Annotated in this window: 44 protein-coding genes and 3 riboswitches (1 of these 47 only partly in view); of the genes, 35 read left to right on the top strand and 9 right to left on the bottom strand. The window is 35.5% G+C overall.

All coding sequences use genetic code 11. The features are described 5' to 3' along the window. The 5 genes from NSQ59_RS20290 to NSQ59_RS20270 form a co-directional block, all read left to right on the top strand. Window positions 1–912: the 3' portion of a DUF2399 domain-containing protein gene (locus tag NSQ59_RS20290; RefSeq protein ID WP_126649592.1), read on the top strand. It extends 366 nt beyond the left edge of the window; 912 of the gene's 1,278 nt are visible here — the last part of the coding sequence; the start codon falls outside the window, past its left edge; its stop codon occupies window positions 910–912. After that, window positions 888–2,297, top strand: a complete 1,410-nt coding sequence (locus NSQ59_RS20285) for a hypothetical protein (protein WP_445669216.1) — start codon at window positions 888–890, stop codon at window positions 2,295–2,297. The genes NSQ59_RS20290 and NSQ59_RS20285 overlap by 25 nt, the downstream gene beginning before the upstream one ends. Then, window positions 2,254–2,964 carry a hypothetical protein gene (locus tag NSQ59_RS20280; RefSeq protein ID WP_126649593.1) on the top strand — a complete coding sequence of 237 codons (711 nt, stop codon included), beginning with the start codon at window positions 2,254–2,256 and terminating at the stop codon, window positions 2,962–2,964. The genes NSQ59_RS20285 and NSQ59_RS20280 overlap by 44 nt, the downstream gene beginning before the upstream one ends. Beyond that, entirely contained in the window at window positions 2,945–6,145 is a 3,201-nt protein-coding gene (locus NSQ59_RS20275) for an AAA family ATPase (protein WP_340832525.1), read from the top strand. The genes NSQ59_RS20280 and NSQ59_RS20275 overlap by 20 nt, the downstream gene beginning before the upstream one ends. Before the next feature lie 585 nt (window positions 6,146–6,730). Further along, window positions 6,731–7,135 carry a GNAT family N-acetyltransferase gene (locus NSQ59_RS20270; RefSeq protein ID WP_340832524.1) on the top strand — a complete coding sequence of 135 codons (405 nt, stop codon included), beginning with the start codon at window positions 6,731–6,733 and terminating at the stop codon, window positions 7,133–7,135. A gap of 583 nt (window positions 7,136–7,718) precedes the next feature. Here NSQ59_RS20270 and NSQ59_RS20265 read toward each other — a convergent pair. Then, the gene (locus NSQ59_RS20265; RefSeq protein WP_340832522.1) at window positions 7,719–7,883 is read right to left on the bottom strand and encodes a hypothetical protein; all 165 of its coding nucleotides are present in this window, start codon (window positions 7,881–7,883) and stop codon (window positions 7,719–7,721) included. Between the two features lie 380 nt (window positions 7,884–8,263). Between NSQ59_RS20265 and NSQ59_RS20260 the strand changes: the two genes are divergently transcribed. From NSQ59_RS20260 to NSQ59_RS20235, 6 genes are all read left to right on the top strand, one after another. Next, complete coding sequence (locus NSQ59_RS20260) at window positions 8,264–9,298, top strand: ABC transporter permease (protein WP_340832521.1); 1,035 nt, start codon at window positions 8,264–8,266, stop codon at window positions 9,296–9,298. A 1-nt stretch (window position 9,299) separates the two neighbouring features. After that, complete coding sequence (locus tag NSQ59_RS20255) at window positions 9,300–9,974, top strand: ABC transporter ATP-binding protein (protein ID WP_340832519.1); 675 nt, start codon at window positions 9,300–9,302, stop codon at window positions 9,972–9,974. A 176-nt stretch (window positions 9,975–10,150) separates the two neighbouring features. Then, window positions 10,151–10,423 carry a hypothetical protein gene (locus NSQ59_RS20250; RefSeq protein ID WP_340832516.1) on the top strand — a complete coding sequence of 91 codons (273 nt, stop codon included), beginning with the start codon at window positions 10,151–10,153 and terminating at the stop codon, window positions 10,421–10,423. Window positions 10,424–10,496: 73 nt separating this feature from the next. After that, window positions 10,497–10,628: a hypothetical protein gene (locus NSQ59_RS20245; protein WP_340832515.1), complete on the top strand. Its 132-nt coding sequence runs from the start codon at window positions 10,497–10,499 to the stop codon at window positions 10,626–10,628. A 54-nt stretch (window positions 10,629–10,682) separates the two neighbouring features. After that, window positions 10,683–10,784, top strand: a riboswitch (SAM riboswitch). Window positions 10,785–10,872: 88 nt separating this feature from the next. Beyond that, window positions 10,873–11,625: a cyclase family protein gene (locus NSQ59_RS20240; protein WP_340832513.1), complete on the top strand. Its 753-nt coding sequence runs from the start codon at window positions 10,873–10,875 to the stop codon at window positions 11,623–11,625. 51 nt (window positions 11,626–11,676) lie between these two features. Beyond that, window positions 11,677–12,780: a 5-methyltetrahydropteroyltriglutamate--homocysteine S-methyltransferase gene (locus tag NSQ59_RS20235; protein ID WP_340832511.1), complete on the top strand. Its 1,104-nt coding sequence runs from the start codon at window positions 11,677–11,679 to the stop codon at window positions 12,778–12,780. Window positions 12,781–13,259: 479 nt separating this feature from the next. On the opposite strand, the gene NSQ59_RS20230 is transcribed toward NSQ59_RS20235, so the two are convergent. Then, on the bottom strand, window positions 13,260–14,684 hold the full coding sequence (locus NSQ59_RS20230; RefSeq protein ID WP_340832509.1) for a vWA domain-containing protein: 1,425 nt from the start codon (window positions 14,682–14,684) through the stop codon (window positions 13,260–13,262). Window positions 14,685–15,159: 475 nt separating this feature from the next. On the opposite strand from NSQ59_RS20230, the gene yiaA reads away from it, so the two are divergent. From yiaA to NSQ59_RS20180, 10 genes are all read left to right on the top strand, one after another. Then, entirely contained in the window at window positions 15,160–15,630 is a 471-nt protein-coding gene (gene yiaA, locus NSQ59_RS20225) for an inner membrane protein YiaA (RefSeq protein WP_126649382.1), read from the top strand. Window positions 15,631–15,885: 255 nt separating this feature from the next. Then, window positions 15,886–15,972: riboswitch (cyclic di-GMP riboswitch) on the top strand. Window positions 15,973–16,114: 142 nt separating this feature from the next. Next, window positions 16,115–16,483 carry a hypothetical protein gene (locus tag NSQ59_RS20220; protein ID WP_340832507.1) on the top strand — a complete coding sequence of 123 codons (369 nt, stop codon included), beginning with the start codon at window positions 16,115–16,117 and terminating at the stop codon, window positions 16,481–16,483. A 46-nt stretch (window positions 16,484–16,529) separates the two neighbouring features. After that, on the top strand, window positions 16,530–17,240 hold the full coding sequence (locus NSQ59_RS20215; RefSeq protein ID WP_340832505.1) for a hypothetical protein: 711 nt from the start codon (window positions 16,530–16,532) through the stop codon (window positions 17,238–17,240). Between the two features lie 43 nt (window positions 17,241–17,283). Then, entirely contained in the window at window positions 17,284–18,438 is a 1,155-nt protein-coding gene (locus NSQ59_RS20210) for a methyl-accepting chemotaxis protein (RefSeq protein ID WP_340832502.1), read from the top strand. Window positions 18,439–18,771: 333 nt separating this feature from the next. Then, a riboswitch (cyclic di-GMP riboswitch) is annotated at window positions 18,772–18,856 on the top strand. Between the two features lie 121 nt (window positions 18,857–18,977). After that, a complete protein-coding gene (locus tag NSQ59_RS20205; RefSeq protein WP_340832500.1) occupies window positions 18,978–20,345 on the top strand; it encodes a sodium-dependent transporter in 1,368 nt (455 codons plus the stop codon). Between the two features lie 35 nt (window positions 20,346–20,380). Beyond that, window positions 20,381–22,030, top strand: coding sequence for a pyridoxal phosphate-dependent decarboxylase family protein (locus tag NSQ59_RS20200; protein ID WP_340832498.1), 1,650 nt, complete (start codon window positions 20,381–20,383; stop codon window positions 22,028–22,030). Window positions 22,031–22,290: 260 nt separating this feature from the next. Beyond that, on the top strand, window positions 22,291–23,460 hold the full coding sequence (locus NSQ59_RS20195; protein WP_055741049.1) for a DUF4317 domain-containing protein: 1,170 nt from the start codon (window positions 22,291–22,293) through the stop codon (window positions 23,458–23,460). A gap of 274 nt (window positions 23,461–23,734) precedes the next feature. After that, window positions 23,735–24,232, top strand: a complete 498-nt coding sequence (locus NSQ59_RS20190) for an LURP-one-related/scramblase family protein (protein WP_340832496.1) — start codon at window positions 23,735–23,737, stop codon at window positions 24,230–24,232. Window positions 24,233–24,597: 365 nt separating this feature from the next. Continuing rightward, window positions 24,598–25,674 (top strand): mechanosensitive ion channel family protein, encoded by a 1,077-nt coding sequence (locus NSQ59_RS20185; protein WP_126649386.1) that lies wholly within the window; start codon window positions 24,598–24,600, stop codon window positions 25,672–25,674. Window positions 25,675–26,163: 489 nt separating this feature from the next. Beyond that, window positions 26,164–26,868, top strand: coding sequence for a 4'-phosphopantetheinyl transferase family protein (locus NSQ59_RS20180; protein ID WP_126649387.1), 705 nt, complete (start codon window positions 26,164–26,166; stop codon window positions 26,866–26,868). An 84-nt stretch (window positions 26,869–26,952) separates the two neighbouring features. Here NSQ59_RS20180 and NSQ59_RS20175 read toward each other — a convergent pair whose 3' ends face one another. After that, complete coding sequence (locus NSQ59_RS20175) at window positions 26,953–28,632, bottom strand: MFS transporter (RefSeq protein ID WP_126649388.1); 1,680 nt, start codon at window positions 28,630–28,632, stop codon at window positions 26,953–26,955. Window positions 28,633–28,881: 249 nt separating this feature from the next. Here NSQ59_RS20175 and NSQ59_RS20170 point away from each other — a divergent pair, with 249 nt between their 5' ends. The 11 genes from NSQ59_RS20170 (at window position 28,882) to NSQ59_RS20120 (ending at window position 48,792) form a co-directional block, all read left to right on the top strand. Continuing rightward, on the top strand, window positions 28,882–29,601 hold the full coding sequence (locus tag NSQ59_RS20170; RefSeq protein WP_126649389.1) for a thioesterase II family protein: 720 nt from the start codon (window positions 28,882–28,884) through the stop codon (window positions 29,599–29,601). Window positions 29,602–29,629: 28 nt separating this feature from the next. Next, on the top strand, window positions 29,630–30,607 hold the full coding sequence (locus NSQ59_RS20165; RefSeq protein ID WP_126649390.1) for a SagB/ThcOx family dehydrogenase: 978 nt from the start codon (window positions 29,630–29,632) through the stop codon (window positions 30,605–30,607). An 11-nt stretch (window positions 30,608–30,618) separates the two neighbouring features. Then, window positions 30,619–37,770 carry an amino acid adenylation domain-containing protein gene (locus NSQ59_RS20160; RefSeq protein WP_340832492.1) on the top strand — a complete coding sequence of 2,384 codons (7,152 nt, stop codon included), beginning with the start codon at window positions 30,619–30,621 and terminating at the stop codon, window positions 37,768–37,770. Between the two features lie 72 nt (window positions 37,771–37,842). Further along, window positions 37,843–40,284 (top strand): beta-ketoacyl synthase N-terminal-like domain-containing protein, encoded by a 2,442-nt coding sequence (locus NSQ59_RS20155; protein ID WP_340832490.1) that lies wholly within the window; start codon window positions 37,843–37,845, stop codon window positions 40,282–40,284. Window positions 40,285–40,361: 77 nt separating this feature from the next. Continuing rightward, on the top strand, window positions 40,362–41,861 hold the full coding sequence (istA, locus tag NSQ59_RS20150) for an IS21 family transposase (protein ID WP_340828741.1): 1,500 nt from the start codon (window positions 40,362–40,364) through the stop codon (window positions 41,859–41,861). Continuing rightward, window positions 41,861–42,598, top strand: a complete 738-nt coding sequence (istB, locus tag NSQ59_RS20145) for an IS21-like element helper ATPase IstB (RefSeq protein ID WP_445669191.1) — start codon at window positions 41,861–41,863, stop codon at window positions 42,596–42,598. The genes istA and istB overlap by 1 nt, the downstream gene beginning before the upstream one ends. A gap of 78 nt (window positions 42,599–42,676) precedes the next feature. Continuing rightward, window positions 42,677–43,033: an MBL fold metallo-hydrolase gene (locus NSQ59_RS20140; RefSeq protein WP_340832488.1), complete on the top strand. Its 357-nt coding sequence runs from the start codon at window positions 42,677–42,679 to the stop codon at window positions 43,031–43,033. 140 nt (window positions 43,034–43,173) lie between these two features. Further along, window positions 43,174–44,142, top strand: coding sequence for an ArsR/SmtB family transcription factor (locus NSQ59_RS20135; RefSeq protein ID WP_321198657.1), 969 nt, complete (start codon window positions 43,174–43,176; stop codon window positions 44,140–44,142). 85 nt (window positions 44,143–44,227) lie between these two features. Continuing rightward, window positions 44,228–45,895, top strand: coding sequence for an AMP-binding protein (locus NSQ59_RS20130; RefSeq protein ID WP_340832485.1), 1,668 nt, complete (start codon window positions 44,228–44,230; stop codon window positions 45,893–45,895). A gap of 275 nt (window positions 45,896–46,170) precedes the next feature. Further along, on the top strand, window positions 46,171–47,844 hold the full coding sequence (locus NSQ59_RS20125; RefSeq protein WP_340832484.1) for a ribonuclease J: 1,674 nt from the start codon (window positions 46,171–46,173) through the stop codon (window positions 47,842–47,844). A 570-nt stretch (window positions 47,845–48,414) separates the two neighbouring features. Next, on the top strand, window positions 48,415–48,792 hold the full coding sequence (locus NSQ59_RS20120; RefSeq protein WP_055741045.1) for a RidA family protein: 378 nt from the start codon (window positions 48,415–48,417) through the stop codon (window positions 48,790–48,792). Between the two features lie 169 nt (window positions 48,793–48,961). Here the strand turns inward: NSQ59_RS20120 and NSQ59_RS20115 are convergent, their stop codons facing one another. The 4 genes from NSQ59_RS20115 to bla form a co-directional block, all read right to left on the bottom strand. After that, entirely contained in the window at window positions 48,962–49,147 is a 186-nt protein-coding gene (locus tag NSQ59_RS20115) for a type Z 30S ribosomal protein S14 (protein WP_055741044.1), read from the bottom strand. 195 nt (window positions 49,148–49,342) lie between these two features. Next, window positions 49,343–49,852, bottom strand: coding sequence for a DUF3231 family protein (locus tag NSQ59_RS20110; RefSeq protein WP_055741043.1), 510 nt, complete (start codon window positions 49,850–49,852; stop codon window positions 49,343–49,345). A 225-nt stretch (window positions 49,853–50,077) separates the two neighbouring features. Then, window positions 50,078–50,860 carry a hypothetical protein gene (locus NSQ59_RS20105; protein WP_340832483.1) on the bottom strand — a complete coding sequence of 261 codons (783 nt, stop codon included), beginning with the start codon at window positions 50,858–50,860 and terminating at the stop codon, window positions 50,078–50,080. Window positions 50,861–51,066: 206 nt separating this feature from the next. Next, window positions 51,067–51,936, bottom strand: a complete 870-nt coding sequence (gene bla / locus NSQ59_RS20100; RefSeq protein WP_126649153.1) for a subclass B1 metallo-beta-lactamase — start codon at window positions 51,934–51,936, stop codon at window positions 51,067–51,069. Between the two features lie 302 nt (window positions 51,937–52,238). Between bla and NSQ59_RS20095 the strand changes: the two genes are divergently transcribed. Then, a complete protein-coding gene (locus tag NSQ59_RS20095) occupies window positions 52,239–53,117 on the top strand; it encodes a M15 family metallopeptidase (RefSeq protein ID WP_340832482.1) in 879 nt (292 codons plus the stop codon). A 197-nt stretch (window positions 53,118–53,314) separates the two neighbouring features. Next, window positions 53,315–54,019, top strand: coding sequence for an FHA domain-containing protein (locus NSQ59_RS20090; RefSeq protein WP_055741038.1), 705 nt, complete (start codon window positions 53,315–53,317; stop codon window positions 54,017–54,019). Between the two features lie 141 nt (window positions 54,020–54,160). On the opposite strand, the gene pdxR is transcribed toward NSQ59_RS20090, so the two are convergent. Continuing rightward, complete coding sequence (gene pdxR, locus NSQ59_RS20085) at window positions 54,161–55,564, bottom strand: MocR-like pyridoxine biosynthesis transcription factor PdxR (protein ID WP_340832481.1); 1,404 nt, start codon at window positions 55,562–55,564, stop codon at window positions 54,161–54,163. A 111-nt stretch (window positions 55,565–55,675) separates the two neighbouring features. Between pdxR and NSQ59_RS20080 the strand changes: the two genes are divergently transcribed. Then, the gene (locus NSQ59_RS20080; RefSeq protein ID WP_340832480.1) at window positions 55,676–56,110 is read left to right on the top strand and encodes a GNAT family N-acetyltransferase; all 435 of its coding nucleotides are present in this window, start codon (window positions 55,676–55,678) and stop codon (window positions 56,108–56,110) included. Between the two features lie 569 nt (window positions 56,111–56,679). Here NSQ59_RS20080 and NSQ59_RS20075 read toward each other — a convergent pair. Continuing rightward, on the bottom strand, window positions 56,680–57,669 hold the full coding sequence (locus tag NSQ59_RS20075; protein WP_055741035.1) for a DUF4003 family protein: 990 nt from the start codon (window positions 57,667–57,669) through the stop codon (window positions 56,680–56,682). Window positions 57,670–57,671: the final 2 nt, after the last annotated feature.

Here is a 57,671-nt window from a genome sequence, read left to right as displayed (position 1 = left end):
CAAATAGAGGATGAGAGAGAAACAGAGAAAATGGAATCCATCCTCGAATGGAAAAATCAATGGAATAAAATAAAGAAATCCCCTTCTTCATTTAACCTTAGACGTAAAGAAATACTCAATAGATTAAAAGATATTTTAGATGAAATGGTAACAGCAGATAGAATAAACCACAGTAATTCTACTTGGAGGTTTCAAAAACAACTGTTATTTTTACACTTTTTAGTTGCCTTTTATCAAATTTCAATGGTCGAACATCATTTTGATTGGAAGCAGATTGGAGCAAGGTATTATCGGAAAATTGGGGGCTCAAAGGAATTCGATTCCTATAAAAAGGAATTCATTGAGGGTGCTGAAGAACTGCTTGAGTATCCACTGCATTTACTCGGGCTAAGCAGTTTAGGTACGATTACCCCGATTTATTTTACTGGACCAATGCATGGGGAAAGCGTCTCATACGACTATGGACCAATTCATGCAACAACAGATATAGCGGTTTTTACCGAGGATTTTCAAACAGACGCGCAAGTTTTGTGGTTGGTTGAAAATCGAGGGATTTTAACACGGATGGCATATGAAAAGGACTTTTTATTAGATTCAAAGAGTCTTGTATTAGGAATCGATGGCCAGTTAAGGTCTGCACACCGAAGATTGATTGAACAGCTTGTTTCCAATGTGAAACAAGTGATTATTTGGACGGATGTTGATGAAGCAGGACTCACTATTGCGAAAAATGTAGGAGAAACCGTAGAAAAATGTCAGGTAATAATTAAATGGATTGTTCCTCCATTAGAAGTAGTTGTAAATGTTGAAGAGTTTAAATCACGGTATGAAAAAGCAATACAGGTTCAAAAGGAAGAACAGGAGCAAGAGATTGGGGGAGTAGAACAGTGGAAAAAATGGATAAGTCCTTAATCTCTATTTTTAACATGGATGTGGACAAACCAGAGCTTCTCCAAACGATGCGCGACATGGCTGCATTAGCAGGTGTTTTAAATGATTTAAGTGATAAAGAATCATTTCATGCTCCAAGGAATGTATTACGCTTCATACGAATACTTAATCTCATTAATCAAGAAGCGCTTGGTATGACGGATCCGATTGAAAATGAGGACACACTCTTTTATCGGTATCGCCACACGTATGGCTATGACGAAGAGATGACTATTGAATATGTGAAACATTTAACCTATGTATTAGGGAAGTTTAATTGGATAACGAAGACTGCAAAGCGAATAAAGATGCGAGATCTAGGAAAAAGAATGATGGATGTTTTAATTCGATTGGCCAATGATTCGCTTGCTTATTATATGAATGACGATGTTGCTAGATCCTTGTTCCAAGCAAAGAGAGATGCAGAAATTAGTGAAGCCTATGATGACAAGGGTATTTCAGGTGGAAATAAATTAGCAAGTATGATTAAAAATGTAGAAGAAGCCATTTTGCTGCTTACTGAAAGGGAGTTAGAATATTTAGCTGATCGAAATGCATTGTCCCAAGTAGAAGTAATTCATCAATTGATGAAAGAATTGGAAACGAAAATGGTCGAACGTCTGGCCAAATTTGAAACATTTGATCAGGAATTAGTGTTTGCTTCTATTAAACAAAGAGGTATGACTGCAATTAGTGAAGGAACAAAGATTAGCCTTGGCACCATTAACAAAATTCTGAAGTTCGCACATCTACAAGAGACAGATTTTATTGAAACGATTCAACCAGATTTACTTAGAAACTTTATCGTGCAATCGTTTGATCCGCCAATTGGTTCAGAAATTCCAAATGCCCATCAAATCCTTAGTTTTATGGAACAAGGTCAGTATGAGGACGAAGAGTTGGATGGCCTTTGGGCACCAGTTAAATTCGCTAGCCCCTTATCTCCGAACGCCATTGATGAGGGAATAGACTATATCGAGAATTATGAACCTGTTACAGATGCAATTGAGGAAGAGGTGGAGGAGGATTTTCAAGAAATAGATGAAATCATGGAGGATCAATTAGAAGAAATAATGGGTGATTCAAAATGGCAAATGACGAAACAAATGATTCATACGGAGCACATTGAAAAATACCTTGATGAGGTAGAAGAAGCGGGATTAGATGAGTTAGTTATTCAAGCTGGGTCTGACAAGTGGAGTGATGTATTAAACGGGTTAATAGGAGTGTCTGCGCTAGTTGCGAATAAAAAGGCAGATATTGATGAAAAAGCAAACCGAAAAATAAAAGGTCATATGGAAGAAAGAGATTGGAGGTGGGCAGATGATAAACAAGGAAGCTATGCAATTAGAAAACGAAGAAAATGAATACATGAACGATAATCCCTTGAGTGCATTACAGTCGATTCAAGGATTTTTAACGAAGGAAGAAGAGCTTACTTTTATGCAAATTTTATTTTCCTCTTCTGCTACGATTCGAATGGGAAACTTTGGGCTTTCCCGCAAAGAAGTGGAGAAATTACTAGGTGTAAATAATGAGGAGGCATTTTTCTCTTTTTTAAAGCGAGTGAATCAAGCTGTTAGCCGTTATTTTAAAGTGATTTATGATGAACGGAGGAATCAAGTAGTGGCACTGATGCGTGTTCCCGCAAAACAGGCCAGAAATGTGTTAAATAAGGAAAGCTTGGCCATTCTTATGTTTATTTTTTATCATCAAGAAGTGCTGCAGAATGAGTATACATTGTTCTCACAATTGATCAATAGTTTTGGTCATGAATCCCTACAGGTAACAAGGAAAATTCAAGTGAATCTTGACCCCTTGAAAAAAATAGGTGCCATTGAAGTCTATGACACCAACTCAGATGAAGAGGCGTATCAGTTAACCGCGATTGGCGCCCATCTTTTTTCTGATTCGTTTTTACGGAGGTATGCCGAGTTCAGTCAATCGAATCAGCTTCATATGGAGGATGTTCTACGATTCTTTAAACGCTACAACATGAATGGAGGGGTGACGGATGATTCCTTGGAGGCTTAGATTTTCTGGGATTCGAGATTATGTTCCAACCGTATTAGATTTATCGGAGGAGCATGATCATATTCTTATCTCCGGCCCTAACGGAGCGGGTAAATCGACCGTAACCTTTTGTATGGGTGGGGTTCTTTACTCAAGTAAAGTGGACGTGGAAGGACTAAAATCTAATAATCTACCATCCGACCAGACTTGGCGGGCAAAAATTGATCTTTTATTCAAAAATGCAGGGAAAATGAAGGTGGATGCACCTCAATATGTACAATTCCGCCTGGAAATAGAACAAAAACCTGGTGACCCCATTAAACGAGAGTTTTATATTGAAGAGGGGGATGAAATCGACAAATGGGAGCGTACCACGAAATTTACTAGTGGCGGCAATTTGAATTTTTCGGAGTATAAAAATCAGGTGCTGTATAAGTATGCTGTCGACCCAGATGCTTTTTATTTGATTTGGTACCAAAAAGAAGTTAATCAGTTTGCCATTATGCATCCAGAAGAACGTTTCCGAATTTTTAGTGAGATGAACGGCATCAATAAAATCCAGAAAAATTGGGAAGAAAGTAAAGAGCTTGTAAAGGAAACGGAGCAAAGTTTGCAAGAAGCTGAAAGTAAGCAAGGCCTTAATAAAATGCATTTAAAGCAAAAGAAAATGGAACTTGATCGGTATCATGATCGCAATCGCCGCCGTGAAGAAGGCTTTCATCAATATTACCGAGGATTAAAATGGTTGGAAGCATATTATTTAAAACAAATCGACTCTTTACAAGTACAAATTGAAGAATTGTTAGCAAATAAAAAGGAAAAAATGGATGCCAAACGGGAGATAGAAATTCATTCCGTAGAGAAAAAGGAAGAGCTTGAACAGTTCAGGGAGCTACTTCGCAATCTTGAAAACCGGGAAGATGAATTGGGGCTAGAAGTACAAGGAATAAATAAACAGATAAAAGAGATTAGTGAGATAATCGAATCAATATCTGAACAAATTGCCGATATCACAAAACAGGTTGACCGTATTGGTATGCCAGAGGATGAAGTAAAGGTAAGATTAAAGGAAGCAGAAAAGGAATATAATGCGATAGATGCTTCTATAAATGCAATGGTTACAAAGGCAAAGAGTCTATCAAATCGGTTAAATGATCTAATTCCGGAACAGGCGAAATTGTCTATAGAAATAGATCAGGATAAAGTTCAGGAAAGAAAGTATAAGGATTTAATCGACACCTATCAAAGCAGTAATGCCATTCAAGCTGAGATGGATAAAAATAATCTTGAAATCGAGTATAACAAAGATAGATTACGTGATTTGAATGAAAAGGAAAGAAAGATTGAAAAAGAACTGACACTTCTAAAAAATAATAAAGTGTATAATCCGCGTCAGGAGCAGTCTATCCAATTTTTTAAAAAGAATCAAATTGAAGTTTACCCGTTACGCGAGCTTGTGGAGCTAGATGAGACAGCGGGTCAGCACGATGAATATTTATTCGATACAATCAAATATACATTATTCGTTAATAAAAAAGTATTTCAAGCGCCTAATGACCTTTATCACGTATCTTTACCAAACCTAATTCCAGACAAAACAATCATGCATTTACCAGACAAGCATTTAAAGGTTAAGGATCATCTGGATGATCGCCTTTACCCATACGCAATAAAAGCACTTTGGTGGGTAGATTCGTTTTTTAAAGAAGAAAAGCCTTTGATTGTTAACGATCAGCTTGTGGATGATAAAGGAATTCGGGGACCACAAGAGGAAAAAAGAATTATATTAAGCGAAAAAGTATTGCAATTCCAGCAGGTGAAACTGGAGGAAGAGCTAACACAGATAAAGGAAGAAAAGGTTCAACTTGAAAAGGATATTCATGAACGCAACAATCGAAACTCTATCCTATTTAGCAGGAAAGAGTCCCTTAAAGAGGCTGAAGCGTTTTTTACGAAAGAAAATGAAAGAGAATGGCGGCAAAGTCAGTTTGATAAAGTTTGCAAGGCGATAGAAGTTATTCAAAATGAAAACAGCTTCATTCAAAGTGAGTTAAATGAACAAAGAAAGTCATTAGCTAAATGGGAACAATCCTTATCAACTTATCGAGAGTATCTAGAAATCTTCCAACAATTTCGTAAAGAACAAGCAAAAATAGCGGAAGTTCAGAGATTAAAGAGCGTCCTAATGGGGCTTAATCAAAATAAAAAGGAAAAAAACAAGCAATTAGAGGAAATTTCCACTACATTAGATGCCAAAAGACGTGACGAAAGACAGCTATCAAGAAAACTAGAAGATGTAGAGAATGATCTTTTTGGTCGGGACCGTGAAATCGAACAAATGGAGCGGCAAATAAAAACAAGATCAGAAGAGCGATTATCAAATGAAGAGGGTTATTCTCGTACCAGAAAAGAAGTACAAAAGCTTCAAGAAACCGCAAAAGACTTAGTTGCTAAATTTGACGAAGAGGTGGGGCGTTTTACTGAGTTGGCAAAACCGCAAGCGGAAGATTTACGCAATAATGGAAAAACAACCTTTGAATTTGCGATAAACCAAACAGGTATTGATGAAGCAGCACCTGAAAACTATGCAAAAATGAAGGAAGAATATGATCGGTCCGAGAATGAAGTGAAAAAATCAAAAATCTTATTAGAAGAATATATAGAACGAATGGAACGGTTTAAAGATGAACTGGAAGATACCATTAACATGAAGATTATCGGTGTGAACCAGAAATTTGTTCACTATATGTCTTTATTCGGTTTTGAAGGGAAAATTGAGTGGGATATGAACACCGATCGCCGCGGACAAATTCGGTATACACTTTTTATTAAGGCAAGAAAAGAAGGTCATCGTGGAAAATTAGAAGATGTTAGTGTGAAAGCACGTGGCGGTAAAGTTGGAAAAGGTGTATCAGGCGGTGAGGAATCACTCAGTTCTTTATTGTTTGCACTGGCGTTATTGCAAACAATCGAGGCATCACCAGGATACATTGTCCTAGATGAATTTGATAGTGCCCTTGATGAAGGGCGAAAAGAAAAAGTGTTTGGATTATATGAACAAGAATTGCAACGAAAAATGATTATTCTTACTCCAAAATCTCATGAAGAAGAGTACCTGTATCGTTTCTCGAAAGCATATGTCGTGCACCACAATCCAAATATACCAAAAAGTACAGTGTTTAAAGTGAAGCGTGTCAGGTGAAACATGGGGGCATTTTTTGTTATTATTAAGTTACAAAACTGTAAGTAACAAGCATGGCCAGTAGTTACTTTTCACATATTTCTCCACTAATTTCATAGGAAAGTTGTATAAAGTTATATCTCTTATAACTGGGATGAAGGACAACTTTCCTGTTACTCAGCTAAGTTTTGTCCTTCAAACCCACTATGGACATGTATTTAGTTATCCAACAAGAAACAAAGTGATGGATGTTTTCCCAATAAAAGATAAATACAGATAATAGTCCAGCAGTCAGTATGCACAAAGAAATAAACTGTAAATATTTATAAAATACTTTTTGGAACCTTTTTATTTTCTGATACCTCCAGCTAGTAGCATAATATAAAATTACCGTATTTTCCCTTAACTCCAAATTTTAGTTTATTGCCTTCAAAGAACAACAAAGTTTGCAGAAACAGTTAAAACTAAAAATAAAAGGATTTTTAGTCTTTATGTCGAACAATTGTATAGGATTCTAGAAATGCTTGGGGGACACTCTTTTGTTACTTTACTTTTGATACAAATCATCTGCCTAAAATTCTAAAACAAATTAGGAGATGATATAGTATGATATTTAAAAACTCACTCGAGGGTATAACCTCTAATATGCTTAAGGGTTTCTTTGTAGATTGGCCGAATCCGCCAAGTCCACAAACACATTTAAAACTCTTAAAAAACAGTAGTAAAGTGGTTATTGCGATGGATGAGAACACTAATCAAGTAGTTGGATTTATAACCGCTATTAGTGATGGAATTCTTTCGGCTTATATTCCACTTCTTGAGGTTTTACCGGAATACAAGAATAAAGGTATTGGCAAAGAATTAGTCAAGCAAATGCTAAAAGAACTTGATAACATCTATATGATTGATTTATGTTGTGACGATGACTTGGTTCCTTTTTATAAAAAGTTCGGAATGATGAAAGGAAATAGTATGATTTTTAGGAACTATCAAAGGCAATCAGGAAGTTAAAATAAGATTAAAACGGATACATGTAGTAACAATCCTGATTCTCTTTGAAGGTAAAAAGTAAAAAAGGTTAAATAAGAAAACAAAAAAGCATGGTAATATGAATTCGCCATGCTTTTTGCGTCTCATTAATCTTGTATTAAACTAATTAAAATGCGAAATCTCGCCAAAAAAGATTTAAATTACCATGTTTAATTATAAGAAAAGAGATGCTAACAAATATATTACCTTGCTAATAAATGGGATTATCAGATGCTCTTTATAGATATTTCATTCATTGATGTGCAAATTTTTTTGCATGGATGTCTGTTAAAACAGAATGTTGATTCCACAGTGTTTGAAAAATAAACGGAATAATTCCGCTTAAATTGGGAAATACCCATATTTCCTTAAAAATAAAGGAAGTTTTCCCGTTTATGTTATCCAATTCTTTGGATTTGGCCTTATTTAGAGCAGGTTTATCGGAAAATCTCCGCTTATTTCTGCTTCAAAAGCCTCCTATCTATACATTAACCGGAAAATCTCCGTATAAAAAGCATGGCGAATTCCTTTACGAATTACCATGCTTTTCCGTAAGTTATTTAACCTAATCTGCACCTGCCTTATATGCTGCTTGAACGGTTCCATCACTTGAAACAACTTGAATCTCTATATCCCGATTAAATGACCGTGGTATTTTCCCGATTACTTCCGCGATTGATTCCTCTTCGTAGTAAGCAGGTAGAAAAATAATCACCTTTTGTTGAGTCATTTTGCTCAAACATCCTTCTGAAAAATATAGCACTAATTTGGATACTAAAACTTATTGGATAAGGTCACCCACATTTACTGTTATTCCTTTTATATATCCTATGCAACAAATTTCAACAACGATAGACAAGAGTAAAAGGAGTGTTGGTTATTGTTAACAACCGGGACAATTTAAAGGAAAATATGTGCAGAGAAAATTCGCCAAAACGTGTATTGACGATACAAAATGTCATAGACTTGCTATGTCGTAGAAAAGTGCCTTTGCTATCCAAAGGCAGCAACACTTTAAAGTGTAAATTTTGAAATGTAACAGCCTGTTCATCGTCCGTTCATATTACGGTTGTATATTAAGGAAGTCGAAAGAAGATTGGAGGAATAAAGATGAACATCGCTTGGAAAGAAATGAAGAAAAATAAAGTGAGATTTTTAATTTTAGGTTCGATTGTTTTTCTCGTTAGTTTATTAACGTTAATTATATCCGGTTTGGCAAATGGATTATCACAAGACAATGCAGCATTAATTAAAGATTTACCAAATGGACAATTCTATATGACGAAAGATGCAGACGAAAACTATAATCTTTCAAGGATAAAGAAAAGCACACAAGATCACATCTTACAAAACCAAAAAGATGCTGCAGCATTTTCTATTCAGATGGGATTTTTAAATGATCGTGATGGGAAACAACGAAGCGTTGCATTTGTAACATCAACAGATTCCAAATTATTTACAAATGTAAAAAAGGGTGAAGTTGTCCTTGATAGTTCTATGAAAGACGAAGGTATAAAGATAGGAGATACCTTAACGAATAATCAATACAGCGGCAAGTTTATGGTAAAAGGTTTTGTAGACCAAAAGAAATTTAGCCATGCACCTGTGGCTTATATCAATATGCAGGACTACAAAGAAATGTATCGAGTCAATGAAATGCAATTGATATTCAAACCGGGAGATGATTCAACACAAGGAATAAAAGGATTACAATCATTTTCGAAAAAGCAGTTTCTTAACTCAATTCCGAGTTATAATGCAGAACAGATGTCCCTAAATATGATCGTATGGTTTTTAGTTGTCATCAGCGGCATGTTGTTTGCTATCTTTTTCTATATGATGAATGTCCAAAAAATTGGTCTATACGGTATTCTGAAAGCAATTGGTTTAAAAACAAGCAGCTTGTTCAAGATAATGTGGACACAGATGATTTTGATTACTGTCATTGCGCTTGCTCTATCGATTGGACTCAGTCAATTGTTTAATAACATAGCCCCTAAAGGAATACCTTTTAGTTTAACACCTGCAACAACTGTACAAATATCGATTGTCTTCCTTGTCATCGGATTTATTGGGGCTTCGCTATCGGGTATACAAATTAAAAAAGTTGAACCACTACAAGCTATTCAACAAGGAGAGGTTTAATATGTCATTATTTACGATTAATGAAGTGAGAAAAACGTTTACTAATGGGGATGTACAGGAGGAAATACTAAAGGGAATTAATCTTTCACTTAGGGAAGGAGAAGTTACAGCATTAGTGGGAGCATCAGGTTCTGGAAAAAGTACCCTTCTTACTATAGCTGCCGGCCTTCAACCCGCTTCCAATGGGCAAGTAATCTTTGATGGAAAAAATATGACTGCCATGAATGCTGAACAAGTTCGAAAAATACGTGCAAGTCAATTTGGGTTTGTCTTTCAATTCGCACATCTTGTTCCTTTTCTCACAGTAGAAGAGCAACTAATGTTAATGTTGGACGTATCTGAATCTACCCTCAGTAAACATGCACGAAAAAAGGAAATCGATAAAGTATTAAAATTGGTAGAAATGGATCACCGGAAAAATGCTTATTCATCATCATTATCAGGTGGTGAAAAGCAGCGTGTAGCCATTGCTCGTGCGATTATCCATCAACCCAAAGTCCTGTTTGCAGATGAACCTACTGCTAGTTTGGACTCAAAAAGGTCAAAGGACGTTATGACGTTAATCAGAGATTTAACAAAAACGTTGAATATCACGACTTTAATGGTTACCCATGATGAAGAAATGCTATCATTTGCTGATCATGTTATTAAAATGGGCGATGGAGTAATATTGTAGAAAAAAATATATTCCGTTGACTTAAAGAATACATCTTAATGAGTTAACTGTTTGAGAACAGCCCTAACGCTTTGTGTTGGGCTGTTTTTTTTCTAATACTTCTATTTCATGCAAAAATCATTTTTCTATTATTTACAAAATAATCTAAATATATGAATATTTAGGGAGGGAGATTTTTGAAAAAAGTTATTACAACGATAATTATTGCGGCATTTTTATTTGTGGTTAGTGTAAATAGTGCATCCGCTCATTCCGGAAGAACGGATAGGCTAGGTGGACATTTTCGAACAAGTGACTGTGTCTATATGTTTCATCACCCGACTAGTCAAGTTTCTGGTAAATCGAAATCTACTATTGTTTCTCTAATAAAAAAATATAATAGTAATTACAAATGTAATAGAACATTAACAACTCAGAAGGTATTGTGGAATACAGTAAGACATAAATAGTATTACCCACCCAAAAGGTGGGTTTTTACGTATTAATAATCTATAACTAGAAACGTAAAAGGGGAAGAAGATATTGATCATATACGAAGCAACAAAATCTGAATTTATCTCAGATGTAACAAATGAATTAATAGAAGCATCAAAGTTTAAGAAAAGATCCTATATTAAAGAAGACCTAGAAAAATCCTCCATTAACCCATGTTGACAAATTTCCTTTCAAATTGTATAGTAAATTCCATAACTTAATATTTTGAATTTTTTCTTATCCAGAGAGGTGGAGGGACTGGCCCTTTGAAGCCTCGGCAGCGGACTTTTTTAAGTACTGTGCCAATTCCAGTAGCGTAAGGCTAGAAGATAAGAGGAGCAGGTAATGTTTTCGTCTATTCACCCCTCTTCTGTTTTCTAGAAGAGGGGTTTTTAATATTTACATTCATATATGAGGTGATTTTATGTCAACAGTAAAAACAGATAATGAGCTTTTGAAAGTCTTTGAGGTACTTCAAAGGAAAGAATGGGTTGATCTCACACATACTTTTGGCCCGAATTCCCCACATTTTTCCGCTTTTGACGATGCAGAGTTTACAACACTTTTTACCCATGATGATGGCTTTTTTGCACAAGGTTTCCATTTTCCAGGTCAGTATGGAACACATATCGATGCCCCCATACATTTCGTTCGAAACAAACGTTACCTTGAGGATCTAGAGCTAAAGGAACTCGTATTGCCTCATATTGTAATTGATAAATCGAGGGAAGCGGAAGAAGATAATGACTTTATATTATCTGTTGATGATGTCTTAAAGTTTGAAGCGGAACATGGAAAAATCGAAGCAGGTACATTTGTCGCTTTACGTACTGATTGGGGGAAGCGTTGGCCTAATAAGGAGGCATTTGAAAATAAAGATAAAGAGGGAAATAGTCACACTCCGGGATGGGGAATAGAAGCCTTAAAATTTTTATTTGAAGAAAGAAAGATTAAAGCTGTTGGACACGAAACATTTGATACAGATGCGGCCCTTGATTTTCGCAAAAATGGTTCCCTCGTTGGTGAATACTATGTGCTTGAACAAGATACATTTCAAGTGGAATTGTTGACGAACCTAGATAAGTTGCCAGCCAAAGGAGCTGTAATTTTCAATATTAGTCCAAAGCCTGAGAAAGCAACTGGTTTTCCAGTTCGTTCTTTTGCTATTTTGCCATAAATACTTAATACATTTGATAGATTTAAAAAATACTAAGGGAGAGAGATTAAAATGACAAAAACATTAATAAAAGCTCCATTCAGAGCAGACCATGTGGGAAGTTTATTACGACCAGCAAGAATTCATAAGGCCAGGAAGGATTTCCAAGAAGGGAATATTACAGCACAAGAACTACATGAAATTGAAACAGACGAGATTAAGAAAGTTGTTGATAAACAAATCGAAGTCGGACTGCAAGCTGTCACAGATGGAGAATTCCGCCGAAGATTTTGGCATACGGATTTTCTAGAGCATTTAAATGGTGTAGAGGGCTACATTCCAGAGCATGGCTTTAAATTTAAGGGGGAGGAAACAGAACGATACAATGTTCGTGTGGTTGGAAAAATCTCATTTAACCCTCATCACCCACATGTAAAAGACTTTATTGAATTTAAAGAAATCGTTGGAGACCGTGCCATTGCAAAGCAAACGATTCCGAGTCCTAATCAATTATTTAACACTGGTATCCGTAATCTGGATGTTTATCCTAACATTGAAGAATATGCAAATGATATTATTCAAGCGTACCGCGAGGCAATTAAAGCCTTTTATGATGCTGGCTGCCGTTATCTTCAGCTAGATGATGTCTACATTGCAGGTCTTAATGCACCGGAAATTCCATTTCATGATAGCGGTTATTCCCGTGAAGAATTAATAGAATTAGCCTTACGTGTTGCAAATGGAGTACTGGAGGATAAACCGGAAGATCTAATTGTAACGACTCATCTTTGCCGTGGTAACTACCGATCGAAATGGGCTTTTGAAGGCAGTTATGCAAAAATCGCGCCAACCTTATTTGCAAAAGAAAAAGTCAACGGATTTTTCCTGGAATATGATGACGATCGTTCGGGAGATTTCAAACCTTTGGAATACATTCCAAATGGGGGCCCCCAAGTCGTGCTGGGTGTCTTCACATCGAAGCATGGTAAATTAGAAGATAAGGAGACCATTAAAGCACGCGTGAAGGAAGCAACAAAATACGTACCATTAGAGCAATTATGTATCAGCCCTCAATGCGGTTTTGCTTCTACTCATCATGGGAATATTTTATCCGAAGAAGAACAATGGGCGAAGTTGAAATATATTGTAGATATTTCTAAAGAAATATGGGGATAGGAAATAACTAATTTTTAACCAAGTTGTTTTAAAACGGTGAATCACCCAAAAGTGTTGTTAAATAAACAGTTTTGGGTGTTTTTTCTAGGAAAGATGAAATAGGCAGAATTTGAAATGAACGATTGTCTATTTATTATTCTTGCCTTCTATCGCATGCACATTCTTCCAATTTTCATATTAAGTTTTATTTATCGTAGAAAAGTATCTGATTTTTTAATTATTCAAGCCCTAACACAAAATGTTCAAGTGCTCCTCATGAAAAAAAGAGAGTTCGCAATAAAATGCAAACTCTCTTTTTTAGTTGCCCCTGCCAAGGAATTTAATCTTACCATAAACCGATAGAAAAGTTTATAGTGGACTAGGGAATCTTTGTGGAAATAGAAAATCTGATTTCATGAATACAGCTTTGATATCGATTGGCCCAGAATAATTTTCATGCCGGGGTAAAAATGTTCAAATCATGTTCGTTTCTTACTTTACTACCATACTTTCCCGCTTTCTTTTCTCAGCTTCCACATTCTATCTGTCCATTCTTTTACCTTTTTACTAATTTCACTCGCTCTGTCATCGATTTCTTTATATTTTTCTTGACTTAATTGGGAAGCGAAATTTCGTAATTGTTCGTTTCTTTCGGATAACCAGTTCCGCAGGGTTGAAGATGTCTCCGAATCGATCCAATGGTTTTCTTCCAGTAACTGGACTGCTTTCGTATATCTGTCATTTTCGCGCGATATCATATTTTTCAGCGGTTCACTTAGTGAATCAAATCGTTTATACTCTGCTAAAACTTCCCATGGATCAGGTGCCTTCGTAAAAGAATAAGCAAGATCGAGCGCGGAAGGAAGCCATTGTTCTTCGATGGTTTTACTTAAATCGTTCGGATTATTAGCGGAATAATACTTGCCGTTCCCCGCGTCCGCCACTTTCTTTAATTGATCTTCCGATTTGGAATCTACATCAAAGCCGATGATGTTTACTTTATACTCATTATTTACAGATGCGAATGCTTCGGCTTCTTTTACTGGATTGCCTCCGCAGGTTTCCGCACCGTCACTGACGATATAAATCGTCGTATCGGCTTCATAGTCTTTTGCCATTTCCTTCGCTTTCTTTATCGCTCCTGCAAGCGGTGTCCACCCTTTCGCTTGAAAGGAGTTTACCGCTTTGACAAACGTGTTTTCGTTGTATTTTCCCATTGTATATTTCTCTTCAATTGCGCTGCACGACTTTTTCATATCTTTATCAGCAGAACTTCCGACATGTCCATATACAATGAGAGAAACATCACTTGTTTGCCCGATTGTTTTCGCAAAACGTTTGACCGCATCTTTGGCAATGGCCATCTTCATTTTGCCTCCAACTTTCTGCAGCATACTGGAGCTCGCATCCAGTAATATGATTGCTTTTGAGCTTTTTGCTTTCCCATTTTCTGTTTTAGTCATTTTTTCCGGTTCCGGCAAATCCGGTTCTTTAAAGTCAGGTTTAAATGCTTCTGCTTTTTCAATGACATCCTTATAATAGGGACTCCCAAGTAAATAGAGTAATCCTTTTTCAAGCTTTTCCGGGTTCTTCGTTTCCTCCGTTAATGACTTTAATTGTTCTGTCAGCTTACCCTTCAGTTCGCTGTCCATATCAGTCGGGAACAATGGGACATCTTTTGTTTCTTGTTCCATCGTATTATCTTTTACTAATATTCCAGCTTTTTGATCCTTTAAAGCTTCTTTGGTTGAATCCAGCTGGATATCGTTTAGTATTGATTGCCAATTATTCTTCTCTTTCTTTTGCACCGCTTCCGCCTTTTTTGTTTTTCTGGAATGATCGTTTTCTTTATTGGCGACTTTTTCTCCGTTGCAGCCGACAAGTAGCAAATTAACCGTTAAAAAAATTCCTAACAGTTTTTTCATTTCCCCCACTCCTCTTCAAGCAAAAAATGTGATTTTTGCACTAACAAAATTGTAAATACATACTATATCTTCCAATTATAGCGAAAAGTTTTTACCTTTTTTCCTTATAATTAAAAATTCCGACTTTATACCTATAAGACTAGTGAAAAAGTACTTCCTGAGTCGTATAAAATAAATCAGATGAAACCCAGACCAATCTAATCTCGAATATGTGTACAAACAGATTTCGGTCATTGTTTGTTTTGCTTTACTCTTGATGACAGGGTGTTCAGGAACACAAGTTGTAACGAAACAAAAAGACTTGGCAGTGTGTTTTCCCTTATTTGCGAGTATAAAAATAATAAAAAGGAATTGACTGAAAATATATACCATTTAGAAAAAACTCTATATAATAGGTGTAGGCAGAACACGATCATGAGCTATGGTGATGGTGTTCTACTTTTCTGAGAAATGAATATGGGGGGAGAAACTTTCGATGTCTGTTGATAATGAGATTTTAATGGATAAAGAAAAACAAAATGAACCAAAGGTGAAAGTGGAAAGAAAAGAGGGAGAACCGACTCCAGCTTTCAAAGGTGCTTCTTGGGCAGCGCTGTTAATAGGTGTTGTTGCTTATCTTATCGGTTTGTTTAATGCAACGATGGAATTGAACGAAAAAGGGTATTACTTTGCGGTTTTAATATTTGGACTTTATTCAGCGGTATCCTTACAAAAAGCGGTCAGAGATAAAGATGAGGGTATACCGGTTACCAATATTTATTATGGCATTAGTTGGATTGCACTTATGATATCCATTTTATTAATGGCCATCGGTTTATACAATGCGGGAAGTATTGTTTTAAGCGAAAAGGGTTTTTATGGCATGGCATTTGTCCTTAGTTTATTTGCGGCCATAACAGTTCAAAAAAATATTAGAGATACACAGAGAGCAAGAGAAAGAGATTGAACACGCGGGGACGGTTCTGCCGTATCAAACTAACGAGAAAGCGCCACATCCATAAAAAAATAAGATATCTCTAATGAAAAAGAAGCATTCGTCATTTTATGTCGAATGCTTCTTTTCCTATATATAACGATGCATTGGGATTTGCCTAATCATATGCAAACAAAGTAAAAAATTCTAGTTCGACAAAAAATTATAAATAATTTATAATGTAATAGTTCAATATCATCATGAGCTTAGTACTGCTTTTTTGTCTAAAATTGAAAAAGGCAAACTTATCGAAAGGTAAGGACGCAAAGCTACGAGTCTAATATCCTCTAGGATAATGATAGTCGGGTTGCCAAGAATAATAAACATGCGATTATTCGATGATTTGGCTGTCCTTATCTGTATCTGGGATAGCTTTTTTTATTGCACTCGTTCGAAAAGAATGTGCAAAGGTTAACAAAGAAGTATAGCAGACTATAGAGAAAAAGGAGATGAAAAGATGATAGTCGTAGATAAAAAGAAATACAAAATGGCAATTAATGAAGGCGCGAAGGAAGTTCATGTACAGGTGCATGGATTAATGAGGGAGGAAGATGTAGAAGGTTATATGATAGATTTACAGGATACGATTAATAAAGTAACAAGACAAGAATATACGTTTGTTGTCGATGCGACTCACCAAACACCTGTCCCATCAAAGGTTGTACCGCAGTTGGAGCAAACGATGAAATTTTATTCTAGCTTAGGTTTTAAGGATATCCTTGTAGTAAAACCTTCCTCTAAAATTGCTCAAGTGCAAATTAGGAATGCACTTGAAAGAATAGTGTTCGCAGGTACATTTGTCGATAAAGTACCTTACTCTATGTAAATAGAAAGATAATTTTTCATCTATTATTTGAAAGGAAGATCAACTAGTGCAAACAACACAAGCGTTATATACCTATGAAATTGTTACAAAGGAACAAACAGATTTAATTCAGAAAGCAGCAGAGTGTCTTGCTAGAACATTTATTGGAGTGGATGTTGCTGGGAAATGGGTTCAGGAACCGATGGTAGGTCAATTACATTTAGATTATGATGATTTCTATCAGTTTACCAAGGATTATTTAGACTCTACTGTAGAGCAGGGATATTGCGCAGTCGCTTTGGATGGTAACAATAATGTTGTTGGGGTGCTTGCTGGAGATACAAATGCACCAGAGATTATCGGAGAAGATGTATTTGAAGGTTCTTTTTATGATATGAATGTCATTCTGCATGTTTTGGAAGATGTGGATAAACGTTTCATGGAAGATTATCAAAAACGACACGGAAAAGAAATCCGAGATGGAGAGTTATTGCACCTATTCATGTTAGGAGTAATTGCGGAACATGACCGGCACGAAATTATTCAACAATTAGGAAATAGTTTGATTACAAAAGCAAAAACACAAGGGTTGAAGGCTATTTTAGCGGAAGCGACAAATCCGAAGTCTATACGTGTAATGGAAAAATATCATAATATACAAAAATATATAGATTTAGATGGAAATTATATTGTTCATAAATATCAGGAAAATAGTAAATTGAATGGTATTCCTGAAAATGTAGCGGATGGAACATATATTCTATTAAAAGAGCTTTAAAATAATGATCAATAATTAAAAGGAGTTAGGGGATTTATATATCATGGAAGCTATTTTGCTAGGTATTATTGTTATTTTATTGGTGGTATCAGTCTATTTTGCTTACCGGTATTATTCAATAAAACGTCATCAAATTAATAAAGAGATAATAAATGGAATGAAAGAAGTAGCAGCAGGTAATATCATAAATAAAGTGAATGAAAGAAGTTCTGATCATACTGTATTTAATCAATTAATTGAGTTTTTCAGCCGAGTTAGGGAAACGTTTTTTTCCTTTTCAAAAAATGTCAATGATATAGGAGAAAATCTCGCTGAAACGGGTGAATATGCTTCTGAGAAAGCCGATATTGTAAGAGCGGCAATTGATGAGGTAGGCAGAGGCTTACAGAAACAATTAGTCGCCACAGAAGAAAGCGCCGCATCTATGGAAGAAATGGCACAGGCTATCGAAGATCTATCAGTGAGATCCAATCAAATTTCAGAACAATCGAATACTACCTTAGCATTGACGCAAGATGGAAACGAGAAGCTAAAGAATTCCTTAGAAAAGATGGAGCAATTTAATCAAACGATAAATACAACATCTGATGCAATAAATAAACTCGGAGAAAAATCTCACGAAATCGGCACTATTGTAAAAGTGATTACAGGGATTTCAGAACAAATTAATTTATTAGCATTGAATGCAGCAATAGAAGCTGCCCGTGCGGGGGAACATGGTAAAGGATTTGCGGTTGTTGCGGATGAGGTTCGAAAATTGGCCGAACAATCACGCCAGTCTTCTTCTGAAGTATCAAATATTGTAAAGAATATACAAGAAGAAACGGAAATAGTTGTCGAGTCCATGCAACAGGGAACAGAAGAATTTAAAGAAACAAATTCGACTATTGTCGAGGTTGGAGCCATGTTCGAAAAGATACTATCTACTACAAAGATCATTGCTGAAAATAATGAAAATACTTCCGCAAGTACAGAAGAATTATCTTCTGCTACTCAGCAGATAATGACAGCAATTGTGGAGATAGCTTCTATTTCTCGGGAATCTGTTGAAATGTTTGAGGAACTAATTGAAATTAGTGATGATGAACTACATACAATGGAAAAACTTGTAGAGGAAGCAAAAGATCTTGTAGAGTTAAAAAATGATGTAAACAAATTACTTGTATGGAGTAATGGTGTTGAAACTGCTGAAGCTTAAGTGAGACAAGATGGTGAAAATAAGGTCAGTGCAGCAATATAAAGATTTTCACCTTGCTGGCTGATAAGTATATGTTGCTTCTCAGAGGTTTATCCAACTTGTGGGAAGCTTCTTTTTTATGCGTGGGCATGAACGGATATAAAGTGCAAAAGGAGCAAGTTGTTTTATTTTGAAACAAGCAAATGTGACCACAGAAATTATATTAGGAAAATTTTATCTTTTATCAGGATAATAATAATGGTAAAATAATACTATTAAAAAATGCGTTTACACCAGCAATTTCATATTAGTAACTTTTTCAGGGTAAAAAATCATTAGTATTTTGTTTTATTCCTTCGACAATAGCAAACCCATTGAAAGATGGGGACGCAAAGCTACGGGCCTAAAGGAAGATTTCTATGGCAGCCGGGTTGCCGAAAAGGTTGGATATCTATTTATGGAAGCAATGTTTTGCTTTTTTATGTCCACCTGTGTGGGCTTTTTTTGTCGATTTTTATGAAAAATGAGAAGGAATGGTATTCAAAAGGAAAGGGAATAGAATGTCACAACAAGAACAATGGAAATCAAAAATAGGCTTCGTTTTAGCAGCAGCTGGATCAGCGATAGGTTTGGGAGCAATCTGGAAATTCCCTTATGTCGCGGGAACAGGTGGTGGAGGAGCTTTCCTTTTAATATTTTTAGCTTTTACACTAGTCTTAGGGATGCCCTTATTACTAGGAGAATTTATGATTGGGAGAATGGGTCAAAGTGATCCGATTCAAACATATGGCAAACTTGCATCCAATAAGAAGTGGAACTTTATAGGGAAAATCGGTGTTTTTACATGCTTTGTCCTTCTATCGTTCTATAGTGTCGTAGGTGGCTGGATCATTCTGTACATTATGAAAATTTTGAGCGGCGGGTTAGCTGGGTTGACTCAGAATCAGTATGGGCAGTTATTTGGTGAAATTATTTCTAACCCGTATGCCACCATTGCGGCACAGCTTGTATTTATGATCATCACCCTTCTTGTCGTTGCCCAAGGGGTTCAAAAAGGAATTGAATTAGCAAGTAAAGTCATGATGCCGGCATTACTTCTTTTATTTATTATTTTAGTCATTCGTTCTTTGAGCCTGGATGGGGCAATCGAGGGTGTGAAATTTTTACTAGTACCAGATTTTTCGAAGCTTACATCTGAAAGTATTTTATTTGCCCTGAGACAAGCATTTTTTACACTGTCATTGGGTGTTTCTGTCATGCTTACATATGCTTCTTATTTACCAAAGACGCAAAATCTTCCGCAATCGGCTATTTCTATTATTTTATTAAATATTGTCATTGCTATATTAGCGGGCTTAGCTATTTTCCCAGGAGTTTTTGCCTTTGGACTTAAACCAAACGCAGGGCCGGTCTTAATATTCTCTGTTTTACCGGCAGTATTTGATCATATGCCTTTTGGGATGATTTTCTTTTTGGCCTTTTTACTATTATTCTTATTCGCTGCTTTAACTTCTGCTTTCTCAATGATTGAAATTATAGTGGCGTCTGTTACGAAGAATGATTCGAGGAAGCGCAAGAAAGCCACTTGGGTGATTGGAATTCTTATTTTTATCGTTGGCATCCCAGCCTGTCTTTCTTATGGTGTGCTGGCAGATGTCCAACTCTTTCATAAGACGATCTTTGACTTGATGGATTATGCAGTCAGCAATATTTTGATGCCTTTAGGTGCATTATTCATCGCGATTTTTGTATCCTGGAAAATTTCAAAACAAGATTTGTTTGCCGAATTAAAACAAGGATCGAATATAGGATACGTATTCTTTTCAATCTGTTATTTTCTCTTAAAATATATTGTTCCAATTGCCATCATCGTCGTTTTTTTAGATGCAGCAGGATTATCCGATTGGATTCTACATTTGTTTAAATAAACTACTGCCAGTAAAAACATCAGGGGGGTAAAACAATGAAGGAAATACAAAAATTATTTCCTAGTATGGACGGAAATGACTTTCAAAGAGAGGAATTATTGTCGTACTTTAAGACGATTTTGACAAAAATAGATGAATTAAAGGATCCTAACAAATTAACGCTGGGAGAAATGCCCGAGTACACAGCGGATTACTATAATCGTGTCATTCAAAACGCTGATGTTCCGGTTAGAGGTGTGGCGATGGAGGAAGTGATTCAAAAGCTTCTAAAATTGGTAGAAGGACACCGGTACGTCAATCGAAATTATGTAGCCAATGCGGCGCCGCTTCCGAATATTGCCAGTATCATCGGGAACTTAGTAATGGTGCTGGTCAATGGGAACAATCTTTGGGATGTAGAAGGCCAAGCAGCTGCTACAGCAGAAATCGAAGTAACTAGTATGCTATCCAAACTGATTGGATATGATGAAAGCATCAGTGCAGGATATACAACTTGGGGAGGACAAGGGGCTGTCTTTAACTCTTTACGTCTTGCCATTGCCCGTTACGCGCCGTTCTCTAATCAACATGGTGTACCGCGAAATCTCTATTGCTTCTGTTCCGAGCTATCCCACTACAGTCTGTATAAATCGGTAGAGGCAACTGGGATTGGTGTAGAAAATATGATTCGCGTGAAAGCGAATGCTGATCATTCTATGAATCTAGAAGATTTAAAAGAAAAAATGGAGCATGTTATTGCCAAAGGCGGCGTTCCTCTTTATGTCCTTGCCACAATGGGAACTACGGATACATTTGGGATTGATGACCTTGAGGGAATCAAGAGGATAGCGGAAGAATTGGAACGCACATACGGCATAAATTCTATCTATATCCATGCAGACTCTGCAATGGGGGGCATGTATACTTTCTTTAATGATTACGACTTTGAAAGCAATCCTCTGCGATTGGAAGAAAACGTACTTGAGGTATTGAAATCCTATCAGCAAAAGTTTAAACATATCAAGCTTGCAGATAGTATGGTTTTTGATTTCCATAAGCTTGGACAAACGCCATATACTACGAGTTTATTTTTAATCAAGAACAGAGAGAATCTTAAGTATGTTGATTTAGATGCAGCGGAAACGCCGTATGTTGGAAATCGCGGTTATGGCAGCTATCATACAGGCTACACGCTCGAATGCTCGCGAATGGGAAGTGCTTTGGCAATCTATGCGTCTTTATTAGCATTTGGAATCGAAGGGTATCAAGAACTTCTAGCCAATTATATTCGTGTCAATATTGCATTTAGAGAGACTTTAACGAAAGAAATTTCGAATGTGGTGGTCACAAATGAGGTTTCACCGATTACAACATTCCGTTTTTATCCTGAAGAGACAAAATGGAATGATGAATGGAACGGACATTTAACCTTAGAAGATATAATGGAAATTAATCAATTTAATGACGAGTTTGCAGAGGTAATTGGTGCCGAACGAGATACCGTCTTCTTTGGAAATACAAAAAAGCAGCGTCTCGTGGAAGCAGCAAACTCAAACAAGCGGATAGCCGTCTATGCACATAAATTTTTTGCAATCTCGCCATACACAACAATAGAAGAGGTCGACCGTTACGTTGGATTTCTAAAAGAACACCTAGAATTTTTCCTGAAAACGAGAAGCAGGGAAAATATCATAATAAGATCCTAAGGTGGTCTTCTAGTATAAAAACTTCTCCTCCTTAACGTGGCTCACAACCCTTGAAAAAGTAGGGGATGTGAGCATTTTTTTATGTTATTGTAATGGTAATTTTGGTGAAGTGCTATTTTCAAAGTTGATAAATCTAGTATTCATCATAGAAAAGCGAACCCACTAAATAAAAATCCCCAATTGTTATCAAAATTGATGAAAAATCAAGTATTACTATTTTCTCGTCCTAACAGTATAATCAGGGATGGGAGATGAGATAAATGAATAAAAAAGACATCGCAAAAATCCGAAATCAATTTAAATTAAATAGCCGATATATGAAAATTCGTGAAATATTCAATGTATATGTAAAGAAAGAATCAGGGGAGATTTATCATCAAGTCAGCCAACCGTTTGAAATGTTAGAACAGGAAGCACAAGAATTGTTTTTAACTAACTTTAAAAAGGTTTTGACAGGGGGGCTTGACTCCAAGCTGTTTGAACTGAAATTTCGACGAGATGTGGAAGAGAGCACACAAATGATTCTTTTCAATGGATTACATGCAGCATCCACGGAAGATTGGAAAGAACATATGCTCCAGATAGTAGCGAAAATGTTTGAACATGCAAAGTATGAATTTGATACAGTCGTAACCTTTATCCGCGGAGAATATCAAAAGGCAACAAGGAAGCGGGATATGGAATCCGAAGAAGGTGGGGATGATGAGGTATACTCCAGTGAGTTTGTCCTTTGCAGTCTTAATAAAACGGATCAGCCGAAAAAAGCCTTGCTGTTTGATTATATTGAGAAAGAATTTAAATCCAATAATGCTGTGGATCCCATTATCAATTTAGCAGCTCCATTAGCCGGTTTTCTGTTTCCTGCCTTTAATGATAACGCAGCAGATGTGAATCATATTCTTTATAATGGCGGAAAAGCGAATCAACCAAGTGAGATCTTTATCGTGGATGTCCTCCAATGTGAAGAGATCATTACAGCGGTAGAAGAAAAGGACAGCTTCGATCAAATTTTGAAAATAGTGGTAGGAGATGAAGTGGATTCCAAGGTCATTTCGAATGTTTATGAGGAAATTGATAAAATGGTGCAGGAGAGTCAAGAAAATGAACAAAATGAAGAAAGTGAACCTCCTAAACTGGATTCCAAGGATATCGAACGAATCTTAGAGGCTAGTGGAGTGGAAGATGTAAACTCAGACAAAGTGGAGCATGCATTCAAAAGTGTTGTCTATGATGAAAAATATGAAATCAAAGCAAGCAGTGTCATTCCGAAATCGATTAAAATCGAAACGAAGATTGCCAATGTAACCATTAACCCGAAAGACCTCAAAAATATTAAGTATATTACTTTTAATGGAAAGAAATGCCTATTATTAGAGGTTGATGAAGAAGTGGTAGTCGAAGGATTTAAATTAGAAGAAGCAGAACTCTAGTGAATTTTGCAGGATAGGGACCATGGTATTTAAATCTTATAACGTGCTCCAATTTTAATTTTATTCCAGAAGCAAAATCCTCCATCAAAAAATGGGGGATTTTTTACCTTTAATAAACACGGGGACGTTTCATTTGTTTCCTAAATTTTTTTCAAAAGAAAATGGTATGATTTTTTGAAACGGTAGGACCGTCCCAGTGTTTTTAAAAATGTATTCATGTAACACAAAACAATAATATACTTATAGTAATATGCTATGTCAAAGGGGGAATAGTATGAAGCAGCTCTATATAAAGCAAAAGGTATTCAGTCTAAGTGGAAAATTTACAGTAAAGGATGAGCAGGAGAAGGACGTTTATTACGTGGAGGGGAGTTTTATGAAAATCCCAAAAACTTTCTCCATTTTAAATACTACAAGGGATGAAGTTGCACTCATTACGAAAAAGGTGTTCAGCTTTTTGCCGAAGTTTTTTGTTGAGGTGAATGGTCGAGAAGTGTTAACGATTAAGAAGGAGTTATCTTTCTTTAAAGCACGTTATACGATTGATTCTGCAGGCATTGAAGTACATGGTAATTGGTGGGATATGGATTTTCAGGTTTTCCAGCATGGTGAACTGGTTGGTAAAGTGAGCAAGGAATGGTTTACTTGGGGGGATAGCTACAAGGTGCAAATATTGAATGAAGAGATGGAAGCCATCATGATTGCGCTCGTCGTCGCAATTGATTGTGTGAAGGCTGACGATGCAGCTGCCTCCTCAGCAGCAACGACTTAATGTAGGGACGTCCTATATAAATGCTGAAGGGTTATCTTAGAAACTCAAAATTAAAATAACATCAGAAAAGTAGGGAGGTTACGAATAGATTCCCTGCTTCTTATTATGTGCGTGTTTTCTTATTCAAGAAAACGGTCGAGTTTCCGATACCTTTCTGATGTTTTTATTTATATTCTACTATTCATCAGAGGACGTGATTTTAAAGTTTTTTCATTTGAGATATTTCGAATAGTTAATCATTAAGATTTCAAAAAAAAGATGGACTTTTTACCCATCCTTCTTTATTATTTATTTGCTAGAATATACAGGGAGTTTACTCTTTAATCAACTAAAGTGGAATTGCAGAAAATAATGAGGGTGAAAAAATGGATATTCATACATTAAAAAATTGGATTCTTTCTTTTAATTATATAAGCATAATCATTATTGCAGCTGTTGTAATTGGAATGTTAATATTGCGCTGGATTCTTCTTACAGCTTTCAAGAAGCTTCCCAAACATCATGCTGCGTTTAGAAGCATCGTAAATTGGTTTACTTTTTATGGAACCCTGATCTTTTTGCTCCTATACTTTTCAAAAGCAAAATGGATGTTTGCCAAGATATTCAAATTCGGGAAAGTGGATATAACGCTTTTCCTAATTATTGTAGCGGTTTTAATTATTTCTTTAGCTAGCCGACTTTCCAAAATTTCAACTAATGTTTTATTGCCGGGGATATACAATCGATACCATTTAGATAAAGGTACGAGATATACGTTTGACCGAGTTGTGCATTATTCCATTATGATTATTGCGATTATTGTCAGCTTAACAACTGTGGGGATAAACCTAAGTGCATTAACGATGTTTGCTGGCATCATCAGTGTTGGAATTGGGTTTGGACTGCAAAACATTGCTTCCAACTTTATCTCTGGGGTTATTATCTTGTTTGAACGGCCAATAAAAGTCGGAGATCGCGTTCTTATCGATAACATTATTGGAGACGTTGAGAAAATTAATATGCGGGCGACCATCATTAAAACGGTTAACAATGAACATATTATTGTGCCGAATTCATACTTTTTAGGGGAAAAGGTCGTCAATCGTTCGTTTAGTGATCCAAGAATTCGACTAGCCATTCCATTTAGTGTTGCATATGGAACAGATGTAGAAAAAGTAAGAGACATGCTCATGGAGATTGCAAGAGAGGAAAGTTTAGTTTCACCAGCAGTTTTATTGGATCCGGAACCATCTGTGAGTTTTGTAGGCTTTGGAGATTTCGGCCTTAATTTCGAATTATCGCTAATGATAGCTGATTATAACCAACTTGGGACCATAAAAAGTAATATAAACTTTAGAATAAATAAGCTATTTCTTGAAAAGAAAATAGAATTTCCGCATCAACAGCGGGATTTGTATATAAAAAGTCTTGATAGAGAGGTAGAGAAACAACACATTTTTTAATACACTGGCTACTAAAAGCCTGCCCTGTTCAAAATAGGATAAAAAAATAAAAAAGTATGCTCCTTTATGGTAATGTTTAATGCAAAATCAAACAAACGCTATAACGGGACATACTTTTTCTTATGAGAAAAAGGAAACGCGAGAACGGTCCCTGTGTTTCCAATGGAAAGGAAAAACAAATCAAGTTGAATGGGGTCGACATTAACAGATTAGATACGCAAACAGCGCAAAGAAATCATGTTGAAAGGTAATACCATATGATGTATTTTTAAAGACAAGGGGTATTGATATTTGTTCAGCTTAGAATAAGAGTGTCAGATATACATTTAGAATGAAGCGTGGTACATCTTTATATTTATAATCCCCCAAATCCTCTTAGCAATTGTGCAAACTACACAAATCTTTATATGGGTTGTTAGTATTTGACAATTAAACAAGGGGAAATTTCTTAATCTTGGTGAGTAGAAAGGGAAATCGGAGGTTAGCTTCATGTTAGAAGTTTACTGTCTAAAATTAGATAAGAAAATAAACGAAAATATGTATAATCAAATGTCCTATTATATTAGTAACGATAAAATAGTCCGTATTAATAAAATTAAAAGGCTTAAGGACAGGATTCCACATTTAGTTGGTGATATTCTAGTAAGATATTTAATCCACATAAAGCTGGGAATTCCAAATGATAGAATTGAATTTAAATATAATGAAAATGGAAAACCATCCTTTTTGAATTTCGAAAATTTCCACTTCAATTTATCCCATTCAGGAGAATATGTGGTTTGTGCAATAGACGATTGTGATATAGGCATAGATGTTGAAAAAATAAAAGAGATTGACTTATCGATTGTTAGAGTTGTCTTTACGGATCATGAGATATGGAAATTGGAAAAGGAAGTAATAGAAAACAGGCAAAGATTGTTTTATTCCATTTGGACATTAAAAGAAAGTTTCGTAAAAAAAATTGGAGTAGGTTTAACCTTTCCATTAAAAAAGATTGAAATACAACAGAAAGATCAGCTTACTTTCTTACATAACAATAAAATTCACTATTTTTATCAAACCAATGTAGATCATGAACATATTCTATCGGTTTGCTCTGGGAATCCCATTTCTAATTGTCCTATTAAACACATAGATGTTATGGAATTGTACAATTGGGTTACTAATAATCATATATATTTGGCAAAACAATAAAATCCCCCTTAAATTAACGGGGGATTATTTCTATGTGTCTGCTCGTCGCACCTTATGTTCATTGCCTGCACAAAACCAGTCTATTTAATAGTGAGCATCATGAAAAGTCCCTTGGCTTTTTTCCCTTCTTAATCGTGCTGGACTGATATCACTGAATATGGCAAATACGATTCCAATCGAGACAATCCAACCGGCAACTTGAAATGTATAGTCAAAGGCATCGCTAATATTATTATTGTAAACTTCAGTTATTTTGCTTCTTAAATGTAGAATTTCCTTCTTCTGTATTTCAAAACTCTTCTTAACTTTTGATTTATATTGTTCTGGGGTTTTAGATAATATTTCCCTTTCCTTCACATCAATGGCATCTAAAATTTGATTATTACTCGATTTGCCACTGACATTTCCCGCCTTTACACTTTTGATGACTTCCTGTTTTGCGGCTTCATCAAGTATTCTACTTTTTTCAATAATGGATATGGCCTCCTGTTTTGAAGTATCCATGTTACTTGTTATATTCGAGCTTAAAATGGTGGCTAAAATAGCAATTCCCAAAGCTTGCCCAACCGATCTCATCATATTGACAACTCCAGAGGCGATTCCAATTTTGTCCTCGGGTATTTCACGGATGGAAGAGCCCATAGCAGGTCCCATGACAAGCCCAATGGCTAACCCAGTGATACACAATAAGAGGATAATTCTAGATATAGGTGAATCATATCTTATGGTTCCATATAAATAAGTTGTAACTGTTAAGGCAGACATTCCAATGACCGAAAACCATCGTCCCCCAAGTTTATCTAATAATTTTCCTGAAAAAACAGATGTCACCATTGAACTCAAGGCTAATGTAGATACAATTAAACCAGCCTTCAATTCTGATTGCTCCATCACGGTGGTGAGTAAGAGAGTGATGATAAGTGTTCCACTTGTTAACCCAAGCCCCAATACAAATAAGGTTAAAGAACTAAAAGAAAAGGTTTTCACCTTTAAAATCTTTAAGGGAACCATTGGCTCTGTAACTTTCGACTCAATTAGGATAAATAGAATGCCAAATAATAAGGAAACAGCAAATAAAATTAAAATATAACTAGACGTCCATCCTTTATCCGAGACCTGTGCAAAAGCGAACGTGAGACAGAATAGGAAAACGGATAAGGAAAAGATACCAAGATAATCTATTTTCTTACTTGCCGTTTCGTCATATGATTCTTTTATAAAGTAATAGGATAAAAGAATGGTAACAATCCCGATTGGTATATTTATATAGAATATTGATTGCCAATTAAATTTCTCTGTTAATAAACCTCCTAATACCGGTCCAAGTGTTGCAGCAAAGCCAGCAAAGGCACCCCAAATTCCAATGACTAGTCCCTTTTTTTCTTCCGGAACAATTTCAATGGCTATTGGCATTGTTACTGGTACGATGAATGCAGCTGATAAGCCTTGAATAACCCTAAACAAGATCAACATCTCGATAGAAGTACTTATCCCTGCTAAAAGAGAAGTTATGGTAAAAAGGAGCACTCCGAAAATAAACGCCTTTCTTCTACCAAATTGATCTGCAAGTCTTGAAGCAGTGATTAATAAAACAGCGAAGGCTAAATTATAACCAGTGGTAACCCAGGATACTTCCGTTAATGAGCATGAAAAATAATCTAACATTTCAGGAATTGCAATATTAACAATGGTTGTATCCATTAGAGCAATAAATGTTCCAAGCAATAAAGTAATTAAAGCGATTATTTTATTATTTTTCTTCATTGTTTTCCTCCGTATTTAGAAATATATCTAAAACTATTTAGATGTTAATCTAAAAACATAATAAATCACCAAAACTGAACTGTCAATGAGTATTAGGGCATAAGATGTGCGAAAATGGTACTATAGTACTATAAAGGAAATATTTACAAAAAATCCTACTCTATATATAATGACTTTAGAAGCATATAAAAACCTATTTAGATACCCATCTACATATGGTTAATTAGGAATTATGGAAGGGATGGCAGTATGAGTAATCATATAAAGTTATTTTGCATACCACATGCAGGAGGCTTATCAAGTATGTATAACAAATGGGGTGAACATTTTGTTAACAATATTGAAGTTATTCCTATAGAGTTGGCTGGGAGAGGCTCACGATTTCACCATGGACATTATCGGAATATGGATGAAGCAGTTTCTGATGTTTTTAACGAAATATTTAGACGATTAAAAGGTGAGCCATATGCCATATTCGGACACAGTATGGGGGCCTATATTGCCTATGAAGTGCTTCTAAGGATTATGGAACTCAATGAATATAAACCATGCCATATCTTCGTTTCTGGAAAAGGAGCACCTTGTGAATCAAAAGAAAAGGCGGTCAGTGCCTTATCAAATGAAGAACTGTTCAGTCACTTAATAGGAATGGGCGGGGTTCCGGAAGAATTACTCAACCATAAGGATCTGGCTGAGATCTTCTTACAAGCGATTCGCAACGATTATAGAATTATTGAGGAGTATAACCATGAAAAAGTTAAGATAACCGAAACAGAACTAACTGTACTAATGGGAACAGAAGATATGACAATGGGCTTGTCCGAAGCAAAAGGTTGGAGGAAATATACTGATAAGAACTGTAGCATCTACCAAATTAAGGGGAATCACTTTTTTATAAACCACTCTGTTAAGGAAGTCGTAAACCTTATTGAGATGAAGTTATCAGAATCTATACTAGTTAATACCTAAATCAGAATCAGAAGGGAGAAGAGGAACGATGGTGGAGAAGAACTTTTATTATTGGTCTCCTACTGTACATTGGAGAATAGAAGGAGAAACGTTAATTATTAATAGCCATAAATTTCAAGGGAAGGTAACAGAGCTTTTTCCAAAACTTTACTATGTATTTCAGAAAGGAATTGATTTACAAAGCCTTCCACAATTATTTGCTGATTTCAATCCGAAATTGATTCGAATGTTTGTGAGAGATTTAGTAACTTATAGAATAGTAATAAAAGATTTAAACACACCAAAAGAGATTTTTTATCTACAAAAAAATATTTATGGAAGCCAATATGAAGAAGAATACTTTCTATTTGGTGATAATGTCGAGAAATATAGAAAAGAACAGTTGCTTCGCTTCGATACCATCCAGAATAGGGAAACGATTGAATTGCCTTCACCTAAGAGACTTCCCGACTACATTATAAATAGAAAAAGCACAAGAAATTTTAATACTACGAAACCAATTACAAAAGTAGAATTGAGCAATATCTTAAGTATTTATAAACAGCATAATCGTGATGAAATTAAGTATTTATATCCGAGCGCTGGAGGGGTATATCCTATCAATATTTATTTATATATAAAAGAAAATAGAGTAGAAGGAATGGGAAGGGGTCTTTATTTTTATAATCCTGCAACACATTCTATTCATTTAATCAATCATACCAATCCAATTCAAAAGGACTCGCAATTTTTCACAAATGCCAATATATTTGAGGGTTCAGCATTTACATTATATTTTACCTATTATGCCAATGCAAATATGGATAAATATAAGGGAGATGGTTATTATTTTGGAATTTTAGATTGTGGAATAATGGTTGGATACTTAAATCTTATCGCGGAACATCTTGGAATTGGAACTTGTTCCATCGGAGAAATAAATTTCAATAAGATCAAGGATATTTTTCAGCTAAAAGAAAATGAAATCTATCTTCATTCCGTAGAAGTGGGCAATAAAAATATTTAGGTGGTGATGGTATGCAACAATCGGTCTTAGATATTAAACAAGTAACTTTAGAAGAAGTTAGTTTACGTATATTAGATATTGTAAAAAAAATAGCGGGTTTTGAGGATATGCAATTATCAGATGAAATAGTTGGGTACAATCTTTCCTCTTTAAAAATCATTAGATTACTGGGAGCTATTGAAGAGACCTATCCTATCACAATCAACTTTGCAGATTTTATTGATAAAAATACCATACAAGATTTCTGTGAATGGGTTTATTCCCAATTGAAGTTAGATATGGAGAGTAATCATTCCGATTTATGGGGAATACAAAATTTTAGTGAAAATAGATATGAGGAATTTGAACTAACAAATATCCAGACTGCTTATCTTATGGGAAGGGATAAACAGTTTGAGTTGGGTGGAATATCGACACATGCTTATCTAGAAATCCAAACCGAATTAGATATGGAAAAACTAAATGTAAGTTTGCAAAAGGTTATTGATCGGCAGGATATGTTACGAGCATATTTTCTACCTAATGGGAAGCAACGAGTCCTTGAGAAAGTAGCACCCTACAAAATCCCCATTGAAGATGTTAGTAGTTTAAGTGAGGGTGAATTGGAGGGAGTCATTTTAAAAGAAAGAGATCGAATGTCTCATTTTGTATTTGATCCATTTAAATGGCCATTATTTGAATTTAAAGCATTGCGTTTAATGGAAAATAAATATTATTTATTCTTCGGGATTGATATGCTGATTGCGGATGGTGCTAGTATACAAATTCTTTTTAAAGAAATATTTGAACATTATTACTGCAATTCTAATTCTGAAATAAAACCTCTTGAAATTAACTACCGAGATTACATGTTATCGTATAGTCAAATAAAAGAAACGAAAAAATATCAAGAAGATAAAGAATTTTGGGAAAAGAAATTAAGCGACTTCCCACAAGCACCACAACTACCTTTAACAAATAATCTTGAAGCCGTCACGAAACCAACATTTATCAGAAGAAGTAAAATATACCACCATGAACAATGGGCGAATATAGTAAAAGAATGCTCCAAGCATAATATAAGGCCAACAATGTTCTTACTTACTTGTTATGCGAAGGCTTTAGCTAAGTGGAGCAATCAATCGGAATTTATCTTAAATACAACTGTCTTTAATAGGTACCCTGTACATAAAGATGTAAACCAAATTATAGGTGATTTTACTTCTTTATTACTCATTGATATTCATCTGGATGAAAAAGGTGAAATATGGAGTGAAGCATGTAAAATTCAAAATCACTTTTTAGAGGCTTTTGAACATAGGGATTATGATGGAATAGATTTTTCGAGGGAGTTAATGAAAATTCATAACTATTCGAAGGGAAAGGCTATTGCACCTATTGTGTTTACAAGTATGCTTTTTGATGATGAATTTCAAGGAATTGATGTAATAGGGAAACTTAAGTACGGAATAAGTCAAACCTCTCAAGTATATCTCGATCATCAAATTATTGAAGTCGGAAATGGAATCATGTTGAGTTGGGATTATATTTCAGAGTTGTTTGAAGAACAAATCATTGAGGAAATGTTTGAGGAGTACATTCACATTGTCGAGAGTGCAGTAAATAGTGAGGTGGAAGTTAGCCCACGTAGTCTTCACTTGAAACAATTACTAGAAAATTATAATCAAACTTCTCTTCATCGAGAACCAGATACGTTACACAATATGTTTATACAAGGAGTTCAACGAACTCCGAGTCATATTGCCATAGAAGGATATGAAAAAGCTATAACGTATAAGGAGCTAGATATCACTTCGAATAAGATTGCTAGTTATTTGATTCGTACCGGAGTAAAACCAGGTGAATTTGTAGGGGTGCTGGCCGAAAGAGAATGGGAAACAATTGCCAATATTCTTGGTGTATTAAAAGTGGGAGCGGCTTATGTTCCGATTGGCGAGGATCTTCCAGAGGATCGGAAAGAATATATGTTACGGGATAGTGGATGTCACCTCCTTTTAACAGCCTCAATGGTAGAAGAATTATGTCAAACCCAGGAAGAATTCACTGAAATCGTTCATAATCCTTATGGTGTAGCTTATGTTATCTACACGTCTGGAAGTACAGGAAAACCGAAAGGGGTTGTTATTAAGCATCAGGCAGCTTGTAACACCATCAAGGATATAAATGAGCGTTTTCAAGTAGAAGAGACAGACAAAATCCTCGGATTATCTTCTATGACGTTTGATCTTTCTGTCTATGATGTTTTCGGTGCCTTATCGACTGGAGCGACATTAGTGATGGTAAGGGATCAGCGCGATGTCCGGGATGTTTACAAAATTGTCGTAGAAAAAGGAATTACTATTTGGAACTCCGTTCCAATGGTGATGGAGATGCTTGTCAACTACATGGATGAGAAAGAAAATCATCAGTATCAAACAGAGACAAAGACGATGAGCTATGATGAATTGCCTGATTTACGACTGGTCCTTTTGAGTGGGGATTGGATTCCAGTACAACTTCCAGATCGGATTAAACATCATTTCTTAGATAGTGAGGTCATAAGCCTGGGTGGAGCGACAGAAGCTTCGATTTGGTCTATCTACTATCCAATTAAAGATGTACCAAAGGAGTGGAAGAGTATTCCTTATGGCTACCCTTTAACGAATCAAACTTATTATGTCTTGAATTATGCAGGGGAATTATGTCCAGTTGGGGTGAAGGGAGAACTTCACATCGGAGGAATGGGACTCGCGGAAGGCTACCTTAATGATGAGGTCAAAACCAAATTGTCCTTCTTTGAACACCCGGAATATGGAAGATTATACAAAACAGGTGATATGGGCGTTTTTACACCGGAAGGATATATTGAATTTTTAGGAAGAAAGGATTACCAAATCAAAATAAGAGGCTACCGAGTGGAGCTAGGGGAAATTGAAAGTATCCTCCAAGAACACCGAAAGGTGAGAAATGCGGTCGTGATCCATAATCGAGATCAACGAGGTCAGGAAGCCTTATTTGCCTATTTGGTTTCAGAAGATTTATTAGATATGAAAGAGCTAAGGGATTATATCGGGGCAAAAGTGCCATCGTACATGGTCCCAAGCTATATGAAAGAGATTGAGGAAATTCCACTTACACCAAATGGAAAAATAGATCGCAAAAAATTACTGGACCTTCCATTTGACGAGAACGAATCAATGGTGGAACGTTTCTTAGTATCCGCCCGAACAGATACGGAGAAGAAGTTAACGGGAATTTGGAAAGAAGTATTAGAACTTAAAGAAATTAGTATTTACGATAATTTCTTTGAAATTGGTGGAAACTCTATTCTAATCATTCGATTAATAACCGCTATTGAAGAAGCTTTTTCAGTGAAAATTGATTTTAGAAGTTTCATTAGAAATAGTTCAATTGAACAGTTAGCTAAGCTTATCGAACTTCGCAATCCAGAGAAGGAAGTGAAAAAGGAATATTTCCCTCCAGTTACTCCAAATCAACAAGATCGTTATAGGGAATTTGAACTAACAAATGTACAAATGGCCTATCTTATGGGAAGGGATCCCCAGTTTGAATTGGGCGGGACATCAACCCATGCATATTTGGAAATAAAGTCTCAATTAGACCTTGAGAAATTCAACGATAGTCTTCAAAAAGTAATAGATCGACAGGATATGCTTCGGGCTGTGATTTTGCCAAATGGTAAGCAACAGGTATTGAAGAATGTGCCCCCTTATAAGATCCAAATAGAAGATGTAAGAGATTTAAGTGAACAAGATCAATATACCGTTATCGTGAGGGAAAGAGACAGAATGTCTCATCACATCTTCGATCCGAACCAATGGCCATTATTTGAATTTAAGGCGGTGCGTTTAAGCGATGAACATTATCAATTATTCTTTGGAATTGATATGTTAATCGCTGATGGAGCGAGTATCCAAATGTTGTTTAAGGAAATCGCCGAGTATTACAGCGGTCACGATGAGAAGATGAAGCCACTTGAAATTACATTCCGGGATTATATGGCATCGTACAAGCAAATAAAAGAAACGGAAAGATATCAAGAAGATAAAGCGTATTGGATGAAGAAGTTAAAAGACTTTCCAGCTGCACCACAATTGCCATTAAAGGATAAGCTCGAAAATATTCATGGGCCAACCTTTAATCGAAAAGCAAAATTAATAAATGGGGATACATGGGGGAAGATCTGTGAGATGGCAGCCCAGCATAATGTAATCCCTGCCATGGTGTTGTTTACCGCCTATACAAAAGTGTTATCAAAATGGAGTAATCAGCCAAGTCTAGCTATCAATACGACCATTTTCAATAGGCAAGCGTTACACAAAGATGTAAATGAGATCATAGGAGATTTTACTTCCCTTATGATGCTAGATGTCCATTTTGAACAAAACGGACAGTTCTGGAAGGAAGCAGAAAAAATTCAATATAATTTTATGGAAGCCTTAGAACATCGACATTACGATGGGGTTGACTTTATCCGGGAGTATGCGGACTACCATGGTTTGAGCCATACAAGTGCCACGATGCCTGTTGTATTCACAAGTATGCTTTTTGGAAAAACCTTTGACTTAAATCAAAATCTCCTGAATTTAGGAGAACTTCAGATGGCCGTCAGTCAAACCTCTCAAGTGTATCTCGATCATCAAATTATTGAAGTCGGAAACGGAATCATGTTGAGTTGGGATTATATTTCAGAGTTGTTTGAAGAACAAATCATTGAGGAAATGTTTGAGGAGTACATTCACATTGTAGAGAGTGTTGTAAAAGGTGCGATGGAAGTAAGTACAGGTGATCTTCACTTGAAACAATTAATGGAAAAGTATAATCAAACTTCTCTTCTTCGGGAACCCGATACGTTACACAATATGTTTATACAAGGAGTTCGACGAACTCCAAGTCATATTGCCATTGAAGGATATGAAAAAGCTATAACGTATAAGGAGCTAGATATCACTTCGAATAAGATAGCTAGTTACTTGATTCGTAACGGAGTAAAACCAGGTGAATTTGTAGGGGTGCTGGCCGAAAGAGAATGGGAAACAATTGCCAATATTCTTGGTGTATTAAAAGCGGGAGCGGCCTATGTGCCGATTGGCCAGGATCTTCCAGAGGATCGGAAAGAATATATGTTACGGGATAGTGGATGTCACCTCCTTTTAACAGCCTCTATGGTAGACGAACTATGTAAAACCCACGAGGAATTCACAGAAATCGTTCATAATCCTTCTGGCGTTGCTTATGTTATTTACACATCCGGAAGTACCGGAAAACCGAAAGGGGTTGTTATTAAGCATCAGGCAGCTTGTAACACCATCAAGGATATAAATGAGCGTTTTCAAGTAGAAGAGACAGACAAAATCCTCGGATTATCCTCAATGACGTTTGACCTTTCTGTCTACGATGTTTTCGGTGCCTTATCGACTGGAGCGACATTGGTGATGGTAAGGGATCAACGCGATGTCCGGGAGGTTTATAAGATTGTCCTAGAGAGAGGAATCACTATTTGGAACTCCGTTCCAATGGTGATGGAGATGCTTGTCAACTACATGGATGAGAAGGAAAACCGCCAGTATCAAACAGAGTCAAAGACGATGAACTATGATGAATTGCCTGATTTACGACTGGTCCTTTTGAGTGGGGATTGGATTCCAGTACAACTTCCAGATCGGATTAAACATCATTTCTTAGATAGTGAGGTCATAAGCCTGGGGGGAGCGACAGAAGCTTCGATTTGGTCTATCTACTATCCAATTAAAGATGTACCAAAGGAGTGGAAGAGTATTCCTTATGGCTACCCTTTAACGAATCAAACTTATTATGTCTTGAATTATGCAGGGGAATTATGTCCAGTTGGGGTGAAGGGAGAACTTCACATCGGAGGAATGGGACTCGCGGAAAGCTACCTTAATGATGAGGTCAAAACCAAATCGTCCTTCTTTGAACACCCGGAATATGGAAGATTATACAAAACAGGTGATATGGGCGTTTTTACACCGGAAGGATATATTGAATTTTTAGGAAGAAAGGATTACCAAATCAAAATAAGAGGCTACCGAGTGGAGCTAGGGGAAATTGAAAGTATCCTCCAAGAACACCGAAAGGTGAGAAATGCGGTCGTGATCCATAATCGAGATCAACGAGGTCAGGAAGCCTTATTTGCCTATTTGGTTTCAGAAGATTTATTAGATATGAAAGAGCTAAGGGATTATATCGAGGCAAAAGTGCCATCGTACATGGTCCCAAGCTATATGAAAGAGATTGAGGAAATTCCACTTACACCAAATGGAAAAATAGATCGCAAAAAATTACTGGCTATTCCAACTGAAGGTGGAGATTCGATTAAGGAACGTTTCATACTTGAGGCACGAACGGAAACCGAAAAGAAGTTAATAGAAATATGGAAAGAAGTATTGGAATTAGAGGATGTAAGTATTCGGGATAATTTCTTTGAACTTGGCGGGAACTCTATTCTTTTAACAAAGATATTCTCAAAATTAGAAGAGACATATACTCATTTAAACATTGTTGATTTATTTAAATATCAAAATATTGAACAGTTTTCTGAGTATATTGATAAAAAAACGACAGAAACAATATATGAAATAGAACCAATTCCGATTCCCACATCTCTATTGAATAAAAATGTTGTGAATGCAAAAAAGGTAGTTTTTGATCACCATATAATAGTCAACCCTGAACATCCAGGATTAAGAGATATAGTAATAAATACTTACTTATACACTTTATCTAGTCTTACTAATCACATGGACTTAAAAACCTGCTTTAAAATTGCTAAAAACGATCATATTTCCTATGAAAAGGTGACGGTTAACTCTTATAAAAGTATAGAAGATTTGAAAGAAAAAATAGAGAAGGGACAATTAAGAAGAGAGCAGCTGTCTAGTTACCACTTTGAGCAGAAGCCAAATGTAAGGCAAAATAGTGAATCTCTTAATATTACAGCACTTTTCATCGAAATAGATGGGGATGTATATACAAACTATAAGAAACTACTTAACTATTACGATATTATTTTTTCTTACAGGGTTATAGAAAACCAATTGCAAATTTCTTTAGCATTCGGAAATGGAAAATTACTAGAAAGCGCTATGGAGAAATTCTTTAGTATTTCAATTAAGATTTTATCTGAATTAATTCAAAAATAAATGTTATCGGGGCACTCTGCTGAATCAAATGGAAAGCCAAGGTGCCCTCTAACTTAATAACAGGGGGTTAAAATGTTTAATATATTTAGTGAAAGTGAGAATATTGAAGCAAAATTTGAGAAAAGAGAAGTTAGTAATAAGGTAGCTGTCATAGGTATATCAGCGAAGCTTCCAAAGGCCGAAAATTATAGGGATTTTTGGAATAACTTAATGAATAAAATGGACTGTGTAGATTTTATTAGTGAGGATAGGAAAGCTGATTGCGATTCGTACTTCAAATTCATTGGGAAGGATCTAAATGAAATTTCCTATCAACAAATGGGGTTTATTAATGATATTGATAAATTTGATTATAGCTACTTTAAGATTCCATACCAAGATGCAGCCTTAATGGATCCTAGACAAAGACTGTTCTTAGAAACAAGTATAAGTGCACTTATAGATGCGGGCTATCCGGAAGACAAAATCATGGGTAAAAATGTTGGGGTTTACGTCGGAAGTAGTAATAGTGATACCGTTTTTAATTATGATAAAATATTGTTCGATTCACAGATTACAAATCCAGTAGCTATTGTCAATAATATGTCCTCTATGATTGCAAGTAGAATATCCTATTTGTTAGATTTAAAGGGTCCTAGTATGACAATCGATACATCATGTTCCTCTTCTTTAGTGTCCATTCACGAAGCTTACCAAGCAATTTTAGACCAAGAATGTGAAATGGCAATTGCAGGTGGTTGTAACATTACAAATATTCCTATGAAATATGATGTCCAGTTAGGCATTGAATCATCTACATACCGAACAAGAGCATTTGATAATGATTCAGATGGTACTGGTTTTGGTGAAGGAGTGGTGGCTTTAGTATTAAAGCCTTTATACAATGCTATACAAGACAATGATAATATCTATGCTATTATTGAATCTAGTCTAGTGAAAAATCAGGGAACCTCTATAGGTGTGGCTAGTCCAAGTGTTGATGGGCAAATGGAGCTTATTTACGAAAATATACAAAATGCAGGTATAAATGCAGAAGATATGAGTTTTATTGAAGCTCATGGAACTGGTACAAATATTGGAGATGTCATTGAGGTTGAAGCAATTAAAAGGGCCTACGAGAAATTAACAGATAAAAAGCAATTTTGTGCGATAAATTCTGTCAAAAATAATGTAGGACATTTATTGAGCGCTTCTGGGGCTACAGGGTTTTTAAAATCTATTTTAACAGTAAAAAATCGTAAATTCCCGCCTATTATTAATTATTCGATTCCAAATAGAAAGATTGACTTTACTAATTCACCCGTGTTTGTAAATCAGGAGCAAATTGAGTTCGACAGTGATAAAAAGATTTATGGAAGTGTTAGTTCTTTTGGAATGAGTGGAACAAACTGTAATATTATTGTTTCTGAATACAAGGACGAGAACAGATCCATCGAAAATCAAAGAGAACGAAATATTATTACTCTTTCAGCGAAGGATCAAGATTCTTTAAAAGAATTAGTATGGGAATATATTATATTCCTTAGCAACGATCAGGAGCTAAGTCTTCAAGATATAGCTTACACTTTAAATTGTAGAAGAACTCATTATCCTTGTAGAGTTGCTTTTGTAATAAAAAACAAGGAAGACCTTATCGATAAGTTACAGTTTTTCTATAGAAATATAGGAAAAAATGTGTCAATTGATAATATATTTTATGTGGAAAAAATACAAGAACAGGGGATCATATCCCGCCATTTAGATGTTGAATATAATCTTAATGATATGGAAAAAATTTGTGAAGCTTATATTCAAGGGAACGATATTAAATGGAATAAGCTCTATAATGATAGCAAAGTTGTTTCTTTGCCAACTTACAAATTTAAAAAATCACGTTGCTGGTATACTGAAGTAAAAAGTGATTTTATACTATTGGATGATGTCGAATTAGAAAAAGATGAAATGTTGGTAGTAGAAGCTTGGGCTAAATTGTTTGGATTAAAAGAAGTGGAATTAAGTCAAGATATTTATGATGTCGGTGGAGATTCCTTAAGTCTAGTAAGTATTTTTAGTGAATTAGATAAGGAAATTGAGAACATTATACTTGAAGAGTTTATAGAATATGAAACATTAGAAGCAATTATCGAGTATGTAAGAACCAAAAAAGGCCATATTGTTAAGAAAAGTAATTTTGAAATAATCTCTACTAATGAAGATTATAAAATAGGGAAAATATCAAACGGGGTTAATGGATCAAATTCCTATCTCATATTTGATGATACCAATTGCACCCTTATTGATGCTGGTGTCAAAATAAGTGATTTAGATGAAATACTTGATGAACTTCATATCCCTATAATTAATTACAATATTCTAACACATGCTCATTTTGATCATATTTATTCGGCAAATGAGATCAGTAATAAGTATCATGCAAAATTGGTTCTGCATCAATTAGAAGTGCCATTTGCCTGTTTATTGCAAAATAAAAGTACAGAGGTTTGCAGGGAATTTATGCAGAACTTAACTGCATAAAAATAGGCTTGCCAGCCCCAAAATTATCCCCTACTGTATTGATTGAGAGATCACAACAGTGGGGAGGAAATGAAAGGATGCTAGCAATGCCTAAAGTAGATTATATCAAACACTTAAGAGAAGAAGAAGACTTATCAATAAATGAAATTACAAGAAAAACTGGTTGTAATTGGAGGACGGTTAAGAAATACGCTGATGGAGAAAGATTTGAAGAGACACTAAAGTTCAGTAAAAAAGGAATGATGTACGAAGAAGGTTTCGGGGAAATTGTTGATGATTGGCTAGAGGAGGACATGAAACTCAAAAGAAAAGAACGGAGAACTAGCAAGAAGATCTATGAAGATCTTAGAGATAACCATAGTTTTAAAGGGTCCTATCGGACCGTATGCGAATATATCCAGAACCGAAAGCCACAACTCAAAGCAGCTAGGATTGAAAGACATGAACGTTTAGAACACCCTCCAGGTGAAGCGCAGGTGGACTTTGGAAACATGACTGTAGTAAAAGATGGAGCCTATAAAGATATCAAAGCTCTAATCCTGAGCTTTCCACACAGTAATGCTGGATTTGGTTATCCTCTTCCTGGCGAAAATACCGAGTGTTTCTTAGAGGGGTTAAAGCAGCTGTTCCATCAATCAGGAGGAGTACCTACATATTTGCGTATAGATAACCTAGCCGCGGTGGTTGTTTCTATTGGCAAAGGGGACAGAAGGACCTATACTGACGCCTTTCTGAGATTTAAATGCCATTACGGCTTTGAAGTACAGCCTTGTAATCCGGCAAGTGGACATGAGAAAGGAAATGTAGAAAAGAAGGTCGGATATACAAGGAATAACCTGTTTACAACAGCACCGATTATGGAGAGTTTTCCACAATTAGCAGACTGGATGAAGGAAGAAATGGAAAAGGACCGGCAACGTCCCCACTATGAAAAAAATGTGATGATTGATGAGCTTTGGGAAGAGGATAAAAAGCAATTGAAAGCCCTTCCTTTAACTGATTTTCCGATTTATTCGGTAAAATCCGCTAAGGTTAATAAATACGGGGAAATTGAAGTTGACGGTGAGAAATTTGTTCTCCACAAAGCGAGAATGAAACAGGCGTTAGTCCTTAAAATGGAATGGGATCGATTTACCTGTTTTACGAATGACGGAGAAATTGTTTATCAAGAAAACCGCCCTTATATGAATGCCACAAGAGCGATTCCATGGAATGATATTTTAATAGATTGGGAGAAGAAACCGCGGTCCGTGAGGTATTCACGCTTTTTTAAGTATTTGCCGGAAAGAGTTCAAACGTATTTGACGATACGATCAGAAGAGACCAGATCCCGGGTCAAGGGGGTAAAAAAATTATTAGAAAAACATACTCTGAATGATATTCATATGGCTTTGGAAAAAGAAGAACGTTTTGAGAGGGATCCACATGAACTTGATTTTATTTTAGAAGCAAAAAAAGCATCCTATCCGGAAAAATTAAACGAGGTACATACGCCTAAGATTTTGCTTAACTATGAAACCGATTTGAATACTTATGATAAAATGCTTTGTCCTTCTCTGGAAGGAGGTGTTTCCTGATGGCCGACTTGAAGGCAATTTGCAAAACACTTCACTTAGCCCATATTATCGAAGAGTTTGAGGATATCCCTTTTGAAAGTAAAGAACAGTATTTACGTGATGTTCTATTAATTGAAGTCAATTCTAGGCAGACAACAAAGATAGCTAGACTAATAAAAAAGGCTAAATTTAGGGAACTTAAATGGCTTAATGGCTATGAATGGGATGAGCAGCTACATTTACCAGCCACAACCTCGAAAGAGGAAATTTGTGACCTTCGTTTTATTAAGGAAAAACAGAACCTACTACTTATGGGGACACCGGGTACGGGGAAAACACATTTAGCAACGGCTTTAGGTGTTAAGGCCTGTGAAATGGGATATGAAGTCCGTTTCTTTCGGGTAGCTGATTTAGTAGGACAATTAGAAGAAGCAATGAAATTAGGCACTTTACACAGGTTAAAACGTCAAATCGAAAAGTGCGACCTACTTATATTGGACGAATTGGGATACGTCCCTTTTCAAAAAGAAGGCTCTGAATTATTGTTTCATATTATCGCAGACTGTTATGAACACAAGAGCGTGATAGTAACCTCTAACCTAGAATTCGGTCAATGGAACCGGGTTTTTGGAGATAACCGCCTAACATCAGCCCTTGTGGACCGATTAGTACATCATGCCCACGTAATAGCGTTTACGGGAGAAAGTTATAGGTTAAAAAATGCTCTTTCATCGGTAAAAACATTGGATGAAATTTAATGTAAAACAAACCGCTGCAAGCCTATGTAAATTTCGCTGCATTTTTCTGCACTTTCTGCTTGCAAAAAACAATTTGCCATGGATTTAATCAATAATGGTATGGTTCTTGTAGGGAAAGAATTTAATTTAAAGGATGATGATAGAATCGTTCAAAATGATGATGTAATTAGAATGGGTAATATTGATATTCAAATTATTCATAGTCCCGGGCATACAAATGGAAGTATGTGTCTAAAACTAGATAAATGGTTATTTACAGGTGATACCTTATTTAAAGATAAGAACCCGGGAATTGATAAAAAGACGGGTAATGGAGATCTACTCAAGCTATCGATTCAAAAAATATTAGATCATAGTAGTGAAAATACTATATTATGTCCTGGACATGGAGAGATTACCCATTTGGGTTATTTGAAAAATAAATTATATGTGTAATGAATGCATAAGGATTGAAAGGGATTGAGGATTTGGAACTATTAATTAATGATAAGATGTCAGATTTCTTAGATAAGGTCTCATCTCTATTATTTCTAAAGCATGAACAATTTCTCGTGGAATATTACAAGGGGTCAGGATTGTCTTTGGATAAAGAATATTTCTCTTTATTAAATAAAGTTTCCAAAATAAAAAACTTAGACAGACATTTTCTTGACCTTTATTTTGGCAGCTTCTGCAATTATGAGGATGTTGTGAACGGAAATATTTTTTGCTTAGCAACTTCTTTGTATAAGATACCAGAACTATATGGAAAAAGTTTTGATGAAATTATCGAGCATTTATCAAATTACAGTGATAAAAAGATAAAAGTAAACATTATCGAATCTATATTATATCTATGTAAAGATAAGATTTATAAGGCAGAAGAAGTAATAGAAGATGAAGACAAACTATTTGAAGTATTGAGTATCTCTAATATTAATGATCAATATAAATGGAGAATTTTTCAGGTTTTGAAAGAACCTAAGGAATGTATGCTTGTATTTATCAGAAAGTTAACGGAGATAGATAGTGCATTGAATAAATCCCTTTCAATCCTAAGTGGTGTAAGAGAGAAGTGGTTATTACAATTAAGGGAATATCCAGATGAATTTTCTTTAAATATAATAAAAACACTTAAGGGTGAAGAGTATATGAAATACAATCGGATTAACATTTTTCCTACACTCATACCTTATACTGCTACCATTTCCAAAAGTGATAGTGAAGTTTATTTAGGACTAGGTTATAAAGTAGATTCGCTTTTTAATGTGATTAAAGGCCAAGATGATTTAGATAGTATAACAAACCTTCTTAAGTCACTTTCAGATAAAAGTAAATTTAAAATCCTTAAACTTTTAAATGGAAAGAAGCTTTACGCAAATGAAATTGCTGAGATTCTCCAGCTTACTAACGCCACCATCTCACATCATATGAGATTAATGACAATACAGGAATTAATAAAAAGTACTCGTATACAGAATCGGACTTATTACTACTCAAACCATGAAGTAATTGAAAAGCTCATCAATAAACTAAGTAAAGAACTTTTAAATAAAGAAGATTAAGATGCTACCGAAAGAGGTGGAGAAAGACGCCTTTTTTTTCGAAATTCAAAATGAATGAAATGGTATACATAAAGGGAGGCAATGAATGATGGAAACACTTATAGAAATGATTCATGAAGCCAGTTTGTTAAAAGAGAAAGGAATTACCTTTATCAATGCCGCTGACAAGGAAAAATTCGTCTCCTATAATATGGTATATGAGAAAGCTTTAAAGTTGTTGTATCATTTTCAAGAAAGAGGACTTAATCCTGGGGACGAAGTAATTTTTCAAATTGAAGATAATGAAATATTTGTTTATACATTTTGGGCGTGCATTTTAGGGGGGTTAATTCCTGTACCAGTTAGTGTTGGAAATAACACGGAGCATAAATTAAAGCTATTCCGTATTTGGGATATTTTGAACAATCCGTATCTAATAACAAGTTCTAAAAATTTATCAAATCTAGAAAAATTTTCAGTAGAGGCATCCTACGAAGCAGAAATGTTAGTTATATCAAGTAGAACGATTTGTATAGAGGATACTGCAAATAGCCATTCTTTTGGAAATATTCATAACCCTAGTTCTAAGGATATTGCATTTGTTCAATTTTCCTCTGGTACTACAGGAGACCCAAAAGGTGTTATCTTAACACATAAGAATGTTCTAACCAATTTAAAAGCACTTATAAATGCATGGGGAATAACAGAAAAAGATTCCTCCTTAAGTTGGATGCCATTAACGCATGATATGGGCCTTATTGCTATCCATTTAACCTCTATGCTTGCAAAAAATAATCAATATATTATCCCAACATTTCTATTTATCCGAAGACCCACATTATGGATGTTAAAGGCAAATGAGCATCGTGTTACCCAGTTATATTCACCTAACTTTGGATATAAATTTTTTCTTGATTACTATGATCCAAAAGCAAGTGAAAATTGGGATTTATCCTGTATTCGTTTGATTGCTAATGGAGCGGAACCGATTTCAACCACTTTATGCTATCAATTCTTAGAAGAACTATCGAAATATGGCTTACGATTCGAGACAATGAATACGGTATATGGTTTAGCTGAGGCAACTGTAGGTGTAAGTATCCCTGAGGTTAATCAACCTTTTGTTCCAGTTGTGGTTGAACGTTCCTCCATTGGAGTTGGCCAAAAAGTAATAGAGGTTAATGGAGGATCGAATAGTGTAACTTTTGTCGAAGTCGGTCGTCCTATTGAAGATTGTGAGGTACGGATCTGCAATGAAGATGATAAAATTTTGCCAGAAGGAACTGTAGGTTATATCCATATTAACGGAAAAAATGTAACGAGTGGTTTCTATAACAATCCATCAGCTACGAAAAAAGCAATAAAAAAAGGTGGTTGGCTTAATACCGGTGATTTGGGCTTTATGAGAAATGGTAGACTAGTCATTACTGGAAGGGCAAAAGATATTATTATAATAAATGGTCAAAATTACTATGCCCACGATATTGAAAGGGTAGTTGAAAATATCCATTCGATTGGATTAGGAAATGTCGCCGTATGTGGTGTTTTTGATGAAAAAAAAGGCCAGGAAGACATTATTGTTTTTATTCGTATAAAGAAAAGTTCGGTGGTATTCTCAGATGTTGATCTTGCTGTTAGAAAAGAGATTAATAGACAGTTGGGTTTAGAAGTTTTACATGTTATTCCTGTCAGGAAAATGCTGAAAACAACTAGTGGTAAAATACAAAGATTTAAAATGAGAGAACTTTATTTAGAAAGCCTCCAACCAAATTAACTTTGAGCTTATTGGGGTCCTGTGTTTCCCAAAGCGCATATAATCAAAGCATGCAGAAATTAAATCCTGTATGCTTTTCGTTTTTACCATATCCCAACTGTCCAATCTTTTACTTTTTTATTGATTTCATAAGTATTATTGAATTTTCTGTATTTTCCTATTGCTGATTTTTGTTTTTCGTGGTTACGAACCGACAAAATGTTTCTCTCCACCCACTGATAAACGAACAAACAAAGGACATACTAAGTGTATATTTAGAGTGGGAGGATATGAAGGTGAGTACAAATGAGAATATCTTATCTTTCTTCGCATTAGGTGGCATAAATGAAATCGGGAAAAATATGTATGCAATCGAGTATGCAAACGATATTGTGATTATCGATTGTGGAAACAAATTTCCAGATGAAAGTTTATTAGGAATTGATTTGATTATTCCTGATATAACTTACTTAATAGAAAATAAAGATAGGGTAAAGGCTTTAATTGTCACACATGGTCATGAAGATCATATCGGAGGGATTCCGTACTTTTTGAAAAAATTAAATGTACCCGTTTATGCTACCCGTTTCACGCTAGGATTAATTGAAATCAAATTAAAAGAACATAAAATTTTACGAGAAAGCAAACTTATTGAAATCAATGCAAACTCAAAATTAGAATTAGGAAAAATAAGTGTAGAATTTTTCAAAGTGACTCATAGCATTCCTGATTGCTTGGGAATCATCTTTCGCACACCGGAGGGCAATGTTGTTCATACCGGGGATTTTAAGTTTGATTTAACTCCTGAGAATATCGAGGAGCGTCCGGAGATTCATAAAATGGCTGATATCGGTAAGGAAGGGGTACTCCTTCTATTGTCCGAGAGTACAAATGCCGAACGTGCCGGTTTGACCCCTTCCGAACAAATGGTAGCAGATCATTTGGAGGTTGCTTTCATGAATGCGGAACGTAAGGTTATTGTTTCCACCTTTGCTTCCAATGTTAGTCGGGTGCAACAGGTTGTAAATGCAGCATATAAAACGAATCGTAAACTTGTCCTGCTTGGAAGAAGTATGCTGAATGTTGTAGAGGTAGCTTTAGACCGGGGTTACTTAAATGTTCCAGATGGGATGATTATTGACCAAAATGAAATGAATGCATTCCCTCCTGAAAAGATAGCGATTTTATGTACTGGTAGCCAAGGAGAACCATTGGCTGCACTTGCCCGCTTGTCGACTGGAAACTTTCGCGGTGTTGAAGTTTTACCAAAAGATACGGTTATTCTTGCTGCCGGCCCAATACCTGGGAATGAAAGAAGTGTCACAAGTATTGTAGACAATTTCTATGCAATTGGAGCCAAGGTGATTTATGGATCCGGAAGTTCATCCGGCATGCATGTTTCAGGTCATGGTTATCAAGAAGATTTAAAACTAATGCTTACCTTAATGAAACCAAAATATTTTATTCCGATTCACGGTGAACTTAGAATGCTGCACCATCACCGTTTATTAGCTGAATCCATTGGAGTGGAAAAAGGCAACACGTTTATTATTAATAATGGCGATGTTGTCGATATTGAACATGGAGTTGCGCGCCAGACCCGCGATATACCTGTTGGGAACACTTATGTAGACGGTGGAGATGTTGGCAATGTAGGGGAATTTGTGTTACGAGACCGTAAACAGTTTTCGGTGGATGGTATGCTCATCGTAGTGTTAACAATAAGTAAATATGACGGAAAACTGCTTTCGGAACCGGAAACTATTTCCCGAGGATTTACGGACGGTACTTTCTCAGAACTTCGAAAAAATGTGAATGAACTTACTGCAAAAACAATTAATGGGCTACAAGAAGAAAATCGAAACGATTGGAAAGTAATAAAAAGAGAAATAAAAAAATCCATTCAGCAGCATGTGTTTCATCAAATGAAGAAAAAGCCAATGATTGTTCCGATAATTATTGAAATATAAAGATGAATAGAAATCAATTAAAATCGGCGCTTTACCAAGAAAAACGTAAAGCGTTGATTTTTAGCCTTTTTAAGAATGGTTTTACTGAGGAAACCAATATTTATTATTATATTCCGTAAAACATTGAAAGAGCTATTTGTACTAACCCTTTATCAATAGCTCTTAATTGAGAAAATTTGACTTATTATTCTAAAATGGAATGAAAGAGAGATTATTTAGATCCAGTGAAAATGGTAAAATCCCGTTAACAATGTTACATTGCAAATTAGCAAAAACCACAATATTACCGATTCTCCAATTTGAAACTATTCAACCTTAATATTGAAACCAATCCCTATTAGTTAGCGTATTTGTATTCAGGGGGTGGTGAATCTGAAAATACGAAACTAGGAATATCATAGATTATTCCTAATGTATTTTGTTATTTTAAGCTAATCGGTTTAATCATTTTTCAAGGATAAATAAAAATGGATTATATCGTTTTCTCTTAATGCTTTTATTTGTATGTGTTGGCAGTTATCAAATATTAAGTGTTTATCACTTTTTAATTAAAAAAGGAGAATCAGGAAAATGAGAAAGGCTTATGATGCAAAGGGTGCAGTGACATCCGGACCATATTCACATGCAGTTGAAGCGGGTGGGACAGTGTATTTATCCGGTCAAACTCCAATTAACCCAGCAACAGGAGAAATGATAAAAGGGGATATTGGAGAACAAACGAGACAATGTTTTCGTAATTTATTTGCGGTTTTAGATGCAGCGGAACTGAATCCCGATCATGTAGTGAAAGTAAACGTGTATCTTACTGATATGAAGAATTTTTCTGCAATGAATGAGGTATATGAAACACAGTTTGCTAAACCATTTCCTGCAAGGACTACTGTAGCTGTTTTAGAGCTTCCACTTGGAGCAGAGGTAGAAATTGAGATGATTGCCAAAAGACCTTAGCAAGGAATTAATGTCCAGAAATATTAAATATGATCATAGGAACTAAATTCCACTAAATATTTTCGAGCAATTCGTATATGAATTATTGTGAAGAAAACCCTAGACCGAGCCTAGCGTTTTCTTTTCACAATAAAAATCCCCCATTCATCTAATGAATGGAGGTATATTATTACCAACTAGCCTTCTTCACTCCGGGAATTTGTCCTTTATAGGCAAGTTCACGGAAGCAAATGCGGCAAAGCTTAAATTTTCGTATGACAGAGTGTGGACGCCCGCAGCGTTCACAACGTGTATATTGTCTAACTGGATATTTTTGTTCTCTGCTCTGTTTGATTAATAAGGCTTGTTTTGCCAATATTATTTCCTCCTTTTAATTTTAGTCGGAGGTAGGAGAGTTAAATAATTATACACCTGCTTGTTCTCATTGTATACAGGTAATTTATGGTCAGGATAAGTTATGGATTATTTGCGTATGTAGTAGATCTATCTGATCAGGAAGGCAAGCAATAAATCCCCAGCAAGAAAGTTCTTACTGGGGAATACAGAAACATTAACATTCCTTACTTGAATAATGGAGCGGAGGAGGGACAAGCCATCCTTTTTCCTTGTTAAGTCGGAGTGCTTTTAAGCCTAAAGCAGCTTTCTGGGCATGGAATTGACCGTACATCATAGCAACATCTTCTCTAATGGACTTACCTATAACCTGGCTGAATGCAACCAAACTTGCTGCAATTCCACCTGAAAGCTGTGCTGCAATTTCTGGGTCTTGAATTCTTGCCCCAGCTGGAATATCTTCTAAGCAAGCTTCTGGGCGTTCTGGAGGAGCTGGTGGCAGCGCAACACCGTTTTCTTTTAACATTTCTTCTACTTGTTTTTTCTCCTGTTTGCAAATATCAATAGCTTCTTGTAAAAGTTTCTTTAAATCCTCGTCACCTGTATGATTTAACATCGTCTGATACCCTGCTATTGCACCATTTCCAACTAATAGGGTAGACCATATATCAAAAACTTCACCATAGTGCAGAGGTTCTTCTTTTGGATTGCCACTAAGAATTCCCATTGCCATCCTCCTTACATAAAATATTCTGTTTTTAGTTAAGTACCATAATCATTAGGCACAAATATAGCTTTTCCATTGTAGTTTTTATTAGCATAAATAAATTTTTCCTTTTATGAAAAAAACACAAAGCTATTCCGAATACATTTCTAATACGAAGCAAAAACTAAGGTTATTCCTGTTTTAATGGAAAAAAACTTGTTCCGGATTTCGCTATCTCCCGAAAAATTATTTTGATTTTATTGTAAATGTCTCAGCTTTATGGATAAGCTCGTGTGATTCTCCATCTAATAATGGGGCTGTCTTAAAGTGAATTTCGTTTGGAACGGATGGAAGTTTATCTCCCAAAATTAATCCTATTTCACCATTCCGTAATTCGCCTGGCTGGTAATCGATACGTGAGGCATCGGTTGTCCCCATTAAGGTATCTTCTGAGGAAATAAAGTTTTGGGAAGGAACGTAAAAATAAAAATTGTTCCCAAATACGTTCACCATACTAAAGAATTGTTCTTCGTTTTTATTTTTATTTTTTATTGTGTATGTAATATCTAAATAGCCCACACTTTTATCAATTTTCCATTTGGAACGATCCACAATCTCATTTGCCTCCTGTAAATTATTCGCTTTATATCCTTCATGAAACAGAGATTGAAGAGAGGTTCCAGTATAGGAATAAAGATAATCTTTCGCCTTGTCGGTTAAATCGGTCAATTCTATCCACTTCAATTGTTTTATATATAAGTCCATATTAGAAATGACATAGTGTTTTTGGACGGTGTAAATATTTTTTAATGTAAATGTAGCCCATCCTTTTTGGCGAACTTTTTGTCCTGTATGAACCAATAAGGAGTTGCCATCTTTTGTTGTAACAGGAATAGGTTCTTTCTTCTGAACTGTATGGATAGGATGCTTCTTCTTTTCTATTTGCGGTGTGGACTGTTTTAGTGCAAAAACGAAGCACCCGACGATAAAAAGAAGAAGGATGACAAACATAAATAATATTTTTTTCATTGTTTTTCCTCTTAATCTTTTATCAAATAAAAAACACAACACGAGGGAATTCAGATAGAAAACCCTCGTGTTTCTTATAACTATCATCTGTCTAATAAATGAATTAACAATAATACGATAATCAGATAACCTGTTTTTATTACTTCTGCAAGCATTTTTTCATTCTGCCTTTCACGTAATTTTACATAAAAGAAGTATAGATGCTTTTAAATGATGTCTTTTTCATACTGACTGAAATCCATTTGTTTGGATGATTGATAAGTTTTCAAGTTATCTATTGAATGAGAAAGGAGTGAAAAATCGCCCCAATTGTAATGACCAGGAATAACCATTTTAGCATCAGGATACTTATTCATCAAATTTTGTATCGTATATGGCCACGCTTCCATATTTGCCTCATCGATAATACCTACGTTTCGTTGTTCCAATGCAAAAAACATATCTCCAAATAAAATCTTATATTGAGGCAACCAAACCGTCATATTATCTTTCGTATGTGCCTCACCCGGATAATATGTTTCGACAATCGTTTTTCCAAGTTTCAGGACGGGTTGATTATCCAAGGATGGTTTAGGTGCTGGATAACCGGCAGCTTTTGTCATTTTTGCAACAAGGGATGTGCTTTCAACTGGGATATTAGCCTTCATAAGGGCCCTAATCCCGCCAACTCGGTCAATCTTATGATGGGTAATGATTGCCCCTTTCACTTTTTGGTGGAAATTTTGTTTGATTAATTTTACTAACTCCTTCGCCAATTTATCATTCCAGGTCGCATCGACAAGATAAAGACCTTTGGATGACCGGATAAGCAATCCATTGGCCGGTACCGAATGCCCATCCATTTTTGTATATGTGGTATGTACCCAGACATCATTATTTATTTTCGTTAAATTAACAGAACCATCTTTATTGCTAATGCGTCTTTTATTGGTGCTTCTTATAGCATTTAGAGTTTTTTTACCTTTATTTGCTGCATAAACTTTATACGATATTCCGGAAAATACTAGCGCTCCAACCATCAATATAAAGCTTAATAACAGTAATAAGTCTTTATGATTGAGTACAGTTGTTTGCATGTTCTATTTCCTCCCTTTCCTATGTCATTTTAGAGTGAGAGGCTCCTGTTTTCAATCACATGACGGTAATAAAACAATAACAATTTTGAAATATGGATGTTAGTTGTTCGAAATCACTAACAGTTTGGCGATCATTTGTTTGTTGCATCTTTGCTACGAAATGCGAGATTCGATTACACATGAAAAAATCTAACATTCCTATTACTTCTTAAGAAAAATTTAATAATTATCCTAAGTTTTTTTTAAATGTATAAGGTATTCTAGGTATCTGGTACATCTTAATTTTTTGGAGGAAGTAAAGAATGAAAAAATGGGGTTTTATATTTATTTTGATTATGTGCCTCGTCATTTTTATTATGAAATGGGGACCATTTGATCAAGATAAAAGGGATTCATCTTATCATAATGAATCTATTGAAAAAGGTTCTTCTAATAAGGAAGTTGAAAAAAGTTCTTTTGAACAAATTACTATTACTAAAATACAGGTCTATCGTGGGAATCTATTGTTAGTAAACTCTCAGTATCCTGTTCATAAAGATAGTGTAAAATCAGATATAGTGAAGTTGAATAATCAAAAAGACTTAGTAAATGGATTTGTGCTTAATGGTCCCATTTATTTATCGGAAGGTATCGATCAAAAATTTTCAGAGATGGTCAAAGATGCTGAAAAAGTCGGGGTGAATCACTTTATCATTAATAGTGGTTACCGTGGATTCGATGAGCAGGAATCCCTCTATAAAAGTATGGGATCTGATTATGCTTTACCGGCAGGATATAGTGAACATAATCTCGGCCTTTCTCTTGATGTAGGATCAACGCAGCAAAAGATGGAACAAGCTCCTGAAGGGAAATGGATTCAGGAAAATTCATGGAAATATGGATTTATTTTGCGTTATCCTCCTGATAAAGCAGATATTACAGGTATTCACTATGAACCTTGGCACATCCGTTATGTTGGTCTCCCTCATAGCAAGATTATGTACGAAAAAAACTTTACCCTTGAAGAGTATTTGGCATACATAAAAAAACATAAAGAAATCTCGACATCAGTCGACGGAAAAGAATATACCATATCCTACTATCCTGTTTCTAAGAATATTTCGATTCAAATTCCTAAGAATCACGGCGTAGATATTTCAGGGAACAATGTAGATGGTGTAATTGTGACCATAACAAAATAATGATTGGATATCTTCCTTATAAATTGGTAATACATAGCATTTTAAAAGCTTTCTCCCCAACATATCATAGATTATACTACAATGAGAGTAATATACATTGCTTGTTAGTTTACTAATGCTATAATTAAATACATTTAGATGTATACTATTTTTATAGCTAACTTTTTTGGATAAATTAATTTTCGAGGAGAATACATATGCAAATGCAAGATGTGTATCTTTCAATAAAACGGGGAGAAACAGACGTTGAAAATGATATCATACCACTAAATGATGGTGAAATATTATTAGGTCGCAAATGGGGTGATATCACTCCAGACATCTCTTTTACGAGTCAATATATCTCAAGGAAACATGCCCTAATCGGTGTCGAAAATGAAAAATTTTACATTGTTGATTTAATGAGTAAACACGGAACAAAAATTAATCATATTAGTTTAGAAAAGAATAGGCCTTTCTTTTTGCGTGATGGGGATATTATTAATCTGGCAGAAGGGAATGCCATCCTCGCTTTTCATAATCATTTTGAGAATAATCTTGGAGATACACTTGCATTTCCTTCCATACAAAATGAAAGTTTACATGAGGAGATGGGACTTACGATTAATATTGAGCGAAGAGAGATATTAATTGATGGTGTCCAAATCTATCTTACAAGTAAAGATACCGAATTGTTTCGGGTGTTATATCAAAATAACGGCAGTGCAGTGAGCTATGATGAAATCAAAATAAACGTCTGGCCAGAACGTGTCTCAAATGAAATGGAAATACCCGATGTAGGGCGTGAAGAAATTAATAGCCTTGTATATAGACTGCGCAAAAAATTAGGTAAATATGGGGAATGTATTATTTCTGTTCCGCGTTATGGCTATTTGCTAGATTTGAAAGCTTTGCACTTGTAGACTTTTTCAAAGTGACGGTGTGAATAGCCATGTAAAACAAATAAGGATTGTGTGTTGCGTTTTTTATGACCGAACACGCAATCCTTTTTGATTTGGCTGTGTACCGTACGATTTTCCTTCGTAACTAAGAAAATCAATTTCCTATAAGCCCCATGCTTCTTTTAATAACCGAATTCCTGTATCAATTTCAGATTCTGATAAACCTCCAAAACCCAGTAAGACTCGAGGCAGAACGTTTTCTATAGAATGGTGATAATAGATTGATAACGGATATATTTTTACACCGAAATGTATGGCCTTTTTGATAAGCTCGTTTTCATCCATCCTATTTTTTACTTCCAATACAATATGAAGTCCGGAATTTTCACCGATTACTTGCACATTGTCTCCTAAGTGTTTTTTAATAGATTGCATTAAGGTGGTATGCTTTTTTCGGTAAAGAGTTCTCATTTTATTTAAATGACTTTGCCAATATCCTTCCTTCATAAAATGATAAAGGGTATTCTGATGCAGACGAGATGCTGTTTGCTTATAAATCGTAAAGTGGTCTAAGTATTTCCTCAGCAGTAATGGGGGTAAAACGATATAACTTATACGGATAGAGGGGATCAAAGACTTGGAAAATGTCCCTAAATAGATAACATTCTCGTTATTATCTAACCCTTGTAATGAAGTAATCGGCTTTCCTTTATAGCGATATTCACCGTCATAGTCATCTTCAATGATGTAACCATTCTTTTCCTCAGCCCATTTTAACAATTCTATTCTGCGTGTGATTGGCATTACCATCCCATAAGGGAATTGATGAGATGGAGTCACATAAACAACACTGGCACCACTGTTTTTCAGTTGCATTATATTAATCCCGTCTTCATCAAGCGGTATAGAAATCGTGTTGGCTCCTAAATCCTGTAAAACAGTTCTTGTTCGATGATATCCGGGATTCTCCAGTGCGTATGATTGGTTTTTGCCAATTAGCAAACATAATAATCCTATAAGAACCTGAGTCCCTGCACCAATAATGATTTGATTAGCAGAACACTTAACTCCTCTAGAAGCATAAAGATACTTAGCAATTTGTTCTCGAAGAACTTTTTCTCCCTGCGGATCACCATTATCGAACAACTCTCCTTCCTCTTGAAACAAGGATTGGTGGGTTAATTTTCGCCATGCAGAATAAGGAAAGTGTTCTAAATCGACTTTGCCGGAATTGAAATCAATTTTTGCACTTTCCTCTTCAGGCTCAATGATTGTCTCCATTTTTTGATGATATATATGGTTTGAGATTATATCGTCTTCGATTACCGTAACAAACAGCCCTTTACGAGGCTTGCTTTCTACGTATCCTTCTGCACATAACTGGTCGTAGGCTGACTGAATGGTATTTAAGCTTAAACCTAGATAATTAGATAATTTCCTTTTTGACGGTAATTTCTCTGTTGGTTTTATTCTTCCCGATAAGATTTCTTCTTTTATGTAATCGGCTAATTGTATATACATCGGTTTATCATTCCTATAATCCAAAACGGGTGTTAATTCAATCATTCTTTTCCCTCCAGACAACTGGAACCATTAAATTTAATAAATCTGGCACTTTAGATTATACCAGATTGTGATTAAATATTGGTTAAAGGAAACATGAAGGAGATGAAAGTAATGGAAGGTACTACTATAAAGGAATTGAAAAATCAACAGGAATGGAAAGATGCATTTCAAGTTATGAAACAGCTGCGTACTCATTTAGATGAAGAAAGTTTTCTTCAATTGGTTCAGGAAGCAGTAGAAAAAGAAGGATATAAATTAGCAGCTCTCTATGACTATGATAAAATCGTTGCTGTAACAGGATTTATGCCAATGATTACTTTATATAACGGAAAATTTATTTGGGTGTGCGATTTAGTAACGGATTCAGAAAATCGTTCGAAAGGATATGGAGAAGCACTTTTAAGTTATGTACACCGTTGGGCAAAGGAAAACTCTTACGATATTGTCTCCCTTTCATCAAACTTACAACGGATCGATGCTCATCGTTTTTATGAAGAAAAGATGGACTATGACAAGGTTAGCTATGTATTTTTAAAAAGGCTTTGAATTAAAATCTTTTGTGCATGAAAGAATGATGGGGCTAACTTCCTTTTTAATCGGGGAAATATCCATATGAGAGCAACTAAAATAGTATTTTTAAAAAAGCAGTAATCACTAGAATAACGGGTTTACATTTGAGGTGCAAACATTATAAAACACATAGCAAAACGCACTTGAATTCACAAAGTGATATTTAAAATAAGCGGAGATTTTCCGGTTAGACTGAAGAAAAGAACTCATTTCGAGGTATATAAGCGGAAATTTTCCGATTAAGCAAAGCAAAATTACCCATTTTCACGTTTTTCGAGTCAATAGTCGGAATCTTTCCGTCTATTTATTCTATTTTCAGTCCTATTTCCCAATTAAGAGAAATTTTTCCGCTTATTTATCAAACTCGCTTTCACTTACAGATGCTTTAGCGAAAAAAAGAAAATTTTAAAAAGGGCTTGGAGATATTTGTATCTCTAAGCCTTTTTGATTCAATATACGGTGAAGTGTGATGTAAAATTTATGTGATTTGTGATTTACCGTTTTGCACCTCACAAGTAAACCCGTTATCACTAGTTTCTCCACTATTAATCACTAGACGAACTTGCTGCAGTAGCCGTAGTTGCTGTAATCGCTGCAATACTGGCAGCCTCCTGAGCTTGTAAAATTGCCTGGATATTTACGGCCATTCCAATCGAGAGGATATCATTATTCTCTATGGTGTCTTGAACATACATTTGAATGGCTAACAGGAAACATAAATCTTTATACCAACGTAATGGCTTCTTTTCTTTTAATAGGGAATAGATCATGAAAATATCGGGAATCGCCGTTTCCGGTTTTTTTAATAAGGCTAACACACCTAAAGCCGGATAATGCATTCCTTTTATTTTAATGGAGTGTTTTTTGAATGCTTCGAATAACTGCGCACAATCCTCTGCTAATGCATCTCGATTATTCTCCTGTCCGTAAGTAAGGATATGGGACAGGAACTGCAAATCATTTCCTCTTTTAAAAGTGTGATTTCCTAAAAATTGATAGTAAAATTCAATATCCTCCATCTGTTCCTCAACATTACGATCCGTTTGTGAAAGTAACACGGCAAGTGGATAGTCGTCGTAGGATGTAAGAAAGAAGTGCTGTTTTTTCATAGCTTTATAGATTTCCATTGCGCCTCTTATTTGATCTGTTTTATTACTTTCTTGATGGTGAGACAGTAAAATATATGCTGCAATATAGGTGTTTGGCCCTTTTTTGAAACCATTGTCCGTAAGTTCTTCATAGCAAACCTTTAATTCGTCAAATGCTTGCAATGGGTCGGAAAACTTATTAATAAGAAGTGCTGCTATAGCATAACGCATTTCTTGACGGACATTGGAAAACCATTTCAATCCTTTTTTAATATAATCGGATACTTCAAGAAATTGTTTTGCATTTAATTCATTTTCACTAGTGATAAATTGTGCTGCAATGCTTAGTCTAATCCGTTTATCAATCCCCCAGCTAATAGCGTTTGTAAGAGCATCAAAATCTGAGAGTAGCCTTTCTATTTTTTGTTCCACCATTTCTTGATTCAACG

The organism is Margalitia sp. FSL K6-0131, from assembly GCF_038008735.1.
Classification (GTDB): domain Bacteria; phylum Bacillota; class Bacilli; order Bacillales; family Bacillaceae_C; genus Margalitia; species Margalitia shackletonii.
The sequence above is the reverse complement of the archived record's forward strand: the minus strand, read 5'-3'. Positions and strand labels throughout refer to the sequence as shown.

Bases quoted from the DNA above. Each gene is read 5' to 3' on its own strand.
- NSQ59_RS20170 (WP_126649389.1), top strand. From the start codon at position 28,882: ATGAGTAATCATATAAAGTTATTTTGCATACCACATGCAGGAGGCTTA.
- NSQ59_RS20120 (WP_055741045.1), top strand. From the start codon at position 48,415: ATGAGAAAGGCTTATGATGCAAAGGGTGCAGTGACATCCGGACCATAT.
- NSQ59_RS20195 (WP_055741049.1), top strand. From the start codon at position 22,291: ATGAATAAAAAAGACATCGCAAAAATCCGAAATCAATTTAAATTAAAT.
- NSQ59_RS20240 (WP_340832513.1), top strand. From the start codon at position 10,873: ATGTCAACAGTAAAAACAGATAATGAGCTTTTGAAAGTCTTTGAGGTA.
- NSQ59_RS20230 (WP_340832509.1), bottom strand. From the start codon at position 14,684: ATGAAAAAACTGTTAGGAATTTTTTTAACGGTTAATTTGCTACTTGTC.
- NSQ59_RS20200 (WP_340832498.1), top strand. From the start codon at position 20,381: ATGAAGGAAATACAAAAATTATTTCCTAGTATGGACGGAAATGACTTT.
- NSQ59_RS20190 (WP_340832496.1), top strand. From the start codon at position 23,735: ATGAAGCAGCTCTATATAAAGCAAAAGGTATTCAGTCTAAGTGGAAAA.
- NSQ59_RS20235 (WP_340832511.1), top strand. From the start codon at position 11,677: ATGACAAAAACATTAATAAAAGCTCCATTCAGAGCAGACCATGTGGGA.
- NSQ59_RS20205 (WP_340832500.1), top strand. From the start codon at position 18,978: ATGTCACAACAAGAACAATGGAAATCAAAAATAGGCTTCGTTTTAGCA.
- yiaA (WP_126649382.1), top strand. From the start codon at position 15,160: ATGTCTGTTGATAATGAGATTTTAATGGATAAAGAAAAACAAAATGAA.
- NSQ59_RS20265 (WP_340832522.1), bottom strand. From the start codon at position 7,883: ATGACTCAACAAAAGGTGATTATTTTTCTACCTGCTTACTACGAAGAG.
- NSQ59_RS20110 (WP_055741043.1), bottom strand. From the start codon at position 49,852: ATGGGAATTCTTAGTGGCAATCCAAAAGAAGAACCTCTGCACTATGGT.
- NSQ59_RS20165 (WP_126649390.1), top strand. From the start codon at position 29,630: ATGGTGGAGAAGAACTTTTATTATTGGTCTCCTACTGTACATTGGAGA.
- pdxR (WP_340832481.1), bottom strand. From the start codon at position 55,564: ATGATTGAATTAACACCCGTTTTGGATTATAGGAATGATAAACCGATG.
- NSQ59_RS20260 (WP_340832521.1), top strand. From the start codon at position 8,264: ATGAACATCGCTTGGAAAGAAATGAAGAAAAATAAAGTGAGATTTTTA.
- NSQ59_RS20095 (WP_340832482.1), top strand. From the start codon at position 52,239: ATGAAAAAATGGGGTTTTATATTTATTTTGATTATGTGCCTCGTCATT.
- NSQ59_RS20090 (WP_055741038.1), top strand. From the start codon at position 53,315: ATGCAAATGCAAGATGTGTATCTTTCAATAAAACGGGGAGAAACAGAC.
- NSQ59_RS20080 (WP_340832480.1), top strand. From the start codon at position 55,676: ATGGAAGGTACTACTATAAAGGAATTGAAAAATCAACAGGAATGGAAA.
- NSQ59_RS20270 (WP_340832524.1), top strand. From the start codon at position 6,731: ATGATATTTAAAAACTCACTCGAGGGTATAACCTCTAATATGCTTAAG.
- NSQ59_RS20175 (WP_126649388.1), bottom strand. From the start codon at position 28,632: ATGAAGAAAAATAATAAAATAATCGCTTTAATTACTTTATTGCTTGGA.
- NSQ59_RS20155 (WP_340832490.1), top strand. From the start codon at position 37,843: ATGTTTAATATATTTAGTGAAAGTGAGAATATTGAAGCAAAATTTGAG.
- NSQ59_RS20140 (WP_340832488.1), top strand. From the start codon at position 42,677: ATGGATTTAATCAATAATGGTATGGTTCTTGTAGGGAAAGAATTTAAT.
- NSQ59_RS20255 (WP_340832519.1), top strand. From the start codon at position 9,300: ATGTCATTATTTACGATTAATGAAGTGAGAAAAACGTTTACTAATGGG.
- bla (WP_126649153.1), bottom strand. From the start codon at position 51,936: ATGCAAACAACTGTACTCAATCATAAAGACTTATTACTGTTATTAAGC.
- NSQ59_RS20180 (WP_126649387.1), top strand. From the start codon at position 26,164: ATGTTAGAAGTTTACTGTCTAAAATTAGATAAGAAAATAAACGAAAAT.
- istB (WP_445669191.1), top strand. From the start codon at position 41,861: ATGGCCGACTTGAAGGCAATTTGCAAAACACTTCACTTAGCCCATATT.
- istA (WP_340828741.1), top strand. From the start codon at position 40,362: ATGCTAGCAATGCCTAAAGTAGATTATATCAAACACTTAAGAGAAGAA.
- NSQ59_RS20105 (WP_340832483.1), bottom strand. From the start codon at position 50,860: ATGAAAAAAATATTATTTATGTTTGTCATCCTTCTTCTTTTTATCGTC.
- NSQ59_RS20210 (WP_340832502.1), top strand. From the start codon at position 17,284: ATGGAAGCTATTTTGCTAGGTATTATTGTTATTTTATTGGTGGTATCA.
- NSQ59_RS20275 (WP_340832525.1), top strand. From the start codon at position 2,945: ATGATTCCTTGGAGGCTTAGATTTTCTGGGATTCGAGATTATGTTCCA.
- NSQ59_RS20185 (WP_126649386.1), top strand. From the start codon at position 24,598: ATGGATATTCATACATTAAAAAATTGGATTCTTTCTTTTAATTATATA.
- NSQ59_RS20160 (WP_340832492.1), top strand. From the start codon at position 30,619: ATGCAACAATCGGTCTTAGATATTAAACAAGTAACTTTAGAAGAAGTT.
- NSQ59_RS20220 (WP_340832507.1), top strand. From the start codon at position 16,115: ATGATAGTCGTAGATAAAAAGAAATACAAAATGGCAATTAATGAAGGC.
- NSQ59_RS20130 (WP_340832485.1), top strand. From the start codon at position 44,228: ATGATGGAAACACTTATAGAAATGATTCATGAAGCCAGTTTGTTAAAA.
- NSQ59_RS20280 (WP_126649593.1), top strand. From the start codon at position 2,254: ATGATAAACAAGGAAGCTATGCAATTAGAAAACGAAGAAAATGAATAC.